We start from the raw sequence: 55,360 nt of genomic DNA, 5'->3' as shown, positions 1-55,360 counted from the left end.
CGTGACGTTGCCCCGGTGGTCGTAGGTATAGGCGTAGCCACCACCATCGAGGTTCTGCTGGGTGAGCGCACGGTCCAGAGCATCCCATTCAAAGCGATAGCTTTCGCCGTTCTCGTTCACCAGCGCCTGCAGTCGGCCATAGGCATCGTAATTCAGACTCAGCGCCGCCCCCATGGGGTCGATACGTTGCAACAGGCGACCGCTGGAGTCGAAATGCCAGTGGGTGGTGCGCCCGGCGCCATCGATATGGCGGGTCAACTGCCCGGCGGCGTTGACCTGATAATGATCGGTGCGCCCGTCGGCCCCCTGGCTTTCGATCAGGTAGCCCCGCACATCGTAGCGGTAGCGGCTACGCTCGCCCCGCGGATTGACAGACTCCGCCAGTTCACCGCGCTCGGTGTAGCGATAATGCGTGACATGGCCGGAACAGTCGCGGTAGCTGAGCAACTGGCCACGGTCATTCCATGTGAACCGGCGTTGTCGGCCATGCGCGTCGGTGATGGCCAGCAGTCGCCCGCGATCGTCGTAGCGGTAACCTGTGGTATTACCCAGGGCGTCGGTTTCACTGAGCACATTGCCTTGGCAATCGTACTGCATGCGCAAGCTTGCGCCGCCAGGCGACACGATGCTCAGCGGCAGTGCCCAATGTTCGCCGTAGGCAATGCTTTCACTGCGCCCGAGCGGGTCCTGGCTGCAGACAAGGCGGCCTGCACCGTCGTAGCTGTAGCACCACTGGCTGCCATCGGGCTCGGTACTGGCGATCAACTGCCCCTGCTGGAAGGTCTCCTGCCAGAGGTTGCCCAGGGCATCGACATATCGATGGATCTCATAGTGCGGCCCCCAATGGAACGACTCCTCCCGCCCCAGGCTGTCGCGAACCCGGGTCAGGCCCTGAGCCAGGTCGTAATCGAAGTGATAGTCCTCTGCGCTATCGCTGTGGTGGCGCATCACTCGCCACTGGTGTGTGGGCTGCGCCTCGAGCGGTGCCGGTAGGTCCCGTGGCCAGCCCCCACGCGAGGCCACTCCGTCTGGCGGTACCGCCAGGCTGGCCCATTCATAGTGATGGACGACACCGCTGGCGAGAGTCTGGCTCGCCATGCACCCTGCTGCGGTGTAGGTGAAACGGCGTACCGTTTGCCCGCTGGCATCGCGTACCTCGGCTAGCTGACCGGCCTGGGTGTAGCGGTAACTGACCAGCAACTGCTGGTCAGCGATCTCGAACGCATCGCCTGGGGCCAACTGTAGCCGCCACACCTCGCGCACTCGGCGCCCATGCTGGTTGTCGTGGCGCAACTGCACGGCAGTACGACCGAACGCATCGACCAGCAACTGCAAGCGCCCTTGATCGTCATACAGCAGTTCAAGGCGGTTGAGGTTGCGATCGCCAAGTTGCACGAGGCGCGACCGGCTGTGTTCTGTCGGATCGGTCTTGAACACCTGGTACTGGCCGCTATAGATGTCCTCCACCACCGTGATGCCATCGTCCTGATGGAAAATGGCAACACCGTCCAAGGTACTGAGCAGCGCGCTGCCGGGCACCATGCGGCCCAACTCGATGCGACTGCCGTCTTCGTCGACATAGATCCACAGCTCGCCACCTTGCGGATGAGGCACCCGTTCCAGACGCACTTCGTAGGGCAGGCTCCAGCCCTTGCCCAACAGACCATCGTCGCGCAGGTCGTTGCTGTCATAACGACGCGACCAATCGATGGCCAGCAGGCCGGGCAGGCTGAAGTCCAGGTCCTCGGGGCCATCGAGCCGTTTGCTGCCGGTGGCGACCAGCACCGGGTGCCCCTTGCAGCCAGGAATACGGGAACGGGGCTTGGGTGCGTTGCGTGGCCGCGAGCGGCTCTTGACGCGCCTTGCCAGCAGCATGCCGGCGACCAGGCCAATGATCTTTGCCGCTGCGCTCTTGCCGTCGCGGATGTCTCGCACGGTGACCGTGCCACCTCCAACCCGCACATTGGGCGAGAAGGTCATGCCGATGGGGCCGTCGCAGGTGCTCTTGTCCCCGACCCTGACCGCAGGATGGCCATTGATGAAAACCTTGTCCGACCCTTGCGCGACGAAGTTGGGGACCGGGTGCTTGCTGCACTTGACGGTGTCCAGTTCGGCAGGTTGGGTGCCAGGATTCGCCGGGGTGGCGACTGGGGGATTGAAGATGCTGTTGATTTCCTGAGCCAACCCGATGACCGGCAGCATCAGCGATGCACCCATCATCGCGTAGTTACCGATGTTTTCCAGTATCGAGGGTGCCTCGGCGGAGGGTTCGGCCTCACTGGCACCCGTGACGATCCCTGCCGCGCGGGCTGCAGGCATGCCATTGATGCGGGTGTTGGATGATCCGCTGTCGATCGCACCGTAGGGTTCGGGGGGAAACATCGAATTGCCGACCCAACTGCTCAGATCGGAAATGTGCTCGCCTATGCTCTTGTCTTCGCCAGCAGGCAACATAGCGGCGGCACCGACCAGGACACCGGCGATCAATGGTGTGAGCGTGGCGGCGGCCCCACCTGTACCAACCACGGCCACCACGGCACCGCCGATCGCCGCCGCGACCGCCGCAGTGGCGGCGGCATAGATCACCGCTTCGGTCAGCCCGCTGACCAGCTCGGCCATCAACGGCGGATGCAATATGAGATCGCCCTCGCGGGCGGCATGCAGGCTATCGCCCATGAACCGCTTCCTTGTGCCCGGGTCAGTTCAGCCGCAATCCTGCCTTGATGGCTTCCCAATGGGCGAGATCGACCGCCTCCAGCGGTGTTTCCTTGCTATAGCTGACCGCCACGAAACGGGCCTGCCCGCTTGGCGCGTAAGCCATCTGACGCTGGTACGAGACGACTTCGCCGCGCTTGAATTGCAGGCTGACTTCCAGGCCGTGGATGCCACGATCGACGCCTGCGCTGACCGGCTGTGGTTCGCTGATGATCGCCCCCAGGCGCTCACGCAACTGCGCCAGTTGCTGCAGGTAAAGCGCCTCCAGCGTCTGCCCGGCAGCCAGCGGACTGCGGGCGATCACCAGGGTGGTGCCACGCTGACGGAAGGTCAGCATGTTCATGGTGGTGTCTTCGGGCGTTTCATCGCCCAGTTCAAGGACCAGGTCCTGGGTCAGGTAGGCGGCCATAGCGCTGCTCCATGCATCGAAGCGGCACACGCTAAAGGTTCAGGGCTTCGCCTGCAAGGGAGGAACCGTCGCCGAGTGACGAAGATCACCCAGACGTTGCAGGTCTGGCCCGCACGGATACACTGCCGGGCATGAACCTCGATACCCGCATCAAGTTCCGTCACCTGCTGTGCTTCCTGGAGATTGCCCGGCAGGGCAGCCTGGCCAGGGCCGCCGACGTGCTTGCGATCAGCCAGCCAGCGATCTCCAAGACCCTCAAGGAACTGGAGGACCTGCTCGAGGCACGCCTGTTCGAACGTGGTCACAACGGCGTTACCCTGACCCCGGCCGGCACGCGCTTCATGCGCTACGCCGGCCCCAGCGTGCAGGCATTGCGCGACGGGGTCGGCAGTGTGCGCGGCGAGGCGCGGGCACCGTCGCAGGTGCGCATCGGCGTGCTGTCGACGGTCGAAGGGCTGCTGATGCCCGAGGTGTTGTGCCGCCTGCATCAACGCCACGAGGCGTTGCTGATCAGCGTGGTGACCGGGGCCAGTGCCCAGTTGCTCGGCCAGTTGCACCTGGGGGAACTGGAGCTGGTGGTCGGGCGGATGACCGACAGCCCGCAGATCCAGGGGCTGTCGTTCGAGCACCTGTACAGCGAGTCGATGACCCTGGTGGTGCGGCCGGGGCATCCGCTGCTGGCGCAACGGCCCGTCGAGCGCAGCCAGGTCGGTGATTACCCGCTGGTGCTGCCGCCGCCGGGGACGACCATTCGCCAGCATGCCGACAGCTTGTTCGTGCAATGCGCGATCCCGCTGCCGGCGCAGCGCCTGGAAACCCTGTCGCTGGCCCTGAGCAGGCGCTATGTGCTGGGCAGCCAGGCGGTCTGGGTGGCGCCACGGGACGCCGTGCTGATCGACCTCGGGCGTGGCGAGCTGGCCGAGCTCGACCTGGGCGTGCTCGAACCGGGCGGGTCGGTGGGCATCTGCCGCAATGCGGCGCTGCCCCAGAGCCTGCCGGCGCAATGGGTGTGCGAAGTGCTCCGCGAGGTGGCCGAGGCCTATCGACTCGGGACCTATCCCTGAGAACCCGGCGGGAAACTTCCTATACAATCCCCGCCAGTTCCCAGCACCTCCAGGACCCTTTCATGGACGAAACCGCGCAGCACTGGCTGCATGCTCTCTCCGCCCCCATGGCCGCCCTCAACGGGGCCAGCTATACCGCACCCGACTATTTCGAGGGTGAAGACCAGACCGACCTTGAACGCTGGTGGGGCATCAGCAACCGCGCCCAGTTGCTGGACATGCTCAGCATGGCCGACAACGGCCACGCCACCGAGATGAGCGAGGCCTACTGGCAATACCAGCGCTGCCTGCCCAGCCAGTGGCAGGCGCTGCTCGACACCCTGCCCCCGCGCGAGCGCATCCGCCACGAATACGCCGCCCGCACCTTCCCCGACTGCGGCCCGGGCGGCACCCGGGCCTGGGACCTGGGGCGCATGGGTTTCCTGCTGCGCGCCGGCGTCAAGAAAGGCCTGATCGACCGCGACGAAAGCCTCTACCTGCACTACCGCCTGGCCCTGCGCGCCCGCCATTACTACAACCGCTGGGACGGCTACCTGGCCGGCTACCTGTTCGGCAAGGCGCTGTGGAATGCCAGCGACAGCAGCGACGAGACCCTGGCCGCCAACCTCGAGCGCCAGGGCTGCGAGCACTGGAACCGCTGCATCGTGCTCAACCTGCGCCTCGGCGCCCATGACCTGCTGGCCGAACTGCCCTGGGACATGCCCCTGCCCGAGCCCGCACGACCCACCACGCTGGAAGAGGACTGCTGGTCATGAGTTGCTGGATTCGCCTGGGAATCGAACCGACCCAGGACATGGACGCCATCCGCCTGGCCTATCGCGGCCGCCTGCCCTCGCACCACCCGGAAACCGATCCCGAAGGGTTCCAGGCGCTGCGGGCAGCCTACGAGGAAGCCCTGCGCCTGGCCCGCGAGCAGGCGCCCAGCGAGGCTGAGCCAACACGCGAAGAAAATGCCCCCCATCCAGCCCTCAAGCAGTTCCACACCCTGCTCGAGGAGCCGTCCAAGCGCTTCGACCCACAAGCCTGGCAGCGTTTTATCGCCGAACTGGACGAGTTGCCGCTGGATGAACTGGACGATCTCAGCTGGCAACTGCTGCACACCCTGCGCGACTGCGGACCGTTGTCCCACCATTGCGCGGGCCTGCTGGCACGGCGCCTGGGCTGGGCCGAGCAGCTGCTGCGCCTGGACGAGCGCCACGAGGTGGAAGCTTTCCTCGACCGCCTGGAACAGCCCGATCCCTTCGACACCGCCTGCATGCGCGACTGGCCGGCCAGCGCGCAGATGGAAAGCCTGTGGTATTTCCGCAGCCTCGAGTACTGCTACCAGCAGCGTCCACTGTTCGAGTACGAGCAATTCGCCGGCGTGCATACCTGCCTGGCCATGCCGGATGACCCGGCCTTGGTGCAACGCCTGCTGGTGCAGTTCAGCCAGGCCGGTATCCCCAGCCGGACCTTCCACGAAATGCTCAAGACGCGCCAGCAACAGGCCCCGGACGATGCCGACCTGCTCTACCTGCTGGCCCGCCAGGCCGATGCCCTGGGCGCCGAGCAACAGGCCCTGGACTGCTGGTTGCGGCTGTATCGCGAACACCAGCACCCACAGGCCGAACGCTGGCTGATCGACCTCTGCGCCCGCCACCAGCCCCAGCGCCTGCCGTTGCTGATCCAGGCCTTCGACCGCCTGCACACCCCGGCCGACTGGCCCGTAGAGCTGGACGACCCCGCGCAGAACTGGGGCAGCCCCGGGCAGTCCCCGCAGACCTTGGCGCGCTGGTCCGAAGCCTCACGCCTGGAACTGCAAGGCATCGCCGCAACCTTCATCGACTGGCGGCTGGACGGCGACGACGAACTGCCGCTGCTCGCCTGGCTGCTGCAGGACCCGCAGGACCACGACCTGCACCGCCTCTACTGGCAGGCCTGGGCGCTGCAACGCGGGGAAGCCGGCCTGCTGCGCCAGGTGCTCGCCCGGCCGCTCGCCGAAGATGCCCTCGACGCGCTGATCCTCGAAGGCTTCCAGCGCCAGGCCCGCCAGCAGCTGCACTGGCTTGAACAGGCCCCGGTGGTCAAGGTGCTGGTGGACTTCTGCGCCAGCGACGACCCGGGTGCGGAGCTGCCCGAGGCCTTGACCGAGGACGCCATTCGCCCGGTCTGCCGCGAATGGTTGCGGCGCATGCGGGTATACCCGGCCCACGCCCTGCATGCCCTGAATGTGCGGTTTGACATGCGCCGCCTGTTCACCACGCCGTTCGCCCTGCAACTGCAGGACACGCTCGCCGAGACCGGCGTACTGCTGCCGGCAATGCCCGAGGGTGACGCGCTGTGGAACTGGCACCGCCAGCACTTGTTCATGCTTGCCCTGCTGGAGCAGCCGTCACGCTGGCTGGCGCTGATCGACCCGACCCTGCCGAGCCAGTTGCACTACCCGTCCGGGCATCCGTTCGCCCCGTTGCACGCCCTGCTCTGCCAGCAACTGTCCAGCCCTGACGGCAGCAGTGGCCTGCTTGGCAGCCTGGATACCCGCGACCCTGTACAGGCGATGGTTTCAGCGCGGTTGCTGACCCTGCAACAAGCCCTGAGCAGCACGCGCCTACCCGGTGCAGCGCAATTGCTGGCTTGCCTGGAGCATGACGATGGCAGCCTGGGCAACGACCATCCTCTGGGCTATCTGCTGTTTTGCGCCGTGCTGCACCATGACCGCTCCCTGGACACCGAGCAACGTGAACGCCTGCGCCAGCGCTTGGATGCGCTGGCGCCGCAGGATGAATGGTTCGAGGCGCTGCGCAGCGGCCTGCTGCAAGGCAAGACCAAGCATCCACCGGCCGAACTCGCCCATGCCCACGGCGTCGACAGCCGTGCGATCAATGATGTGCTCGACGCCCTGGACAGCCTGTACAACGATTGCGCGCCGCCGAAGATCCGCGCCTTGCGCGCCTTGCAGAAGATCAAGGACGACCCGCAGCAGGACCTGGGCTTGCGCTGTGCAATCATGGCCGTGCTGTCATGGAGCGAGCGCATGTTGCGCAATGCCCTGCAGCACCCTCCCGCGAAATTCTGGGCCGTGTGGAAGCTCAACAGCCGCCTGAACCGCTCAGGGTTTGCCTTGAACCTGGCGGCCGCCGCCCTCTGCGCCAGCATGATGCTCACACTGCCAGTGTTGATGCTGGTCACGGTGCTGCTGCTGATCAGCGCCTTCCTCAGGCGCCTGCGCGACCTTGGCCAGGGTATCCCAGCGCTGATCCTGCTGCTCGTGCTGAGCAGGGTGCTACCGGTACTACCGCTGTTGCTGCTGTTGTTGCCCGGTGACCGGCTGCCGAACCGCTACGGCTCGCAACCGGGCCAGCAAGCGCTGCTCGATGACAGCCTGCAGGCTACCCTGCGGCGGCTGAACGGTCAGTAGCGCAGCTCGTCGAGCGCCTGGCTCAACGCCTGGCGCTCACGGCTGATCTCACCGGCCTGCTGCCTGGCGAGCACGGCGTTGAAGGCGTCCAGCCAACTGCCGATCAGCTCGCGCTCGTCGCCCAGGCTCTGCATCCAGGCCCGCTCCAGACGGGCCAGCAGGGTGCGGTTGGGCAGCGTGTCACGCGGGTGGATCTTCAGCCGCGCCAAGCGCTCCTCGCTGGCCAGGCGCGCCTCGGCATCCAGCCCGGCGGGGCTGCGGTCGATGCTGTGGCTGTGCTTCTGGCCGCTTTCGAGGAAGGTCACATCCACTTCCAGCAAACCGTTGATGTCGTAGCTGAAGCGCACGTCCAGCGACTGGATTTCACCGGTCGGCTGCAACGGGACCTCGAAACTGTCCACCAGGATGTTGTCCCGCACCCACGGCCGCTCGCCCTGGTACACGGCGATGCGCACGAACTTCTGCTCTGGGTGGCTGCTGTAGAAGCGCTGCACCTTCGAGGTAGGGATCACCGTGTTGCGCTCGATGATCGGCGAGAACGCTCCGGTGACGTCGTCGCCCCGGGACGAGGCCACACCGAGGGTGTAGGGGCAGACATCGGTCAGAATCAGTTCGTCGATGGCCGCGTCGCGGGCCTTGCAGGCGGCCTGGCTGGCGGCGCCGAGGGCGACAATGGTGTCCGGGTCCAGGTGCCGGTACGGCAAGCGTCCGAACAGCTTGGCCACCAGTTGCTGCACCTGCGGCATGCGCGTGGCGCCACCGACCAGCACCAGGCTGTCCAGCTCGCGCGGGCTCAACCGGGCATCGCGCAGGGCCTGCTCGATGGGCGCACGCACCCGGGTCAGCAAAGGCGCCCAGATCGCCTGCAGCTTGAGGTCGTCCAGCCGCCACTCGCGGGGCTGCGCGCCATCGTGCCAGTCCAGCACGCGGCTGCCCTCGCCCGGCTCGCGCTTGAGCTGTTCGATGGCGTCATGCAGGCTGGCCAGGGCCTGTGGGGCCAGGTCCTCGGCCTTGAGGTTCCAGTCGCGCAGGCAGGCCTGCAACAACGCCTCGGTAAAATCCTCGCCGCCCAGGTAATTGTCACCGGTGGAGGCATGCACCTCGATCAACGGCAAGGCGTACTCCAGCACGGTGACATCGAAGGTGCCGCCGCCCAGGTCGAACACCAGGGTGCGCTCGAACTTCTGTTCGTGCAGGCCATAGGCCATGGCCGCGGCGGTCGGCTCGTTGATCAGCCGCTGGACCTTCAGCCCGGCCAGCTCGGCGGCGAAGACCGTGCGCTTGCGCTGCTCGTCGCTGAAATACGCCGGTACCGAAATCACCGCCTCGCTGACCGCGCAGCCCAGGTACGCCTCGGCATCCTGCTTCAATGCGCCCAGTACCAGTGCCGACAATTCTTCAGGCGTGAATCGATGCTCGCCAAGCGTATAGCGCTTGTCGCTACCCATGAAGCGCTTGAACGCCGCCGCGGTGCGCTCGGGGTGCGTAGTCAATCGCGACCGGGCAGCCTGGCCGACCAGGATCGAGCCGTCGTCATCGACACTGACCACCGAGGGGGTGAGCACTTCACCCACGGCATTAGGGATCAGCCGAGCTTCACCGTCCTGCCAGACGGCAATCAGGCTGTTGGTGGTGCCGAGGTCGATACCGAGCAGTGGCGTGGAATAGATGGGGGCGTTGGAGAGGCTGGCATCCTGCATGATCGGTCTCTGGCTTGCGATAGGAACCGACGCGGGGCCTGCTGGCCACATGCGGCGGACAGGGGCATTCTGGCGTAATCCCAGAAACAAAAAAAGCGACCCTAAGGTCGCTTTCTCTGTTGCTTCCGGGTGTTCAGTGGGCCCTGGAAGCTAAATATGGCGCGGCGGACGGGACTCGAACCCGCGACCCCCGGCGTGACAGGCCGGTATTCTAACCGACTGAACTACCGCCGCGCTATACATCGAGTGGTGGGTGATGACGGGATCGAACCGCCGACCCTCTGCTTGTAAGGCAGATGCTCTCCCGGCTGAGCTAATCACCCTTCGTCTCGGTGTGGCGCGCATTCTACGGAGGACCTCCTACCCTGGCAAGCACTTTTTTCAAAATTTTTGAAAAAAATTTCCAGGCCTTTCAAAGACCTAGCCGCGCCGCGATTTTCTTCCTCCATATAGCTCTGCTGGCCCTATGACAGGGTTGGCCTGGAAGCGCCCCTCGGAGAATAATGCCCGCCTTATGTATTAAGGAGAGATTCCCCCTCATGTGGTTCAAGAACCTGCTGTCCTATCGCCTGACCCAGGAAGTACCGTTCGAGGCCGAGGCCCTGGAGGCCGCCCTGGCCAGCAAGCCGGCCCGCCCCTGCGCCAGCCAGGAACTGACCACCTACGGTTTCGTCGCGCCGTTCGGCAAGGGCGAGGACGCGCCCCTGGTCCACGTCAGTGGCGAGTTCATGCTGATCGCTGCACGCAAGGAAGAACGCATCCTGCCCAGCAGCGTGGTCAACGACGCGGTCAAGGAGAAGGTCGAGGAGATCGAGACCGAGCAGATGCGCAAGGTCTATAAAAAGGAACGCGACCAGATCAAGGACGAGATCATCCAGGCCTTCCTGCCGCGCGCCTTCATCCGTCGCTCGATGATCTTCGCCGCCATCGCCCCACGCCTGGGCATGATCCTGGTCAATTCGGCCAGCGCCAAGCGCGCCGAAGACCTGCTGTCGACCCTGCGTGAAGTGATCGGCTCGCTGCCGGTGCGCCCGGCCACCGTGAAGATCGCGCCGAGCGCGACCATGACCGACTGGGTCAAGTCGCAGCAGGCCGCCGAGGGCTTCTTCGTCCTCGACGAGTGCGAGCTGCGCGACACGGCCGAGGACGGCGGCATCGTGCGCTGCAAACGCCAGGACCTGACCAGCGAAGAGATCCAGTTGCACCTGAGCACCGGCAAGCTGGTCACCCAGCTGGCCCTGGCCTGGCAGGACAAGCTGTCGTTCGTGCTCGACGACAAGATGGTGATCAAGCGCCTGAAGTTCGAGGAGCTGCTGCAGGAGCAGGCCGAACAGGATGGCGGCGACGAGGCCCAGCAACAGTTCGACGCCAGCTTCCAGCTGATGATGATGACCTTCACCGAGTTCCTGCCGGTGCTGTTCGAAGCCCTGGGCGGCGAAGAGATCCCGCAGGGGGTGTGAGGGTCAGGCCGGCGCGGCCCAGCGGCGCCGGCTGAACTTCAGGCGCACCCGCAATCGCCGGTGCGCCTCACGATCCAGTGCGTCCCCGGGGATGCACTGGCTCTGGCTGAACCTGCGCCCCTTGCGCACGAACCGCAACACCACCATGGCCGGCAGGGCGACGCTGTCTCGGCACAGCCGCGCCGGCTGCCAGCCCTGGGCGCGGCTATAAAGGTGCCAACCACGCCGGTCACGGCGCAGGCCGGTGATGGCCTCGGGGTGGGTCAGCAGGAGGCGCCGGGGGATAACCCAGCAGGCGTGGGCAAGACAGACGACGGCCAACAGGCCGAGCAGCCACCCGGGCAGCGCCATCAGCGCGAGGGTAAGCAGTGCCAGCGCCAGGCTGGCGAGGTAGGCCGTCAGCAGCAGGCGCGAGCCTTGCCAACGGCACTCGAAAACTTCACTTGGGCTGGACACGGTCCAGGATGATGCGGACCATACGCTGCAGCTCCGGATCCTCGGACTCGCTGCGCTCCATGAACCAGCCGAACATGTCCTGATCCTCGCAGGTCAGCAGGCGACGGTACAGCTCGCGGTCGGCTTCGCTCAGGCTTGGGTAGACCTCCTGGGTGAAAGGGACCAGCAGCACGTCCAGTTCCAGCATGCCGCGACGGCTGTGCCAGAAAAGCCGGTTGAGTTCAGTTTGTTCGACCATGGGGCCCTCCTCGAGTGGTCGCGCAGTATACCGCGCAGCGAACGAAGCGGCACAAGGCGTTGGTCTAGTCACCTACCTATTTTGTTACCGGCGTTCTATGATGGCCGCCAGTCTTTAGCTACCGCGATGACCCATGGCCGATTCCGCTTTCTTCTGTACCCTCTCCCATGAGGGCATCCTCGCCGTCCGCGGCTCCGACGCCGGCAAGTTCCTGCAAGGTCAGCTGACCTGCAACATCGGTTACCTCAGCGACGAGCACGCGAGCCTTGGCGCCCGCTGCATGGTCAAGGGGCGCATGCAGTCGAGCTTCCGTATCCTGCCCGAGGGCAATGGCTATCTGTTGGCCATGGCCAGCGAGCTGCTCGAGGCGCAACTGGCCGACCTGAAGAAATACGCGGTGTTCTCCAAGGCCACGCTGAGTGACGACAGCGCCGCCTGGACGCGCTTCGGCCTGCAGCAGGGCGACGCCGCCCTGCAGGCGCTGGGCCTGTCCGTGGCGGAAGAGGCCGGCGCGACCGCCCGTCATGCGGGTCTGATCGCCGTCCGCGCTTCGGCAGGCCGTGTCGAACTGTGGGCGCCTGCCGAGCAGGCCGCGGCCGTTACCCAGAAACTGGCCGCCTCGCTGCCCGAGGGCACGCTCAACGACTGGCTGCTGGGCCAGGTCCGCGCCGGCATCGGCCAGGTCATGGGCCCGACCCGCGAGCTGTTCATCCCGCAGATGATCAACCTGCAGGCCGTCGATGGCGTGAGCTTCAAGAAAGGTTGCTACACCGGCCAGGAAATCGTCGCCCGCATGCAGTACCTGGGCAAGCTCAAGCGCCGGCAATATCGCCTGGCGCTGGCCGAGACAGCGGTACCCCAGCCGGGCGCCGAGATCTTCTCGCCGACCCACGGCTCGTCGGTCGGCGAAGTGGTGATCGGGGCCAGCACCGGCAGCGCCGTCGAACTGCTGGCCGTGCTCAGCGCCGAGGCGGTGGCGGACGACAACCTGCACCTGGGCAGCCTCGAAGGCCCGCGCCTGTCGCTGCTCGACCTGCCTTACGAACTGGACCGCGACCGGGAAATCCAGCGCTGACCAGCCCGCCCCGGCGGCATGCCGGGGCTGCACCACCTTTGCCGTAGAGAAGTCCATGAACAAGCTGGCCGAGAAGGTCCAAGCGCAACTGCTCGCCGCCATCGACCGGGACGACCTGGTCCTGCCGACGCTGCCGGAAGTCGCCCTGAGCATCCGCGAAGCCGCCGAAGACAGCGAGATCAGCGTTTCCGCCCTGAGCAAGGTGATCGGTCGCGACGCCGCGCTGTCGGCCCGCCTGATCAAGGTGGTGAACAGCCCGCTGATGCGCGCTGCCGTCGAAGTCACCGACCTGCACACCGCCATCACCCGCCTGGGCATCAACTACAGCTGCAACCTGGCCATCGGCCTGGTGATCGAGCAGATCTTCCATGCCCGCGCGCCGGCGGTGGAACACAAGCTGCGGGATATCTGGGCCAACAGCCTGGAAGTCGCGGGTATCAGCTATGAACTGTGCCGCCGCTACACCCAGCTCAAGCCCGACCAGGCCACCCTCGGCGGCCTGGTGCACCAGATCGGCGCCCTGCCGGTGCTGATCTATGCCGAGGAGCACAACGAGCTGCTGTCCGACCCGATCTGCCTGCATTTCGTCATCGAGCAGATCCAGCCGGTACTGGGCGACAAGATCCTCAGTGCCTGGGAATTTCCCGAGCAGTTGGTCAACGTGCCCAGCCAGGTGCAGGACCTGGACCGGCGCACCGACCAGATCGACTACATCGACATCGTGCAGATCGCCCGCTGCATCAGCCAGCGCGAGCGCAGCCGACCGCTGGCCGCCCTGCCCGCCTACCGCCACCTGGGCCTGCCCTACGGCACCGAGCTGGATATCACCGAGCTGCTGGATGCGCGGGGCATGCTGCGCTGAATCGACAGGCCCCACGATGACCTTCAGTCCGCGATAAAACTCACCCGCACCTTCAGCCCGCCCCGCTCGCCGTCGTGCAGGCTGATCTGCGCCAGATGCGCCCGGCAGATCTCGCCGACGATCGCCAACCCCAGGCCGCTGCCCTGGGCGCTGCGCCGGTAGAAGCGCTCGAACACCCGCTCACGCTCATCCTCGGGAATCCCAGGCCCGTCGTCCTCGACTTCGAGCACGGCCGGCGCCAGTACCCGCAGGACCACATCGCCACCGGGCGGGGTGTGGGCCAGGGCGTTGTCCACCAGGTTGCTGAGCAGTTCGTTGAGCAGGGTCGGCTCGCCCTTGAGCCACACCGGCGCCTCGGCCTCCAGCGCCAAGGCGACGCCGCGGGCATGGGCCAGGGGCGCCATGGCCATGCCCAGTTCACGGGCCAGCTGGCTCAGGTCCAGGCGCTGGGCGCCGCCCTCGGCGATGGCGCGGGCGCCGTTCTCCACCCGCGCCAACGACAGCAATTGGTTGGCCAGGTGGGTGAGCCGGTCCGTGCCCTGGGCGGCGGCTTCGAGGGTCTTGCGCCATTCGTCTGGCTCCCGTGAGCGCAGGCCCAGTTCCACCCGCGCCTTTAGCGCCGCCAGCGGCGTGCGCAGTTCGTGGGCGGCGTCGGCGATGAACTGCGCCTGGCGTTCGAACTGGCCCCGCAAGCGCTCGGTGAAGTGATTGAGCCCGCGCACCAGCGGCCCCAGTTCACGCTGCACCTGGACCACCGGCAGGGCGCGCAGGTCGTCCGGCTGGCGCTCCTCCACCGCCGTGCGCAAGCGCTCCAGCGGGCGCAGCGCGGCACTCACCGCGAACCACACCATCACCAGCGCGCCGAAGGCCAGCATGCCCAGGCGCAGCAGGGTGTCGGCCATCAATCCGCGGGCCATGCGCACCCGCGCCTCCTCGGTCTCGGCCACGCGGATCTCGGCCATGCCGTTCATGTTCGGTTCGCTCACCGCCTTGAGCAGGCTGACCACGCGCACGTCCTGGCCCAGGTAGGTGGCGTTGTAGAAGCGTGCCAGCGCCGGATAGTCGTCGGTGCGCGGCGTGCCCGGTGGTGGGGGCGGCAGATTCTCGTAGCCGGAAATCAGCTTCTGGTGGATGTCCAGCACCTGGTAGTAGATGCGCCCGGCGCTGTCGTAGGCGAACGTATCCAGGGCCACATAGGGCACGTCGGCGCTGAGGGTGCCGTCGCGCTGCGACAGGCCGGCGGCGATGGTCCGCGCCGACGCCAGCAGGGTCCGGTCATAGGCGGTGTCGGCGGCTTCGCGGCCGTTCCAGTAGGCGCTCAGGCCGCTGGCCAGCATCAGCACCACCAGCAGCAGCGCCAGGTTGCCCAGCAAGCGCCCGCGCAGGCTGCCGTTGTCACGCATCGCGGTGCTCGAGCAGATAGCCCAGGCCACGGAAGGTGACGATGGCCACCGGGTGGCCGTCGAGCTTCTTGCGCAGGCGGTGGATGTAGATCTCGATGGCATCGGGGCTGGCCTCTTCGTCGAGGCCGAACACCTGGGCCGCCAGCTGTTCCTTGCTCATCACCCGACCAGGGCGGGCGATCAGCGCCTCGAGCACGCTCTGCTCGCGCTGGGTCAAGGTCAGCGGCTCGCTGCCCAGGCTGAAGCGCCGGGTATCCAGGTCGTAGACCAGCGGGCCGCAGCGCTGCTGGCGCTCACCACCAAGCACGCTGCGGCGCAGCAGGGCCTTGACCCTCGCCTCCAGTTCGGTCAGCTCGAAAGGCTTGGCCAGGTAGTCGTCGGCGCCGAGGTTCAGGCCGTGCACGCGGTCCTTCACATCGCTGCGGGCGGTGAGCATCAGCACCGGCAGGGTCTTGCCGCGCCCGCGCAGGCGCGCCAGCACCTCGAAACCGTCCAGCCGCGGCAGGCCGACATCCAGCACCGCCACGGCGTAGTCCTCGCTGGCCAAGGCCAGGTCGGCGGCCACGCCGTCATGCAGCACATCCACGGTCAGGCCCTGGCTCTTGAGGGCCTGGGCCACGCTTTCGGCCAGTTGCAGATGGTCTTCGACCAGCAGCACACGCATCGGATTCTCCCTGTTCAGCTGGGCTTTTTGCGCGGAGTGTAACCCCGTGGCGGGTGCTGTGAAGCCCTCGCCGGAAACCTTTCACGCTGAAAGGTTAGCGAAAGGTTGGTTGCCTAGCATCGCACCACGGTCGCCCCGTGCGCCGCAAAAAGCACCAGCAAGGTGCAACACATAAGAACAATAAATGGAGTCACCGACGATGCTGTCCATGCAGCCGCAGGCGTTCGCGCCTATCCGTTCGTTCGCCGCCCGACCTTCCGCCCTCGCCAGCGCCGTCGCCCTTGCCGGTGTCGCGCCCATCAGCCAGGCCGCCTTCTTCGAAGACAGCACGGCCACCTTCGAAACCCGCAACATGTACTTCAACCGCGACTTCCGCGACGGCACCAGCGCGCAGCAATCCAAGCGCGACGAATGGGCCCAGGGGTTCATGCTCAATTTCGAGTCCGGCTACACCGAGGGCACCGTGGGCTTCGGCCTGGACGCGCTGGGCATGGTCGGGGTCAAGCTCGACTCCAGCAAGGACCGCACGGGCACGGGCCTGCTGCCCACCCACGACGACGGCAAGGCCGCCGACGAGTACTCCAAGCTGGGCCTCACCGGCAAGGTCAAGGTCTCGCAGACCGAGCTGAAGATCGGCACGCTGATCCCCGAACTGCCGACCCTGCAGCCCAACGACGGGCGCATCCTGCCGCAGACCTTCGAAGGCGGCCTGGTCACCTCGAAGGAGATCAAGGGCCTGACCTTCACCGGCGGGCGCCTGGAAAAGGCCAAGGACCGCGACGACAGCAACTGGGAAGACCTGGCCCTGAACAACAAGAACGGCCGCTTCGGCGGCACCTTCAGCGCCGACAACTTCGACATGGGCGGCCTGGACTACCAGTTCACCGATCGCATCACCGGCAGCTACCACTTCGCCCAGCTCGACGACATCTACCGCCAGCACTTCATCGGCCTGCTCGCCACCCAGCCCTGGGGCCCTGGCACCTTCGGCGCCGACCTGCGCCTGGCGATCAGCGACGACGCCGGCGCGGCCAAGGCCGGCAAGATCGACAACACCACCGTCAACGGCATGCTCAGCTATACCCTGGGCGGGCACAAGGTCAGCGGCGCCTGGCAGCAGCTGTCCGGCGACAGCGCCTTCCCCTACGTCGATGGCGCCGACCCGTACCTGGTCAACTTCGTCCAGATCAACGACTTCGCAGGCGCCGACGAACGCTCCTGGCAGGCGCGCTACGACTACAACTTCGCCGCCCTCGGTATCCCCGGCCTGACCTTCATGACCCGCTACATCAGCGGCGACAACGTCAGCCGCGCCGCCGGTGGCGAGGGCAAGGAGTGGGAACGCAACACCGAACTGAAGTACGTGGTACAAAGCGGCCCGTTGAAGAACGTCGCCGTGCGCCTGCGCAACGCCACCTTCCGCTCCAACTTCACCCGCGACGCGGACGAGGTGCGGCTGCTGGTGAGCTACAGCGTGGCCCTGTGGTAACCCATAACAACAACGCTCACGGAGATAGACGATGACCTTTTCACTGCGCCGCCTCGTCCTGGCCACCGGTTGCCTGCTGCTGGCCGGCAACGCCCTGGCCGCCGAACCGAAACGCCCCGAATGCATCGCCCCGGCCTCGCCCGGCGGCGGTTTCGACCTGACCTGCAAGCTGGTGCAGAGCGCCCTGGTCAACGAGAAGATCCTCAGCAAGCCCATGCGCGTGACCTACATGCCCGGCGGCGTCGGCGCGGTGGCCTACAACGCCGTGGTCGCCCAGCGCCCGGCCGATGCCGGCACACTGGTGGCCTGGTCCAGCGGCTCGCTGCTGAACCTGGCCCAGGGCAAGTTCGGCCGCTTCGACGAGAACGCGGTGAAATGGCTGGCCGCGGTCGGCACCAGCTATGGCGCCATCGCGGTGAAGAGCGACTCGCCCTACAAGACCCTCGACGACCTGGTCGCGGCGCTGAAGAAAGACCCGAGCAAGGTGGTGATCGGCTCCGGCGGTACCGTCGGCAGCCAGGACTGGATGCAGACCGCGCTGATCGCCAAGGCCGCCGGGATCAACCCGCGCGACCTGCGCTATGTGGCACTTGAAGGCGGTGGCGAGATCGCCACCGCGCTGCTGGGCGGGCACATCCAGGTTGGCTCCACCGACATTTCCGACTCCATGCCGCACATCCAGAGCGGCAACATGCGCATCCTCGCGGTGTTCTCCGACAAGCGCCTGGACGAACCGGAGATGAAGGACATCCCCACCGCCAAGGAGCAGGGCTACGACATCGTCTGGCCGGTGGTGCGCGGCTTCTACCTGGGGCCAAAGGTCAGCGACGAGGACTATGCCTGGTGGAAGGCTTCGTTCGACAAGCTGCTGGCGTCCGAGGACTTCGCCAAGCTGCGCGACCAGCGCGAGCTGTTCCCGTTCGCCATGACCGGCGAGGAGCTGGACGGCTATGTGAAGAAACAGGTGGCGGACTACAAGGCGCTGGCCCGTGAGTTCGGGCTGATCCAGTAAGCCTCCCCCGATCCCTGCAGGAGCGGCCTTGTGTCGCGAAAGGGCTGCGAAGCGGCCCCAGGTTCTGAGCGTCAACGCATGAATCGCTGGGCTGCTGCGCAGCCCTTTCGCGACACAAGGCCGCTTCTACAGGGGCCGCGCCGTGTCGAACATTACCGAGGATTCTCCCATGATCCTGCAACGCCTCTTCGCCCTGGTCCTGCTGGCGGTATGCGCCGCCCTGGCAGTCATGGCCTGGCCCTATCAGGCCGCCTTCTCCTATGAACCGGTCGGCCCGCGCGCCTACCCACTGCTGATGCTCGGCCTGATGAGCCTGGGCCTGCTGTACCTGGCGATCCGCCCCACGCCCATCGTACGCAAGGACGACGAACCGGAGCTGGACCGCGAGACCCTGATCAAGATCGCCGCCTGCGTCGGCCTGCTGATCGTCTTCGCCAGCACCTTCGAAGCCCTCGGCTTCATCCTCAGCGCCATCCTGGCCGGCGTGCCCATGGCCCGCCTTTACGGTGGCCGCTGGCTGCACAGCGCCCTCGTGGTGGTCGGCATGAGCCTGTTCCTCTACTGGCTGTTCGACCGCTTGATGGACGTGCCCCTGCCCCTCGGCCTGCTCGACGTACTGGAGAACTGACATATGGATACCTTGAGCTACCTGGGCCAGGGCTTCGGCGTCGCCCTGAGCCCGTACAACCTGGTCACCGCCCTGACCGGCACCCTGATCGGCACCGTGGTTGGGCTGCTGCCGGGCCTGGGCCCGATCAACGGCGTGGCCCTGCTGATCCCCATCGCCTTCGCCCTCGGCCTGCCACCTGAGTCGGCGCTGATCCTGCTGGCCGCGGTATACCTGGGTTGCGAATACGGCGGGCGGATCAGCTCGATCCTGCTGAACATCCCCGGCGAAGCCTCCACCGTGATGACTACCCTCGACGGTTATCCGATGGCTCGCCAGGGGCTGGCCGGCGTGGCCCTGTCGCTGTCGGCCTGGAGTTCGTTCATCGGCGCTTTCATCGCCACCTGCGGCATGGTGCTGTTCGCCCCGCTGCTGGCGAAATGGGCGATAGCCTTCGGGCCGGCGGAGTACTTCGTGCTGATGGTGTTCGCCATCGTCGCCCTCGGCGGCATGGCCGGCGACAAGCCGCTGAAAACCTTTATCGCCGCGCTGATCGGCCTGTTCCTCTCGGCGGTGGGCATCGACGCCAACAGCGGCGTGTACCGCTTCACCGGCGACAGCGTGCACCTGGCCGATGGCATCCAGTTCGTGGTGCTGGTGCTGGGCCTGTTCTCCATCAGCGAGATCCTCCTGTTGCTGGAAAAGACCCACCACGGCCACGTGGCGGTCAAGGCCACCGGGCGCATGCTGTTCAACCTCAAGGAAGCGGCCTCGGTGTTCTTCGTCAACATCCGTTGCGGCCTGCTGGGCTTCTTCATGGGCGTGTTGCCGGGTGCCGGCGCGACCCTGGCCAGTGCCGTCGCCTACATGACCGAAAAACGCATCGCCGGCGACAAAGGCAAGTTCGGCAAGGGCGACGCCCGTGGCCTGGCCGCGCCGGAAACCGCCATCGGCGCCTCCTGCTGCGGCGCCCTGGTGCCGATGCTGACCCTCGGCGTGCCCGGCTCGGGTACCACCGCAGTGATGATCGGCGCGCTGACCCTGTACAACATCACCCCCGGCCCGCTGCTGTTCGAGCAACAGCCGGACATCGTCTGGGGGCTGATCGCCTCGCTGTTCATCGCCAACCTCATGCTGATCATCCTCAACGTGCCGATGATCCGTGTGTTCACCCGCATCCTCGCCGTGCCGAACTGGGCGCTGGTGCCGGTGATCGCGATCATCACCGCGATCGGCGTGTACGCGGTGCATGCCACCACCTTCGACCTGTTCCTGATGGTCGGTATCGGCATCATGGGCTACATCCTGCGCAAGCTGGACTTCCCGCTGTCGCCGATCCTGCTGGGCTTCATCCTCGGCGGGCTGATGGAACAGAACCTGCGCCGCGCGCTGTCGATCTCCAACGGTGAACTGGGCATCCTCTGGTCGAGCCCGATCAGCATGGGTGTGTGGGTGCTGGTGGTGTGCATGCTGAGCCTGCCGCTGCTGCGCATCTGGCGCAAGCGTGCCCTGCAGCGCCGGGCCATGGCCGATGCCTGATCGGCCGTTGCCACTGTTCTGGGCCACTGGGCTGGTCGGTCTTGCCGGCGGATTTCTCGCCAGCAAGGTCGGCTGGCCCTTGCCGTGGATGGTCGGCTCGTTGCTGGCGATCATCCTGGTGCGCTGCCTGACTCCCTGGCAACTCAGTGAAATCCCTAATGGTCGCAAATGCGGGCAATGGATCATCGGCATCGGCATCGGCCTGCACTTCACCCCGGCGGTGATCGAACAGGTGGCCAGCCACTTCGCGCTGATCTTCTTCGGCGCGCTGTTCACCACCCTCTCCAGCGTGATCAGCGTGTGGCTGTTGCGGCGCACCGGTGAGGACCGCGCCACGGCGTTCTTCGCCAGCATGCCGGGCGGTTCGGGCGAGATGGTCAACCTCGGCGCGCGCAACGGCGCGGTGCTCAGCCAGGTGGCCGCGGCGCAGAGCCTGCGGGTGCTGGCGGTGGTGCTGTGCGTGCCGGCGCTGTTCAAGTTGCTGCTTGGCGATGGCGTGCCCCTGAACCATGCCGGCAGCGTGAGCTGGGGCTGGCTGGTATTGATCGCGCCGCTGGGGGTGCTGGTGGCACTGCTCTGGCAGCGTCTGCGCCAGCCCAACCCCTGGTTGTTCGGGCCGTTGCTGGTGGCAGCCAGCGTGAGCCTGGCGGGCAACCTGCAGATCGGCCTGCCCAACGGCGCCAGCCAGATCGGCCAGTGGTTGATCGGCAGCGGCCTGGCCTGTCACTTCAACCGCGCATTCTTCCGCCGGGCGCCGTCTTTCCTTGCCCGGACATTGCTGGCCACGGCACTGTGCATGCTGATCGCCGCAGGCGCGGCCTGGGCGTTGAGCCTGCTGACGCACCTGGACCTGCGCTCGCTGACGCTGGGGATGATGCCCGGGGGCATCGCCGAGATGAGCCTGACGGCGGAGACCCTGCAACTGTCCGTGCCGCTGGTGACGGCGCTGCAGGTGATGAGGCTGTTGTTCGTGCTGTTCCTGGCCGAGCCGTTGTTCAGGCGCTGGGCCAGGACATGAAATCAAAGGGCCGCGAAGCGGCCCTATGATTTCATGTCACAACGGCGGCAACGCCCAATCGATCGGCGCCATCCCGCGTTGCTCCAGGAAGCTGTTGGTACGGCTGAAATGCCCGCAACCAAAGAACCCACGGTAAGCCGACAGCGGCGAGGGATGCACCGACTTGAGCACCAGGTGCTTGCTGGCATCGATCAGCTTCTGCTTGCTCTGCGCATGGGAGCCCCACAGCAGGAACACCACGTTCGGGCACTGCTCGCTGACCACCTGGATGATCCGGTCGGTGAAGAACTCCCAACCTTTCTTCGCGTGGGAAGCGGCATTGGCGCGCTCCACGGTCATGGTGGTGTTGAGCAGCAGCACGCCCTGCTCGGCCCAGCTCTGCAGATAGCCATGCGCGGGGATCGGCAGGTTGAGATCGCGCTGCAGCTCCTTGTAGATATTGACCAGCGATGGCGGCGTGGGGATGCCCGGCTGCACCGAGAAGCACAGGCCATGGGCCTGGCCGGGACCGTGGTAGGGGTCCTGGCCGAGGATGACCACCTTGACCTGCTCGAGCGGCGTTGAATTCAGGGCGTTGAAGATCAGCGGTCCGGGCGGGTAGATCTCCTTGCCGGCGGCGTACTCCGCCCGCAGGAACTCGCGCAATTGCTGCATGTAGGGCTGGTCGAACTCCGCGCGCAGCGCGGCTTTCCAGCTGGGTTCGAGTTTGATGCGATCGTCGTCGGTCATGGGGGCATCCAAAAGCAAAGTGCCGCGACACTAGGAAAGCCGGGCCGGCTTGTCAATCGATCCGACCGACGACCGGCAGCTTCGCCGCAGCAGGCCATACTGAGGGGATGACCTGCGCGAGGTAGTCCATGTCCATTCAATGCGAGGTACTGACCGGCGCCGACGGCGCCCGTATCGGCATCGCCACCCTGGATGCGCCCAAGGCGCTCAACGCCCTGACGCTGCCCATGATCGAGGTGCTCGACGAACGGCTGCGCGCCTGGGCCAGCGATCCAGGGATCGTCTGCGTGCTGCTGCGCGGCAACGGGTCGAAGGCCTTCTGTGCCGGCGGCGATGTCCGCGCCCTGGTCGAGGCCTGCCGCGAACACCCCGGCAGCGTGCCGCCGCTGGCCGCTGCGTTTTTCGCCAGCGAGTACCGCCTCGACCACCGCCTGCATACCTACCCCAAACCCTTGTTGTGCTGGGGCCACGGCCATGTGCTGGGCGGCGGCATGGGCCTGCTGCAAGGCGCCGCGGTGCGTATCGTCACCCCCAGTAGCCGCCTGGCCATGCCGGAAATCAGCATCGGCCTGTACCCGGACGTCGGCGCCAGCTGGTTCCTCGCCCGACTGCCGGGCAAGCTCGGCCTGTTCCTGGGGCTCACCGGCGCCCCGCTCAATGCCCGTGACGCACTGGACCTGAACCTGGCCGATCGCTTCCTGGGCGAGCACCAGCAGGAGGCGCTGATCGAGGAACTGCTGCAATTGAACTGGCAGGAGCAGACCACCCTGCAGCTCAACAGCCTGCTCAAGGCCGAGCAGCACCGCGCCTGCGCCGAACTGCCGCAAGGCCAGTGGCTGGCGCGCCGCGCCGTGATCGACGAAGTGCTCGACGTGGCCGACCCGGTAGCGGCCTGGCGGGCCCTGGCCGGCCTGGCCACGCACGCCGATCCCGTGCTGGCGGCGGCCGGCCAACGCCTGCACGAGGGCTGCCCGCTGACGGCGCACCTGGTGTGGGAGCAGATCCGTCGGGCGCGGCACCTTTCGCTGGCGCAGGTATTCCAGATGGAATACACCCTGAGCCTGAACTGCTGCCGTCACCCGGAGTTCAGCGAGGGGGTGCGCGCCCGTCTGTTGGACAAGGACAACACCCCGCACTGGCACTGGCCGGATGTGGCGCAGGTGCCGGCGGCGGTGGTGGAGGCGCATTTCAGCAAGGTCTGGGAGGGGCGGCATCCGTTGGCGGAACTGGGATGACGTCAGTGCCCTGTCACCGCGACCAGCCCCGCTCGCCACCCCGGCCCCCATCGGGTCGACGGTCACGGTTGCCCTGCCCGTTGGAGTGCCAGCGATCGCCCCGACGGTCGTCATTGCGGTAGTCGTGGCGGTCGCGATCCCGCCCGTAGTCGTAGCGCTGGCGGTTGCCGTAGTCGTAACGCGGATTACCGTGCCAGCGCGGTTGCATGCCAGGCGCCGGATAAGGGCGGTACTGTGGCACCGGCGCCGGCCTGTAGTAACGCGGCGCAGGCTGGTAGTAAGAGCGGGTCTGCGGTACCACGTAATAGCGGTCCTGGCGGTAATAGCCTGGGTAAACGTAGCGATCGCTGGTGTAGTAGTCGCTGCGGTAGTAGCCACCGCTCTCGTAGTAAGGGGCGCAGGCGGAGGTCAGCAGTCCGAGCAGGACGACGAGCAGGATTCGTGGGTACATGGCGGCCTCCTGGACCGCAGGGATGCCCGGCACAGCGACGCTGGCGGGCGTCGACGACAAGCAGTTGGTCGACACAGGATAAGACCGTGGCAACTGGATTGAGTGCCATTTGCGCAACAAATTGAAACAGGTCCTATAACCCTGAAAAACATGCAGTCATTTTCCGGTCATCTCACTAGAATGTGGCCACCGGCACACTTCACGGGAAGATCATGCCTTCGCCTTCCGCCCTGTTCTCGCAACGCTCGCTGATCATCGCCCTGCTGCTGTTGCTGGCCGGCGGCTTCCTGGCCACCTCGCTGCTCGGCTACTACGCCTCGCGCGGGGCGATCCGCGACGGCATCGTCAACACCGAGCTGCCGCTGACCTCCGACACCGTCTACTCCGAGATCCAGAAAGACCTGATCCGCCCGGTGCTGATCGCCTCGATGATGGCCCAGGACACCTTCCTGCGCGACTGGGTGCTGGCCGGCGAGCAGGACACCGGGCGCATCACCCGCTACCTGGGCGCCGTGATGGGCAGTCAGGCCACCTGCACCAGCTTCTTCGTCTCCGACCGCAGCCTCACCTACTACCAGGCCAAGGGCGTGCTCAAGCAGGTGCGGGCCGACGCCTGGCGCGACGCCTGGTACTTCCGCCTGCGCCAGTCGGGCAAGCCCTATGAGATCAATGTCGATGTGGACATGGCCAACCAGGACAAACCCACCGTATTCATCAACCACCGCGTGCTCGATTATCAGCAGCGCTTCATCGGTGCCGCCGGCGTGGGCTTGAGCGTGGAGTCGGTGGTCCGCCTGATCGACGACTACCAGCGACGCTACCAGCGCTCGGTGCTGTTCACCGACGCCGGCGGAAAGGTTTTGCTGACCGGCTCCGACGGTGGCCCCCATGGCCTGCGCGCCGGCCAGCAACTGGCCGACAGCAGCCAGTGGCAGGACCTGCTGGCACGCATGCCGACACCGGCCAGCGGCAGTCACGAGTACACCGACAACGACGGCCACAGCCATTTTCTCAATGTGCGCCTGCTGCCGGAGCTGGACTGGTACCTGCTGGTGGACAAGCGCGAAACCGGCGCCCTGGACCGCATCCGTCAGTCGCTGTACCTGAACCTGGCGATCTGCGCCATGATCACCCTGGTGGTCCTGTCACTGCTCAATGCCATGATCAAGCGGCACCAGGACAACGCCGAGGCACTGGCCACCCTCGACAGCCTCACCGGCCTGCCCAATCGCCGCAGCTTCGACCTGCTGGCCGGCCAGGCGCTCATCGAAGCCCAGCGTGACAGCGCGCCGCTGGTCGCCCTGCTGATCGACCTCGACCACTTCAAGACCCTCAACGACACCCATGGCCACCTGGCCGGCGACGAAGTGCTGCGCCAGTTCGCCAATGTGCTGCAGGGCAGCCTGCGCCAGTCCGATATATTGTGCCGCTGGGGCGGCGAGGAGTTCATCGTGCTGCTGCGCGAAGCCGAAGGCCGCCAGGCCATCGAGGTGGCGGAAAAGATCCGCCGGCGCACCGAGCAACTGACCTTCAGCCACGCCGACCAGCCACTGCGCCTGACCGTGAGCATCGGGCTGTCCGCCCTGCAGCGCGACGACAGCCTGCACAGCCTGCTGACCCGCGCCGACCACGCGCTCTATCGTGCCAAACAAGGCGGACGCAACCGCGTCTGCAGCGAAATGCCCGGACCCGACCATGCCTGATCCTCAACGCTGCCCCGCCTGTGGCGCCCTCAACCAGTGCGGCCTGGCCGACCCGCGCAACGCCGCGCAAGGCTGCTGGTGCTTCGACGTGGTCATCGACCCGATGCTGATCGAGGCCCTGCCGGCCGAGCTGCGCGACAAGGCCTGCCTGTGCCCGCGCTGCGCGCAGGTGGACGCGCAGCTCAAGGCAGCGCCAGCGCGCACGATCCGCTAGACTGCGCGCCGATTTCCCGCAAGCGACCCGCCCCATGCGCCTCGACCGATTCCTCGGCAACCTGCCCTGCTACAACCGCCAGCAAGTGCGCCTGCTGCTGGCCCAGCGGCGCGTGCGCGTGGATGGCCTGCCGACCGGCGACCCGCTGCTGGAGGTGCGCGAATTCAACCGCGTCGAGGTCGACGAGCAACTGCACCAACCCGGGCGTCCAGCGCGCTACCTGATGCTGCACAAGCCCGCCGGGTGCGTCAGCGCCACCCAGGACCCGCAGCACCGCACCGTGCTCGACCTGCTGCCGGCAGCGCTGCGCGATGACCTGCACATCGCCGGACGTCTGGACTACAACACCACCGGGCTGCTGATCCTGACCAACGATGGTCAGTGGTCGCGGCGCCTGACCCAGCCACGGACCAAGCAGCCCAAGACCTATCTGGTACACACCGAGGACGAAATCGGTGCACATTACATCGATCGGTTCCGCGAAGGGTTCTACTTCGCCTTCGAAGACCTCACCACCCTGCCCGCGCAGCTGGACATCCTCGGCCCGCGCAGCGCGCGCCTGGTCATCGTCGAGGGCCGCTATCACCAGGTGAAGCGGATGTTCGGACACTTCCAGAACAAGGTCGTGGGACTGCATCGGGAAAGCATGGGGTCGATCACACTGGACCCGATATTGCATCCGGGAGAATTCAGGGCGCTGACCGCCGAGGAAATCGCCTCGGTCTGAACGAACTCGCCATTCGGCAGTTTCCTACGAAAGATTGCCTCAACGGCACTTGCGCGATCCCGGCCTCCCTGCTTGACTGCTAACTCGTCGGTCTGCATGTGACTCATCAGTCACAACCGCAGTCCAAGACGCCCTTTACCGGCCACCCGGGGTCTCGATGCCCTGGGGCACGGTAATCGCCCGCACAACAATACCGTCGTCTACAAGCGTCAAGGATCGACACAAGGGCCTACCGGTTTCAGTTCCAGGCGAATGCCTACCTGTCATAAAGCACGTGCACCCTAATGGCCTGTCCGGTCGATTCGGCGCCCAGCCCGCCTGCCGATCGCACACGCCACCAGGTGACGCGAATACCCTTTTTGCGCCAGGAGTCGATGACATGAGGCCAGAAATCGCTGTACTTGATATCCAAGGGCAGTACCGGGTTTACACGGAGTTCCATCGCGCGGAAGGCGCCGAAAAGACGATCATCCTGATCAATGGCTCATTGGCCACCACGGCGTCCTTTGCACAGACAGTGCGCAACCTGCACCCACAGTTCAACGTGGTGCTGTACGACCAGCCCTACGCCGGCAAGTCCAAACCCCACAACCGCCATGAACGGTTGCTGACCAAGGAAGCCGAGGCACACATCCTGCTCGAGCTGATTGAACACTTCCGTGCCGACCACGTGATGTCGTTCTCCTGGGGCGGCGCCTGCACCCTGCTGGCGCTGGCGCACCAGCCGCGGCTGGTGAAGAAGGCCATCGTCAGCTCGTTCTCACCGGTGATCAACGAACCGATGCGCGACTACCTGGAGCGCGGTTGCCAGTACCTGGCCGCCTGCGACCGCTACCAGGTGGGCAACCTGGTCAACGACACCATCGGCAAGCACCTGCCGTCGCTGTTCAAGCGCTTCAACTACCGGCACGTCAGCAGCCTGGACAGCCACGAGTATGCGCAGATGCACTTCCACATCAACCAGGTGCTCGACCACGACCTGGAGCGGGCACTGAAGGCCGCGCGCAACATCGACATCCCGGTGCTGTTCATCAACGGTGACCGCGACGAGTACACCACCGTGGAGGATGCCCGCCAGTTCAGCCGGCATGTGGGGCGTAGCCACTTCAGCGTGATCCGCGGCGCCGGCCACTTCCTGGACATGGAACACAAAAGCGCCTGCGAGGATACCCGCGATGCCATGCTCGGTTTCCTCAAGCCGGCCCTGCGTGAATCCCGCCAACGCTACGCACAGGAACCGGGGCAGCATGCACTGGCCATCTGAGCGCATCGGCGTCCTGTAGCCCTCGACAGCCGCAGGCTACGGGCCGCCGACAGGCTTTTTTACAGCCCTGGGCTTCTCATTCGGGGAGGGTTCTGGTAAAAAGTCGTGCTTCGAAGCGGGTATAGTTTATTGGTAAAACTATAGCTTCCCAAGCTATTGAGGAGGGTTCGATTCCCTCTACCCGCTCCAACTCGCATTCCCCGCACGACGTTCCAATAACGTCGTCGCTGTCAAAAGGAGCCTCGGCTCCTTTTTTCGTTTCCAGTGTTCCTTTGTTGATCTGGCCCATGGCCATGGCCGCGCCGATTGGCTTGAATGCCCAGTGATTCGCGGTGCATAACCGCTACGCTTTGTGAAACATTTCCAAAGGACTGCGCATGTTTCTCTCCCGCTGGCTACCGGGCCTGGCCAACCTGTTGCACTACCGCCGCGAGTGGTTCCACGCAGACCTGCAAGCCGGCCTGTCGGTGGCCGCGATCCAGATCCCCATCGCCATCGCCTATGCGCAGATCGTCGGCCTGCCACCGCAGTACGGCTTGTACGCCTGCGTGCTGCCGATGATGGTCTATGCTCTGGTTGGCAGCTCACGCCAGTTGATGGTCGGCCCGGACGCCGCCACCTGCGCCATGATCGGCGGGGCCGTGGCGCCGCTGGCCATGGGTGATGCGCACCGCATCGCCGAGCTGTCGGTAATCGTCACCGTGCTGGTGGGCGTGATGCTGATCGCCGCCGGGGTGGCGCGGGCCGGTTTCATCGCCAGCTTCTTCTCGCGGCCGATCCTCATCGGCTACCTCAACGGCATCGGCCTGAGCCTGCTTGCCGGGCAGTTGTCGAAAGTGGTGGGCTTCAGGATCGAAGGCGATGGGTTCATCCTCAGCCTGATCAACTTCCTCCAGCGCCTGGGCGAGATCCACTGGTTGACCCTGGCCATCGGCCTGGCCGGGCTGGGCCTGCTGATCTGGCTGCCGCGACGCTACCCGCGGCTGCCGGCGGCACTGGTGACGGTGGTGGTGTTCACCGCCCTGGCCGGGTTGTTCGGTCTTGACCGTTATGGGGTGGCGATCCTCGGCCCGGTGCCGGCGGGCATCCCGGAGCTGGCCTGGCCGCAGAGCACCCTGGCGGAAACCAAGAGCCTGCTGCGCGACGCCCTGGGTATCGCCACCATCAGTTTCTGCAGCGCCATGCTCACCGCCCGCAGCTTCGCCGCCCGCCACGGCTACGCGATCAACGCCAACCACGAGTTCCTCGCCCTGGGCGTGAGCAACCTGGCCGCCGGCATCTCCCAGGGCTTCGCCATCAGCGGCGCCGACTCGCGCACCGCGGTCAACGACATGGTCGGCGGCAAGAGCCAGCTGGTGGGCATCATCGCCGCCCTGGTGATCGCCCTGATCCTGCTGTTCTTCACCGCGCCCATGGCCTGGATTCCCCAGGCCGCGCTGGGCGCGGTGCTGCTGATGGCCGGCTGGGGGCTGATCGACGTGAAGTCGCTAAAGACCATCCGCAAGCTCAGCCGCTTCGAGTTCTGGCTGTGCCTGCTGACCACGGTCGGCGTGCTCGGCCTGGGCGTGTTGCCGGGCATCGTGTTCGCCGTGACCCTGGCCATCCTGCGCCTGCTCTACAGCATCTACCAGCCCACCGACGCCGTGCTTGGCTGGGTGCCGGGCATCGAAGGCCAGGTGGACGTGCGCCAGCACAAGGACGCCCGTACCGTGCCGGGCCTGGTGGTGTACCGCTTCGACGACGCGATCCTGTTCTTCAATGCCGACTACTTCAAGATGCGCCTGCTCGAGGCCGTGCAAGGCGTGGAGAAACCCCAGGTGGTGCTGTTCGACGCGGAAGCCGTGACCAGCATCGACGTCAGTGGCGTGGCAGCCTTGCGCGAAGTGCGCGACACCCTCGCCGCCCAGGGCATCCACTTCGCCATCGCCCGCGCCCGTGGCACCTTCCTGCGTATGCTGGTGCGTTCCGGGATGGCGCGGGAGATGGAGGAAAAATTGCTGTTCGGCTCGGTACGGGCGGGGATTCGAGCGTATCGGGTATGGCGCAACAGGGCTCGCCGGGAGGGTACCGCGGAGTGAGGGAGGGGACTACCACCCACGACGTCCCTTGAACGGGACGTGGGCTCGGTATCACGGCACAGCCTGTGTCCCCTGCCGATCATGTTGCCGTTCAGTACCCCAGCTTGCGCAGTAACTGGCCTTCGTTCTGTGGCATCGGTCGTTTATAGAAACGCATCAGCTCACCGGCACGGTTGGTGAAGATGCCATCGACGCCGGCCTTCATCGCCTTGTCGAAGTCCACCGCCTCGTCGAGGGTGTAGACGTGCACCAACAGGCCCTTGGCATGGCTGGCCTGGTTCATCCACGGCTGGATCAGGTCGGAATAGCTCTGCTCGCCCAGGTGGGTGCGGATCGCCGAAGGGCCGGTGCCGATGGCGCCGCCGGCCTTGGCGTAGTCGAGCCAGCGCTCGAACTCAGCGCGATCCTTCGGTTGTTGGCGGGCGTAGAAGACCGACTTGTCCTGCTCGCCGGACTCGGCGAAGTCCTGCCCGGAGGCCGGTTCGATGCTGCCCTTGGCCACCCACAGCAACAGGATCTTCGGTACCTGCGGCATGGCTTCGTGCAGCAGCTTGAGGCTGTTGCGGTCGAAGGTCTGCAACACCACCCGTCCCGGCTTGTCGAGCCAGCCGCGGGCTTCGAGGCGCTGCTTCAGGTCTTGCTCGATGCCGGGGAACTGGGCCGGTTCCTTGGTCTCGATGTACAGGCCGGGGTGACGCTCGGGGTTGCCTTCGGCGATGTCGATCACCTCGTCCAGGGTCAGGATGCGCTGGCCCTTGAACGCATCCCGGGCCCGCTCGGGATAGGCCTTGTTGAACCAGCTGCCGGCGTCCAGCGCCTTGAGCTCGGCCAGGGTGAAGGCACTGACCGGGCTGGCCTTGCGCTCCGGGTAACGTTCGGCGACATCGCTGGTGCGCGCCAGCACATCGTCGTGGACCACCACCAGCACGCCATCGCGGGTGCGCTGCAGGTCCATTTCCAGGTAGTCGGCCCCCAGTTCACGGGCCAGCAGGTAGGCGGGGGTGGTGGACTCGGGTGCGTCGAACGAGGCGCCGCGGTGGGCGATCACGGCCGGGTGAGGAATGTCCTGGGCACTGGCGAGGGCCTTGCCGTCAGTGGCATGGGCGGCAGTGCTCGCCAGCAGGGTGGCCAGGAGAAGGGTCTTGTACATGGGTAGTCCTTTGCAGATCGGGGCCGGCCTCCGGAAGACGCCGGCAAGGTCAACGGTGCAGTCCTTGAAGGCGCAAGCCTCGCACACTCTGCATGACATGCTAAAGTCCCCGGCGTTTTCCGCCACACCCAACGGACCGCCCATGCCCGCTCTCGACGCCCACCTGCCCTCCTGGGCCGACCTCAACCAGCGCCACCCCAGCACGGCCCTGCTGCTGGGCAACGGCGCCAGCCGCGCGCTGTGGAAACCGTTCGGCTACTTCTCGTTGTTCGAGCAAGCCCAGCAGGTACGGCACAAGGCGCTGGGGGTGAGCGACCAGGCGCTGTTCAAGGCTTTGGGCAGCGAGCTGTTCGAGCCGGTGCTCAGCACCCTGAACACCACGGTACGGGCCAATGCCGCGCTGGCGATCAACTCCACCGCACCGCTGAACCGCTACTACTCGATCAAGGAGGCGCTGATCCACGCGGTGCGCGCCGTGCACCTGCCCTGGCCGCTGTTCCCCGCTGCGACGCGCACGGCCATCAACCAGGCGCTGCGCCAGTACCGCACCGTCTACACCAGCAACTACGACCTGATCCTGCCCTGGGCCGTGGCCCAGGATGCGCAAGGTTTTGCCAGCCTGTTCGACGAGCAGGGTTTCTTCGATGTGCGCCGCAGCGAGGTAGAAGGCATCCGCGTGCTGCACCTGCATGGCGGCATGCACCTGCTTAAACTACCCGACGGCAGCACCCGCCAGCGCGGCGCGGAACAGGCCGAGCTGCTCGAAGGCTTCGCCGTCAACATCCCTGGCGAAGTGCCGCTGTTCGTCAACGAGAGCCGCAGTGACGACAAGCTACGCGCCATCCGCCACTCGGACTACCTGTCCTGGAGCCTGGGCCAGCTGGCCCGCGAACAGGGTGGCCTGTGCCTGTTCGGCCAGCACCTGGATGCCAGCGACCAGCACCTGCTCGAGGCCATCCGTCAGGCACGGCCACGGCACTTGTCAATCGCCATCCGACCATTGAGCGAGGCGTCGATCATCAACCAGAAGCAACACTTTATCGACCGTTTCGCCGACCTTGATCAGATTTCACTGCATTTCTTCGATTCAACCAGTCATCCCTTGGGGTTGGCTGAGCTGGCGATTGCCGTACCCGCCAGCCACGCTCGCCGGCATTGAATCGGCTACTTTGCAAATGTAAATAATTCTCGATAAGATCCGCACCCTTTCCTCCACGCCAGTCCGGAAAGCGTGCATGCAGCGCCCCAAGCCCGACCCTGTCGCCCACGGTTTTTATGCCGACATCCTGCATTTCCTGCGCAAGCGCATGGACAATGCCAGCGATGCCGCGGACATGACCCAGGATGTGTTCGCCCAGTGGCTGGGCTATCGGGACCGGGCCAAGGTGGAACAGCCGCGCGCGTTCCTGTTCCAGGTGGCGCGCAACCTGCTGAGCGACCATTGGCGACGGCAGAAAGTCCGCCACGCGGTTTTGGCCGACGACACCCTGCCCGAGGCCCATGACACGCCCGCCAATGACCCGCTGGACCACGCCCAGCAGCAGCAACGACTGAATCAATTGCGCCAGGTGCTCGCCGAACTCTCGCCGCGACGCCGCGAAGCCCTTATGCTGCACCGTTTCGAAGGGCTTACCCAGGCCCAGATCGCCGAACGCATGAACATTTCCGTCAGCATGGTCGAGAAGCACATCGCCGCCGCCCTGCTGCAATGCAAGCAACGCCTGGACAGTGACAACGGCACGGAGCAGTTCCCATGACCCCCACCGACGAGCTCGACCCGCGCCCGATCGACGCCCAGGCGGCGAGTTGGTTCAGCCGCAACCGCAACCAGCCGTCGCGCCAGGAGCGCAAGGCCTTCGCCCTGTGGATGCAGACGCCCGAGCACACCCGTGCCTATCGTCAGTTCGAACAGTTGTGGGATGACCTGGCCGCGCTCAAGCAGGCCAACCGTCCCGTGCCCTTGCCGGTGCGCCGCACGCCACGCTGGCGCCCGGCCCTGGCAACCGCGGCAGCCCTGCTCTGCGCGGTGCTGGCGGGCAACCTGGGGGCGGGTAGCACCGCCTTCAGCCAGTACATTGCCGCCGGCCAGGCCCTGCAGCCCCTGCAACTGCCCGACGGCAGCCAGCTCTTCGTCAACGCCAAGACTCGCCTGCGCCTGGACTTCAGCGCCGAGCGCCGACTGATCCATCTCGACCGCGGCCAGCTGTACATCGAAGTGGCACCCGACAAGGAGCGCCCCCTGTTCGTCGACGCCGGCAGCGGCCGGGTGCGCGTGGTCGGTACCGGCTTCGACCTGCGCCGTGGCGAGCGCGAACTGGTGGTGGCGGTCGCCCACGGTCAGGTGGCGTTCGATACGCCGGGCGAGCGACAACCACCCGTGCTGCTCGGTGCCCGACAGGGCGTCACCTACGACCTGGCGCGCGGCAGCCTGACCCGCCACGAACTCGGTGAGCAGCAGGTCGCCGACTGGCGCGAGGGCCATGTGAGCTTCCGCAACCGCGAGCTGGCCAGCCTGGTCGACGAGCTCGGCTTGTATCGTCAGCAGCCGGTGGTGCTGGCCGATCCAGCGCTCGGCCGCTACAAGGTGTCCGGCAACCTCGACGTGCGCGATCCGGACGCCCTGCTCAATGCCCTGCCCGCGCTGTTGCCGGTCAAGACCACCTTGCTCGCCGACGGGCGCCTGCGCATCGAGCGGCGCTAAAAAAATAATTTGAGAATTTTTATCATTCGCAGGTGAGGTATTGTCGCAACGCCGCGTCTTCCTCCCCGCCTGCCGCGTGATGGCGGGCTTTTTCCGGCCTTTTGCCGTTTGGGGGAAACCATGTTGTCCGCGTTGCGTCCATTGCACTGCCTGCCTACCCGACCCACCCTGCTGGCCCTGTGCCTGGCCATGAGCCTGGCCGCCGAAGCCGCGCCGGTACCCTTCGACCTGCCGGCGCAACCGCTGGCCCGCTCGCTGAGCCAACTGGCCCAGCAGGCCAAGGTCCAGTTGCTGTTCGACGAGGCCCTGCTCGGCAGCGCCCAGGCACCGGCGCTCAAGGGCGACTTCGAGGCCGAGGCGGCCATCGGACGCTTGCTGGTGGGCAGCCGCTTCAGTGTCGTGCGCATGGGCAACACCTACGTGGTACGCCTGCGCGAGGAAGCCCCGAGTGCCGACAACAGCATCCAGCTCGGCGCCTTGAGCATCGTCGGCGACGGCAAGCAGGTGGAGCCCGGCAACGTCGGACGCTCGACCCTCGACCAGGAACAGATCGACCGCTACCAACCGAACAACATCCCCAGCGTACTGGCCACCTTGCCCGGCGTGAACATGGGCGGCTCGGCCAAACCCGGCGGCCAGACCATCAACATCTGGGGCCTGGGCGACGCCGAGGACGTGCCGATGACCCTTGATGGCGCGCCCAAGAGCGGCTTCGAGCGTTACCAGCAAGGCACGATCTTCATCGAGCCGGAGCTGATCAAGCACATCGAGGTGGACAAGGGCCCGCATTCGGTGAAGACCGGCAACGGCGGCTTCGGCGGCAGCGTCAACATGCAGACCAAGGACGCCGGCGACCTGCTGCAGGAAGGTCGCAACAGTGGCGCCATGCTCAAGTATGGCTATGCCAGCAACGACCATCAGCAGATCTACAGCTCGGCGCTGTTCGGCCGCAGCGATGACAGGCGCTTCGACGGCCTGGTCTATTACACCAAGCGCGACGGCGGCAACCTGAAAATGGCCGACAACCTGCCGGACCCGAACAACCAGTGGCCGGTCAATCCCAAGCGCGTGCCCTACAGCGCCTTGGACCTGGACGGCATGCTGCTCAAGGGCAACGTCCACTTCACCGACGAGCACAGCCTGGGCCTTTCCTACTCGCGCTCCGAAACCGACCGCTGGACCACCTTCGCCGCCACCGCCTACCCGGCGCCCCCCTCGGCCGCGGACATCAAGAAGTATGGCTACGAAGGCTCTCTCAAACGCTTCCTGGCCTATCGCACCACCATCGATACCACCTGGTCGGCCACCTACAAGTACCAGCCCATCGAGAATCCGTGGGTCGATTTGCAGGTGAAATACTCCGAGTCCGACACCAAGCAGACCGACGAGCGTGAAGCCACGGCGTTCTTCCAGCCGGCCACCGGTGGTCGCAAGATGGACACCGAGTACAAGGACCGCATGCTCGATGTGAAGAACACCAGCACCTTCCTTACTGGACCGCTGGAGCATGCGCTTACCGCGGGCGTACAGCTTCGTCGCCACGATCGCGACACGCAGATGTGGATGCCCGGCAAGACCTATGAAGTGCCCAAGTACAACCATGGCCACTACCAGCCCTACTTCATGCCCAGCGGCCAGGTCGACAGCCAGGGCTACTACCTGCAGGACGCCGTCACCCTGGGCAGCGTGACCATCACTCCGTCGTTGCGCTATGACCACGTCACCAACGAGGGCAAGCCCAACCAGGCGCCCTACTACAACAACCCGGCCGCCGGCCACGACTACAGCGACAAGACCTACAGCGGCTGGTCGCCACGCCTGTCGCTGTTCTGGAAGGCCACCGAACAGACCGTGCTGTTCGCCGACTACAGCAAGACCTGGCGCGCCCCCGTGCTGGATGAGCAGTATGAGGTGCAAGGCGCGGGAAGCCGCACATCCACCAGCCGCAACCTCGACCCGGAGCGCATCACCGGCGTGCGCGTGGGCAGCATCAGTGACTTCTCCAACGTGTTTGTTCAGGGAGACAGCGCCCAGGTACGCACGACCTTGTTCCGCAACAAGATCACCGACGAGATCTTCAAGGCGACCGGCGTCGGCTGCCAGGAGCAACTGGTCACTGGCGGCAGCATCGCCAACACCTGCGGCGGCGGCCTGATGGGCAACTACCGCAACATCGGCGACGTGGAGTACAAGGGCTTCGAGATCGAGACGTTCTACGATTCCACCTACCTGTTCGGCGCGGTATCGTACGCCTGGATGGAAGGTCGCCATGAGGGCGCCTACACCAACCCTTGGGGCCCCGACGTGTGGGCCAAGGATGTGCCGGCGCCGAAATGGATCACCACCCTGGGGGTCAAGATTCCGTCCTGGGATGCCCGTGTCGGCTGGACCGCGCAGTTCGTCGGCGCCACCCACCACTTGCCCAGTGACAAGTACTTCAAGGGCCCGGCCAGCGCCCTCGGTGACCGCTACTACGACAACTTCGGCAACGACAAGTACGAAATTCACGGCCTGTTCGCCAACTGGAAACCCCAACAGCCGTACCTCAAGGGCACCGAGGTCAACCTGACCGTGGACAACCTGTTCAACAAGGCCATCCGGCCGGAGCTGTCGGGCGAGAACGCCTACACCCAGGGGCGCAATGCCAAGATCAGCGTGACTCGGTTCTTCTGAACCTGCGCAACGACGATGATGCAAAGGATTGCATCACCTGCCACTCGCCACCCGTTCCTGGGCCCTGGCGACATTCACCTGCATCGCCACGACGGCCAGCTCATGGAGCGCCTGGGCAACAGCGTGGGTACCCCGCTCCTGCATCCAGGCCAGGATGTCGGCCAGGTGCCAGAGCGAAAGGCTGCCGTCATGCACCGGGGCCGGGAAAGTACGGTGATGCGTGAGCATGAGCTTGCGCATGTTCTGTCGGGACACCCCCACCAGCGCCGCCACATCGGTCAGGCCGACCAGGTCGGGACTGGCTTCGATCAGGCGGGCCTCCGGCAAGACCTGCCGGACATTCTCCAGGGCGCTGTGCATCGCTTCCCGCGCAGTCTTGCCCTCGCGGGCGAAGGCCAGGGCCAGGCGACCGGGTTGACCGCTACCGACCACCGCGTCATCGCAACCGGCCTCTCCCAGAAGCTCGATCAGTGCATCGACGTCCACACCGTCGTGCAATTGGTACTTGAGGGTGAATTCGTACTCCATCACTTTCGCTCCACTGGCTGTTTGACGATCCCGCGCATCGATGTGCAGTGGTCCACGACCCGGCGCAACTGGCGAGCGAAGGTGCCCGGGTTTCTGGGCGTGCTCCACACGCTGGTGATGCAGAACTCGCCACAGCGGCACTCGCGGTCGTTGTTGGGGCAATAGATCCGCCCCCAGCAATGGCCGCCCCGCACCGTGACTTTCCAGCCCTGCGCCTCAGCGTGTGCAAGGGACTGCTCGACTTCCTTGTTTGGATGGAGAGGACGGGCCATCGATTGAGCTCCAGTATGGGCATGGAAGAAAGGTTGTCAAGTGACAACCAGACGACGCCGACGGGCGTCACCACAAGCCAGACTAGGTGCCAGGAAGGCTGCAACAGGCTCAGAAGGGCTCTTTCGGAAACGGCCTAACCGAAACTGGGAAGGTGCTGTAGGTCCAGGCGAGGTCGATCACCCAGCGATCAGGCCATCCCCCTGCAGCAGGGTTTCCAGGCAATGCTCGCGTACCCCATAGAACGCCTTGAGCTCGGCGATCTTCTCCAGCAGCGCCGCATTGTCCTGGGGCTGTCGGCGCTTGACCGCAAGAATCATCTTGTTCTTGTTGGTGTGCTCGAGCGAGATGAATTCGAACACCTTGGTCTCGTAGCCACAGGCCTCAAGATAGAGTGCCCGCAGGCTGTCGGTGAGCATTTCGGCCTGCTGCCCCAGGTGCAGCCCGTATTGCAGCATCGGTTGCAACAGGCCGGGGCTGCGCAGTTGCGGACGAACCTGCTTGTGGCAGCACGGCGAGCACATGATGATCGCGGCCTTGCAGCGAATGCCGGTATGGATGGCGTAGTCGGTGGCAATGTCGCAGGCATGCAGGGCGATCATCACGTCGATGGCTTCAGGCACCACGCTGCGCACATCACCGCATTCGAACACCAGGCCCGGATGCTCCAGGCGAGCGGCGGCGGCGTTGCACAGCTCGACCATGTCCGCGCGCAATTCGACACCGGTGACCTGCGCCTCACGCCCGAGGGTATTGCGCAGGTAATCGTGCATGGCGAAGGTCAGGTAGCCCTTGCCCGAGCCGAAGTCGGCGACTTTGAGCGTCTGCTGCGCACTCACCGGCGCGCCGCTCAAGGCATGGTCGAAGACTTCGATGAACTTGTTGATCTGCTTCCACTTGCGCGACATCGAGGGGATCAGCGCGCCTTGACCGTCGGTCACCCCCAGGTCGCGCAGGAACGGTCGCGCCAGTTCCAGATAGCGCTTCTTTTCGCGGTCGTGCCCGCCAGCCCCCGTCTCGCGTGGCGTCGGCTGGGCCAGGTGGCGGCGCAGCATCGGCTTGCCCTTCTTGCTGAATTCCAGTTGCACCTCGCCGGCGGCGGTGAACAGGTGCGCGTTGCGAAAGCTTTCCGGCAGCAGCTCGGTCACCAGCGCCAACGCCGGGTCCAGCCCCAGGTTGCGGGTGATGTCGCGGGTCTGGTGACGGTAGACCAGCGACAGGCAGGCCTGCCCCTTGATCTGCACCGGTTTGGCGATGATCCGCTGCAGGGTCTGGTCGGCGCCGACATGGCGGGCCAGCACCAGCTTGCTCAGGCTGCCATCGGCCAGGGCGTCGGCGAGCAGGTTCAGGAACTGGGCACGCGCGTCCGGCGCGGTGGGAGCTGAAGAAGGGGACGACATGGGAACGGGTGCCTCGGAATACGGGGGGCGCAATGCGCAATGCCCGGCATTCTACGTCGATGGTGATCCTCACGAAACCAGCACCCGGCGTAATGCACCGGCTTCACCGGGGTTTGCGGGCAAGCCCGCTGCGACTCGCCCTCGGTCTGATCAGACTCAGTCGAGAATCACCAGGCGGTTGGGCAGCTCGTTGCGCGCATGGGTGGGCGGCACGTGTTCGCTGAGCAGTTCGCCGCAGGCCTCGATGCATTCGACGAAACCCTGCAGGGTATGACCCAGGCGCACCTGCTCGGTGAAGCGGGCAACAATCGCCTCACGTGCCTGCTCCGGCAGGTGCCGGGCAATGCCTTCGTCAACCAGGATCTCGACATGACGCTCGGCTTCGCTGACGAAGATCAACACCCCCGTGGCACCGGCGGTACGCTGCAGATTGAGTTCAAGAAACTGCTGGCGGGCCAGGCCCGAGGCACGTCGGCGCCGCAGCACCGACGGCACCACCCAGGCCGCCAGGCGTGGATGGCGCAGCAGCAGGCACAGGCTGATGAAGGTCAGCATCTGCGCCAGCAGCAGGCCATTGACGCCGATACCGCCCAGCCACAGATGCAGCGTGCCGGGGATCAGCAAGGCCAGCAGGGCGGCCCAGAGTAACGGCAGGTAGGGAAAGTCGTCGGCGCGGCGGGCCAGCACGGTCACCAGTTCCGCATCGGTACGCCGCTCGGCGCGGGCGATCGCCTCGGCGATCTGGCGCTGTTCGTATTCGGTCATGCCATCGTCTCTCGAGCGTTCTTATCGTTGTTATCCCGGCAATCGGGTGGGCGAGAGTGTATCTCAACAAGCGCTTCATATAAGGCATAATCCGCGACTGCGCTGATCATGGATGAATGATCCACAGAACCGCCAGCGGACGCGACAGCTACAAGCGTACGAAACGTCTCGACCAGCCGCTTATCACTCGACAACGGAATTGATGATGAAACTGTCTTTGCTGGGCCTGGCCATGGGCCTTGCCAGTCAGGCGGCCCTTGCCGCCCCCACCGCCGCGCCCCTGCAAGACAAGCAGGCGTTCATCGACCACCTGGTCGGCCAGATGACCGAGGCCGAGAAGATCGGCCAACTGCGCCTGATCAGCATCGGCCCCGAGATGCCCCGCGACAAGATCCGCGAGGAAATCGCCGCCGGACGCATCGGTGGCACCTTCAACTCGCGCACCGCACCCGAGAACCGGCCGATGCAGGACGCGGCCATGCGCAGCCGCCTGAAGATCCCGATGTTCTTCGCCTACGACACCATCCACGGCGAGCGCACCATTTTCCCGATCGGCCTGGGCCTGGCCTCATCCTGGGACATGGATGCCATCGCCAAGGTCGGCCGCACCTCGGCCATCGAGGCCGCCGCCGATTCCCTGGACATGACCTTCGCGCCGATGGTCGATATCGCCCGCGACCCGCGCTGGGGCCGCACCAGCGAGGGCTTCGGCGAGGACACCTACCTGACCTCGAAGATCGGCCAGGTGATGGTCAAGTCGTTCCAGGGCTCGAGCCCGGCCAACGCCGACAGCATCATGGCCATCGTCAAGCACTTCGCCCTCTACGGCGCGGTCGAGGGCGGGCGCGACTACAACACGGTCGATATGAGCCTGCCGAAGATGTACAACGACTACTTGCCGCCCTACCGCGCAGCGCTCGACGCCGGTGCCGGCGGGGTGATGGTCGCGCTGAATTCGATCAACGGCGTGCCGGCCACTTCCAACACCTGGCTGATGAACGACCTGCTGCGCAAGGAGTGGGGCTTCAAGGGTGTGACAATCAGTGACCACGGTGCCATCCAGGAACTGATCCGCCATGGCGTGGCCCGCGACGGGCGGGAAGCGGCCAAGCTGGCGATCAAGGCCGGCATCGACATGAGCATGAACGACACGCTCTACGGCGAAGAGCTGCCGGGGCTGCTGAAGTCAGGTGAAGTCAGCCAGGCCGAACTGGACCAGGCAGTGCGCGAAGTGCTGGGTGCCAAGTACGACATGGGGCTGTTCAAGGACCCCTATGTACGCATTCCCAAGGCCGATACCGACCTGAAGGACTATTACGCCGAAGACCGCCTGCACCGTGACGCCGCTCGCGACGTGGCACGCCGTGGCCTGGTGCTGCTGGAAAACCGCGAGCAGACCCTGCCGCTGAAGAAGTCCGGCACCATCGCCTTGGTCGGCCCCCTGGCCGACGCGCCGATCGACATGATGGGCAGCTGGGCCGCTGACGGTAAACCGCAGCACTCGGTAACCGTGCGCGAGGGCCTGCGCCGCGCCGTCGAAGGCAAGGCCAAGCTGGTTTACGCCAAGGGTTCGAACGTGACCGGCGACAAGGCCATGTTCGACTACCTGAACTTCCTCAACTTCGACGCGCCGGAAATCGTCGATGACCCACGTCCCGCCGCCGTGCTGATCGACGAGGCGGTCAAGGCGGCCAAGCAGGCGGATGTGGTGGTGGCCGTGGTCGGCGAGTCCCGTGGCATGTCCCACGAATCGTCGAGCCGTACCACCCTGGAAATCCCAGCGGTACAACGTGACCTGATCAAGGCGCTGAAGGCCACCGGCAAGCCCCTGGTGCTGGTGCTGATGAACGGCCGCCCGCTGTCGATCGCCTGGGAGCGCGAACAGGCCGATGCCATCCTCGAGACTTGGTTCAGCGGTACCGAGGGCGGTAACGCCATCGCCGACGTGCTGTTCGGCGACTACAACCCGTCCGGTCGCCTGGCCATCACCTTCCCGCGCTCGGTCGGGCAGATCCCGATGTACTACAACCACATGCGCATCGGCCGCCCGTTCACCCCGGGCAAGCCGGGCAACTACACCTCGCAGTACTTCGAGGAGCCCAACGGCCCGCTGTACCCGTTCGGCTACGGCCTGAGCTACACCCGTTTCGAGCTGTCGGGGCTGGCGCTGTCGCAGAAGGAACTCAAGCGTGGCGACACCCTGCAGGCCAAGGTGACGGTGAAGAACACCGGCAAGCGTGACGGCGAGACCGTGGTGCAGCTGTATATCCAGGACCAGAGCGCGTCGATGAGCCGCCCGGTCAAGGAATTGAAGAACTTCCAGAAACTGATGCTCAAGGCCGGCGAAGCGCGAACCTTGACCTTCGACATCAGTGAGCAGGACCTGAAGTTCTACAATGGCCAACTGCAGCACGTCGCCGAGGCTGGCCAGTTCAATGTGCAGATCGGCCTCGACTCGCAGGCGGTACAGCAACAGAGCTTCGAGCTGCGTTAAGCAGGATCGGCCCCTTCGCGGGGCAGGCCCCATCCCACAGGACCCTCCGCAATCCTGTGAGAGCGGGCTTGCCCCGCGATAAGGGCTGGCACAGACAACCGAGATCCCGGATCCGCCCCATGCCCTCATCCTTCCGCGCCCTGCGCCTGGGTTTGATCATCCTGCTGATCCTGGTCGGCACCACCCTCAGCGCCGGCTGGGCCATGCACCAGGCCAAGCGCCAGGCCATGGAAACCGACGCCCGCCGGGCCAGCGAACAACTGGGGTTGTACGCCAACGCCCTGCACACCCTGATCGAGCGCTACCGCGCCCTGCCGGCAGTGCTGGCGCTGGATCCAGAGCTGATCGCCGCCCTGCGCGGCCCAGTCACCGAGCCGGTGCAGGACGCCCTGAACCGCAAGCTCGAACGCATCAACGGCGCCGCCAACTCCTCCACCCTGGAGCTGCTCGATCGCACGGGCCTGGCCATCGCCGCCAGCAACTGGCGCCTGCCGACCACCTATGTCGGTTCCAACTACGGCTTTCGCCCCTATTTCAAGCAGACCCGCAGCCAGGGCAGCGGCCGCTTCTACGCGGTCGGCGTGACCAGCGGCGTGCCGGGCTACTTCCTGTCCAGCGCGGTAGACGACGAACACGGCCGCTTCCTCGGCGCCATGGTGGTCAAGCTGGAGTTCCCGGAGCTCGAGCGCGAGTGGCGCCAAGGCAGCGATATCCTGCTGGTCAGCGATGCCCGCGGCATCACTTTCATCGCCAACCAGGACGGCTGGCGCTACCGTGAGCTGCAACCGCTGTCCGGCGCCGACCGCGCCGAGCTGGCCGAAACCCGCCAGTATGACAAGCAACCGCTGGTGCCCCTGCAGCACCAGGTCCTGACCCGCTTCACCGACACCAGCCACCTGACCCGCGTCCAGGGCCCGGATGGCACCGCCGAGTACCTGTGGGAGCGCCTGCCGCTGGAGGCCGAAGGCTGGACCCTGCACCTGCTGCGCAAGCCACAGGTCGCCGAGGACGGGCGCAACGCCGCCCTCGCCGCCGCGGCCATCTGGCTGAGCCTGGTGTTCGCCGCGCTGTTCGTCAGCCAGCGCCTGCGCCTGGCCCGACTGCGCCAACGCAGCCGACAAGAGCTCAAGCGCCTGGTCGAAGAGCGCACCCGCGAGCTGCATACCGCCCAGGAAGGCCTGGTGCAGTCAGCCAAGCTGGCGGCGCTGGGGCAGATGTCGGCGGCCCTGGCCCATGAAATCAACCAGCCGCTTACCACCCAGCGCATGCAATTGGAAACCCTGCGCCTGCTGCTCGACCATGGCCGCCATGACGAAGCGCGCCAGGCCTTGGAGCCGCTGGAGCAGATGCTGAGCCGCATGGCCGCGCTCACCGGCCACCTGAAGACCTTCGCCCGCAACAGCCCCGGCGGCCTGCGCGAGCGCCTGGACCTGGCCACGGTGGTCGACCAGGCGCTGCACCTGCTGGACACCCGCATCCGTGCCGAAGGCGTCGAAGTGGCGCTGTACCTGGCACGCCCGGCCTGGGTCCGCGGCGACGCGATCCGCCTGGAGCAGGTGCTGATCAACCTGCTGCGCAACGCCATCGACGCCATGGCCGACAAGCGTTACAAACGCCTGGAGATCCGCATCGAGGCCGACGATGCGCAGTGGCGCCTGAGCGTGCTCGATTCCGGTGGTGGTATCCTCGACTGCGACCTGGACCGGGTCTTCGATCCGTTCTTCACCACCAAGCCGGTCGGTGAAGGGCTGGGGCTGGGCCTGGCCATCTCCTATGGCATCGTCATCGACGCCGGTGGTCGCCTGCAGGTCGAGAACCTGCCGGGCGGTGCCCGCTTCAGCCTCACCCTGCCGCGCGACCTGGAGCCTGTATGTTGAATTCGGTGATCGTCGTCGACGACGAAGCGAGCATCCGCACCGCGGTGGAACAGTGGCTGAGCCTGTCGGGCTTCAACGTGCAGCTGTTCGCCCGCGCCGAGGACTGCCTGGACAGGCTTGAGCCGCACTTCCCCGGGGTGATCCTCAGCGACGTGCGCATGCCCGGTATGTCCGGCTTGCAGCTGCTCGAACGGTTGCAGGCAAGCGATCCCGACCTGCCGGTGATCCTGCTCACCGGCCATGGCGACGTGCCCATGGCGGTGGAAGCCATGCGCAATGGCGCCTATGACTTCCTGGAGAAACCGTTCACCCCGCAACACCTGATGGGCAGCCTGCGCCGGGCCCTGGAAAAGCGCCAGCTGGTCCTGGAGAACCGCCGCCTGCATGAACAGGCCGACCTCAAGGCACAACTGGAGAACACCCTGCTGGGCATGTCCCAAGGCTTGTTGCAACTGCGCCGTCAGGTGCTTGAGCTGGCCGGCCTGCCGGTCAACGTGCTGATCCGCGGTGAAACCGGCAGCGGCAAGGAGCGCGTGGCGCGCTGCCTGCACGACTTCGGCCCGCGTGCCGACAAGCCCTTCGTCGCCCTCAACTGCGCGGCCATTCCCGAGACGCTCTTCGAAGCCGAGCTGTTCGGCCATGAGAGCGGCGCATTCACCGGCGCCCAGGGCAAGCGTATCGGCAAGCTGGAGTACGCCAATGGCGGCACCGTGTTCCTCGACGAAATCGAGAGCATGCCGCTGGCCCAGCAGGCCAAGCTGCTGCGGGTGATCCAGGAACACAAGCTCGAGCGACTGGGCGCCAACCAGAGCATCAGCGTCGACTTGCGCATCATTGCCGCGACCAAGCCGGACTTGCTGGAGGAAGCTCGCGCCGGGCGCTTTCGCGAAGACCTGGCCTACCGCCTGAACGTCGCCGAACTGAGACTGGCGCCCCTGCGCGAGCGGCGCGAGGACATCCCATTGCTGTTCGAGCATTTCGCCCGCGCCGCCGCCGAACGCCTCGGACGCAGCGCCCCGCCGCTGAGCGGCGTGCAACTGGCGCGCCTGCTTGCTCACGATTGGCCGGGCAATGTGCGCGAGCTGGCCAATGCCGCCGAACGGCATGCCTTGGGGCTGGGCTCGCCGGCCCTGGAGATCGAGTCCGGTGGGCAATCACTGGTCGAGCAGATGGAAGCGTTCGAGGCCCAGTGCCTGCGCGCGGCCCTGCGCCAGCACAAGGGTGAGATCAAGGGCGTGATGGAGGCCTTGCAACTGCCGCGGCGCACACTCAATGAAAAGATGCAGCGGCATGGGTTGGTGAGAGAGGACTTTCTCGAGCGCGAATGAGCGGATTATTGCTCAGCATTTCAGGCCAACAAGCGGAAAACCGCCTATCCGTTGCCGTTGTTTCACACCTCATCGCGGGGCGAGCCCGCTCCCACGAAGGTCCCTGAAACGCAGGCGGCACAGGCTTTGCGTGGGAGCGGGCTTGCCCCGCGATGCCCTCGAATGGATCACCACGCACTCATCTGGCACACCTCCTGCAAAACCCTTCTCAAGCTGCGCCTCGAGCGCGCTCCACAAAAACAACGAGAAGGTATCCCTGATGGATAACGCCAGCACTCTGCCCACCGGGGCGGCCGTTGCGCCCGCCGCGCAAAAGTCCACCGCCAGCCGCCTCAAATCGATCTTCAGTGGCTCCATCGGCAACATGGTCGAATGGTACGACTGGTACGTCTACGCCGCATTTTCGCTGTACTTCGCCAAGGCCTTCTTCCCCGCCGGCGACACCACCGCCCAACTGCTCAACACCGCCGCGATCTTCGCCGTGGGCTTCCTCATGCGCCCGATCGGCGGCTGGCTGATGGGCCTGTACGCCGACCGCAAGGGCCGCAAGGCGGCACTGATGGCCTCTGTACTGCTGATGTGCGCAGGCTCCCTGGTCATCGCCCTGACGCCGGGCTACGAGACCATCGGCGTCGCCGCGCCGATCCTGCTGGTCATCGCCCGCCTGATGCAGGGCCTGTCGGTAGGTGGTGAGTACGGCACCTCGGCCACTTATCTCAGCGAGATGGCCAGCAAGGAACGCCGTGGCTTCTTCTCCAGTTTCCAGTACGTCACCCTGATCTCGGGCCAGCTCATCGCCCTGGCGGTGCTGATCGTCCTGCAGAACACCCTGACCACCGAGGAGCTGTATGCCTGGGGCTGGCGCGTACCGTTCGTGATCGGCGCCCTGTGCGCGGTGGTCGCCCTGTACCTGCGCCGCGGCATGGAAGAGACCGCCTCCTTCACCAAGAAGGAAAAATCCAAGGAAAGCCTGATGCGTACCCTGCTGCGCCATCCCAAGGAGCTGATGACCGTGGTCGGTCTGACCATGGGCGGTACCCTGGCCTTCTACACCTACACCACCTACATGCAGAAATACCTGGTCAACACCGTGGGCATGAGCATCAGCGACTCGACCACCATCTCGGCGGCCACGCTGTTCCTGTTCATGTGCCTGCAGCCGGTGATCGGCGGGCTGTCCGACAAGATTGGCCGACGCCCAATCCTGATCGCCTTCGGCGTGCTCGGCACCCTCTTCACCGTACCGATCCTCAGCACCCTGCACACCATCCAGACCTGGTGGGGCGCGTTCTTCCTGATCATGGCCGCGCTGATCATCGTCAGCGGCTACACCTCGATCAACGCCGTGGTGAAGGCCGAACTGTTCCCCACCGAAATCCGCGCCCTGGGCGTCGGCCTGCCCTACGCGCTGACTGTTTCGATCTTCGGCGGTACCGCCGAGTACGTGGCCCTGTGGTTCAAGAGCATCGGCATGGAGACCGGCTTCTACTGGTACGTCACCGCCTGCATCGCTTGCTCGCTGTTGGTGTACGCGACCATGAAGGACACCAAGCAGCATTCGCGGATCACCACCGACTGATCCCTCCTCGCAGAACTGAAAAGGGGCGCTGCTGATGACCGGGCGCCCCTTTTTTAATGGAGTGTGAGCCGAATAATAGCGCCATTCGGCTCACATAATGAGCCGAATGGCGCTATTATTCGGCTCATGAACCCCAAAGCGCATACGGCTGCCGACACCGTCTGGGTCTGGCAGCAGGCCGACTGGCCCGACTTTCGTTGGGACGCATCACAACTGGCAACCTTGCTCAGGGACTGCGTCCAGGCGCAGGGCTGCCTGCTGGGCAGAGCGGGGGCGGTGACCGAGGCCAATGCCAACCTCGATACGCTCGATACCCTGCTGCAGAACATTGTCACGTCCTCGGCCATCGAGGGTGAGCAGCTCAATGTAGAGTCCGTCCGCTCTTCCCTGGCCCGCCGGCTCGGCATCGCGGAGCCGGGTACGACCACGACACGCAGCGAGGGCCTGGCCGAACTGATGGTGGATGCGACCATGGGCTATGTTCGGCCACTGGATCAACAGCGCCTGTTCCTGTGGCACCGCTGGCTGTTTCCCGAACAGGACGACTCACTCGCACCGCCCCTGCCAGTCGGTGAATGGCGCGACGATGCTCCAATGCAAGTGGTATCGGGGCGTATCGACAAACCCAGGGTGCATTTCCAAGCACCGCCGCGTGCCGGCCTGGAGCAGCGGGTGCGGCAGTTCATCGACTGGTTTGAAAATAGCCGCAGCGATCGGCAACTCGACCCCCTGCTACGCGCGGGGCTCGCCCATTTCTGGTTCGTCACCTTGCACCCCTTCGCCGATGGCAACGGCCGCCTGGCGCGCGCCATCACAGACCTGGCATTGGCCCAGGGCGAGCAGCGTGCGGTCCGTTTCTACGCCATGTCCAGCAGCATCCTGGAAGACCGGGCCGGCTACTACGCAGTCCTTGAAAGCAGCCAGCGCGGCGGCCTGGACGTCACACAGTGGCTGGCCTGGTTCCTGGCCACCTTGCTACGCAGCCTCCAGCAAGCGCTGGTGCGCATCGACCGGGTGCTGGCCAAGGCACGCTTCTGGCTGATCCATCGTGGCGACGGCTTGTTGCCCGAACAGGTCAAGGTGCTCAACCGCCTGCTCGATGGTGGGCCTCGCGGGTTCGAGGCCGGTATCAGCGCCAGCCAGTACCAGGCGGTGGCCAAGGTCTCCAAGGCCACGGCCACCCGGCACCTTGCCGACCTGCTGGATAAGCACTGCCTGGTTCGCCTGCCCGGCGGTGGGCGTAGCACCCGATACAGGGTGAATACCCAAGAGACCTGAGCAGGGCTGGTCAACGAGCGCCCTGAACAGCTCGCTCCCCGCTGTACCTCACGTCACTGGTAACAGGTCGCCATCTCATGGAAAGCCGCTTCTTCCCTTAATTCCCAATTAACTGCCTGGGCCCATTCTGAAATGGCCCTGCCACTGACCTGCCCTTCCGAAACCGATGGGAACGGCGTTGGGCGGTGGCTGGGGCGCCAATGGCAGCTTCCTGACATTACCCGCGCCACTATCAATCGATTTAATCGATTCTAATTTGCTATTTTTTGCGCTTTTTAATCAATTTAATGGGCGTAGCATTGAACCCATAGAAACAACAACCCCAAGCAACCCACCGGAGCAACGACCATGAAAAACCAACTGATCCTCACCCTCGCCCTCTCTGTTCTGGCCACTGGCGCCTTCGCCGAAGACGGTTTCGACCGTACCGGCGCCCACACCTTCGCTGCCGTACAGAGTCAGTCGGCCACCTACGCAGAAGATGGCTTCGATCGTACCGGCGGCCAGCGCTTCGCCGAAGACGGCTTCGATCGCACCGGCGGCCAGCGCTTCGCCGAAGACGGCTTCGATCGCACCGGCGGCCAGCGCTTCGCCGAAGACGGCTTTGATCGCACTGGCGGCCAGCGCTTCGCCGAAGACGGCTTCGACCGCACCGGCGGCCAACGCTTCGCCGAAGACGGCTTCGACCGCACCAACGGCCACCGCATCAGCTGATCGCTGATGCGCGCAACCAGCCCGGCTTCGGCCGGGCTTGATCATTTGCAGCCGGGCCAAGCCTTGGCACACTAGGCGCCTTGTCCCCCACCAGGAAGGGCCTCGCGGCCTTGCGCAGATGTACTACTACGAACCCGCCAAAGGCCACGGCCTGCCCCACGACCCGTTCAACGCCATCGTCGGCCCACGGCCTATCGGCTGGATCTCCAGCCACGACCGCGAAGGCCGCCTGAACCTGGCGCCCTACAGCTTCTTCAACGCCTTCAACTACATCCCTCCGATCATCGGTTTCTGCAGCGTCGGGCGCAAAGACAGCCTGAACAACATCGAGCAGACCGGAGAGTTCGTCTGGAACCTGGCCACCCGTCCGCTGGCGCAGCAGATGAACCAGAGCTGCGCCGCCGTGGCGGCGGATGTCGACGAGTTCGCGCTCAGCGGCCTCACCCCGACCGCCTCGAATGTGGTCAAGGTGCCGCGTGTCGGCGAAAGCCCGGTGAGTTTCGAATGCAAGGTCAGCCAGATCGTCCAGCTCAAGCGTGCGGACCAGGAAGTGGTGCCCAGCTGGCTGATCCTCGGCGAGGTGGTGGCGGTGCACATTGCCGGGCACCTGCTTAAAGACGGTATCTACGACACCGCCGCCGCCGAGCCGATCCTGCGTGGCGGCGGCCCGGCCGACTACTTTGCGCTGGGCGAGCTGTTCAAGATGGCTCGGCCACAGGCCTGATCAGAAGATCAGCTCACCTTCCTCGCCCACGCCCTGCAGGCGTTCGAGTTCGGCACAAGCGGCCTCGTCGGCCGCGATCGCCGACTGGAACACCTGCCCGTCCAGCACTTTGTGAAAGCGCGGCGCGCCGCCCATGACCAGGGCCTTCACGGCAATCGCCGCGTGGTAGCCGCCGCCTTGTACCGGGACCATTGCCGAAACCGCTTCGAAGTGGGGGAATTCTCTACGTGCCATGTCGCTCTGCGCCTGTGTGATCGAGGGACGGCATTCTACACGCTAGGCGAACGTATGCAGGTCGAGGCTGCTGACCACCTGCTCCTGCACCAGTTCACCAAATACGTCGAGGGTGGGCGAGGCGAAATAGCCACTCATCGCCTGCTGGTCGCACCAGCTGCCGCTGAGCAGCCACAGGTCGGCATCGACCTGCGAGCGCTGCACGCTGAAGCTCAGGCAGCCAGGCGCACGCCGCGACGGCTCGAGCAGGTCGCGCAGGCGCACGCCAAGTTCCGCGGATCGACCGTTGCTGGCGCGGATGAAAGCCAGGTGTGTGACCGGTTGCTGCTGGCTCATGAACGATCTCCTTGAAGCGCTACGGACGGGAAAACCAGGCTGCCAAGGTTAGGGGGTCGCCCACGCGGAACGTTAGGCCATTACTGCCGGCCGATTGCCTGATCCTGCAACGGGGCAGGATCAGGCAATCGATCTGCAGCTTTCGACTAGCGCCTGCCATTGCCCAAACCTATGCTGCGTCCGTCAGCAGAGGAATACCGCCATGAGTTCATCCACGCCCCTCGATCCGCTTCTGGAGCAGCAACGCCAGGAGCTGGCCGGACTGATCCGGCGTCACGCCCAAATCCCCCATGGCTCGGTGTCGGCCATCGAAGACCTGTACCTGACCCGCTACGAAGAGGATGTGCGCGGCATGCCGGCCCTGGCGCAACCGGCCTTGTGCATCCTGGCCCAGGGCAGCAAGACATTGTTCCTGGGCGACGAGCGCTATACCTACGACCCGCTGCACTACATGGTGGTCTCGGTGACGCTGCCCATTACCGGCGCCCTGCTCGAGGCCAGCCCCGAGAACCCCTGCCTGGGTTTGCGCCTGGATATCGACCCGGCACAGATCAGCCAGCTGATCGCCGAGAGCGGGCCGATACTGGTCCCTGGCCAGGCTTCCGGGCGTGGACTGTTCGTGGAGAAAAGCGATCCGCAGTTGCTCGACACGCTGCTGCGCCTGGTGCGCTTGCTCGACAGCCCGCGGGATATCGCCGTACTCGCCCCGCTGGTGCGCCGCGAGCTGATGTATCGCGTGCTGCGTGGCCCCCAGGGCTGGCGTCTGTGCGAGATCGCCCTGTCCAGCAGCCAGACCCACCGGGTATGCCAGGCCATCGCCTGGCTCAACCGGCATTACCAGGAGCCCTTGCGCATCGAGGACCTGGCACGCGAAGTCAACCTCAGCACCTCGACCCTGCACCACCGTTTCAAGGCGGTGACCTCGATGAGCCCGTTACAGTACCAGAAGCAGCTGCGCCTGCAGGAGGCGCGGCGACTGATGCTCAATGACGGGCTGGAGGCCGCGGTGGCTGGCTACCGGGTGGGCTATGAAAGTCCGTCGCAGTTCAGCCGCGAGTACAGCCGCTTGTACGGAGCACCGCCGATTCGCGACGTGGCGCGCCTGCGCGCCAGCGCCAGCTGAAAAGAGACAAACATCGGACGAGCGTAGGATCGGGCTTGCCCCGCGATCGACGGCAAAGCCCTCGCTACTGCGCTCAGGCCAGTACCGCCTGCTGCCACCGACCTTGATCCACCTGGATCAAGGTCGGTCCCTGACGCTCCACTGCCCGGCCCAACGCCGCCTGCAACTGCCCCACATCGCCCACATCCTCTGCCTCGGCCCCCAGCGCCAGCGCCACGCCAATGAAGTCCGGGGTATGGATGTCCACGCCAACCGGCTCGATCGCCCGGTTCACCATGTACTTCTTGATTTCCTCGTACCCCTGGTTGTTCCACAGCAGCACGATCAGCGGCACCTGCGCCTCGACCGCGCTGGCCAGCTCGGGCAGGGTGAACTGCAGCCCGCCGTCACCGATCAGGCACACCGCCGGTGCGCGTGCGGCGGGCGACTCGGCGCTGCCCAACCAGGCGCCCATGGCGGCCGGCAACGCGTAGCCCAGCGTGCCGTAACCGGTCGAGGCATTGAACCAGCGACGCGGCCTGGCCATGTCCAGGGTCAGGTTGCCGGTGTAGACCGGCTGGGTCGAGTCGCCCACCAGGATGGCGTCCGGCAGGGTTTGCAGGATGCTGGTCAGGAGGCGGGTCTGGCTCAGGGTCGGCTGGTCCCAGCTGGCTGCGTTATCCTGGCGCAAGCGGGCGGCCCGCGCCGCCCCCCAATCGCTATCACGCGGCGGTTGCGCCTGCAGGTTCAGGGCCACCAGCAGCGCTTCGGTAGCCTGGGCGGCATCGGCCACCAAGGCCAGTTCGGGCAGGTAGTTACGGACCGTCTGGTCCGGGTCGATATCGATCCGCAGCAGGCTGCCGGGAATCTCGAAACCGCCCTTGAAGGTCACGTCGTAGTCGGTTTCGGCCAATTCGGTGCCGATGGCCAGCACCACGTCGGCCTCGGCCACCAGCGCACGGGTGGCCGGCAGGGTCTGGGTCGAACCGATCTGCAGCGGATGGTTGGCGGGCAACACCCCCTTGGCGTTGATGGTCAGCGCCACCGGCGCCTGCAGGTGCTCGGCCAGTCGCGCCAGCCCGGCGCCCGCCTCCAGGGCACCGCCACCTGCCAGGATCAGCGGGCGCCGCGCCTTGGCCAGGCGCACGGCCATGCGCTGCACGGTCTGTGGCGCGGCGCCGGCACGGGTGGTACGCACCACGCGGCCCGGCAACAGGTGATCGGCGGGTTCCACCAGCACATCCAGCGGGATCTCGATATGCACAGGGCGAGGTCGGCCACCGTCGAACACGGCGAAGGCGCGGGCCAGCACCTCGGGCAGGTCATCGGCGCTCATCAGCGTGTGCGAGAACGCCGCCACCCCCGCGACCAGCCCGGCCTGGTTGGGCAGTTCATGCAGCTTGCCACGGCCGCCGCCCAGCTGGTTGCGCGATTGCACGCTGGAAATCACCAGCATCGGAATCGAGTCGGCGTAGGCCTGGCCCATGGCGGTGGTGATGTTGGTCATTCCCGGACCGGTGATGATGAAACACACGCCAGGCTTACCCCGGGTACGCGCGTAGCCGTCGGCCATGAACCCGGCACCCTGTTCATGGCGGGGAGTGATGTGACGGATCGAGGAAGCGGCCAGGCCGCGGTAGAGTTCCACGGTATGCACGCCGGGAATGCCAAAGACATGATCGACGCCATAGCCTTCGAGGAGTTTGACCAGCACTTCACCACAGGTTGCCATCATCGAGTACCCGATTCTTGTTAAGACCTGTGCCCATGGAAACAAGCGCTGACTACCGCCACAATGCAAAAAAACACATACTAGCCATGATCTCATATCATGGCTTGTCACAATGAAACGCCTGCCGCCCCTCCCCGCCCTGCATACCTTCCTGGTGACCGCCCAGCACTGCAACTTCACCCGCGCCGCGCAACATCTGCATATCACCCAAGGCGCGGTCAGCCGGCAGATCGCCGGGCTCGAGGAACACCTGGGCTACGCATTGTTCCAGCGCCAGGCCCGAGGCCTGGCGCTGACCCGCGAAGGGCAGGACTGGCTGCCCCGGGTGCAGCAGATCTTTGCCTTGATCGAGCAAGGCGTGCGCGAGGTCGGCGGACGCAGCGCGACACTCCAGCTCAAGGCGCCGACCTGCGTGATGCGCTGGCTGCTGCCACGCTTGCTGGAATGGCAGGCACTGCGCCCGGATATCCCGGTGGAGTTGACCACCACGGTGCAGCATGGCGTGGATTTTCGCCGCGAGGGCTTCGATGCGGCCGTGGTGTATGGCGCGGCACCGAACCATGGGCTGCAGGTACGCAAGCTGTTCGACGAACAACTGACGCCGGTCTGCGCGCCATCGGTATCGAGCGGCCTCTTGCAGTTGCAGGACTTGGCCCGGCAGATGCTGCTGCACCCTTCGAGGGACGAACATGACTGGCGGCTATGGTTGCAGGCGGCCAATGCCGGGTTCGAGCCCCAGGGGCCGAAGCAGCATTTCGAGACGTTGGACATGGCGATGGCCATGGCCGCCCAAGGGACGGGGATCGCCATCGGCGATTTCTCGCTGATCGGCGACGACCTGCGTACAGGCCGGTTGTGCATGCCGTTCGGGCTGAAGGTGACGACCGGGAAGGGCTATTACCTGGTGAGCCCGTCGAAGAATATGCCAGCGGGGTTGGTCGAGTTGATGGAGTGGCTGCAGGCGCGTGCCTCAAGCCTTGCACAATCCCTGTAGGAGCGGCCTCGTGTCGCGAAAGGGCTGCGCAGCAGCCCCAGGATCTTGGCCATGGCATAAATCGCCGGGGCCGCTTTGCGGCCCTTTCGCGACACAAGGCCGCTCCTACAGGTACCGCGGAGGACTCAATAGCCCACTGTGAACCGCGCCCGCGAATGCGCCGGCTTTTCCAGCTCGTCGAGCATGGCGATGGCGTAATCGGCAAAGGTGATCCAGCTCTTGCCGTCTGCGCCGATCAGCAGGTGGTCCTTGCCCAGGGTGTAGTGCCCGCTGCGCTCGCCTTCGACGAACTCCGCCGACGGCGACAGGAAGGTCCAGTCCAGGGTCGGTTCGCGGCGCAGCGTATCGAGAAAGCGCACCCCGGCGCTGGCCTCGGCCTTGTAGGCCTCGGGGAAGTCCGGGCTGTCGATCACCCGGTGCCCGGACGGCAGCAGCAGGCTGCCGGCCCCGCCCACCACCAGCAGGCGCTTGACCCCGGCCCGCTTGACCGGCTCGATGATCGCGCCCGGCTCGAGAGTGGAAAAATGCGCCGCGCTCAGCACCGCGTCGCAGCCCGCCACGGCCGCCTGCAGGGCGGCGCTGTCCTTGGCATCCAGCGCCTTGACCGTCACGCCGTCACGGCCTTGCAGGCTGCCCGGATCACGGGCGATGGCCACCACACTGTGACCACGACGCAGGGCCTCTTCCAGTAACTGGCTGCCGGCGCGCCCGGTGGCGCCGATGATTGCGATCTTGCTCATGGGAAACACTCCAACAGGTTGAAAGGGATTACCACTTCATCTCGCCCTTGGCGACCTTGGCCCCCAGTTCCAGGGAACTCTCGTCGCCAAGGTTCGGGTAGCGTTGCTTCATCGCCGCGATCAGCGCGGCGGAGTCGGCGGCTTTAGCGGCTTCGGTATCGAAGTCACGAATGTAGCCGGCGGTGAAGCGCACCGCGTCCAGCGAGCGGCTGCTGTCGCCCAGGTAATGCCCAGGGATCACCGTGCGCGGGGCAAGCTGCTCGATCTTCGCCAGGGTGCTCAGCCAGTCGGCGTGGGATTGCGCGGTCTGGGTGTCGGCCATCCACACGTGGATGTGCTCGGAAACCACCACGCCACCGACCACTGCCTTGATCGAGGGAATCCAGACGAAGCTGCGGTCCGGCTGTGGACCGTCCAGGCCGACAACCTCCAGTGCCTGGCCTTCCAGCTCCAGGCGATCGCCCTCAAGGACCTGCGGCACCACCAGGCGTGCCGGCTTGTCCGCGCCCATCTGCGGGCCCCAGTAGGCCAGCTTGGCGTCCATGGTCTTGCGAATGTGTTCGACAGTGGCGGCCGAGGCGACCACCCGGGCCTTGGGAAACGCCTGGGTGATGGTGTCCAGGCCAAAGTAGTAGTCTGGGTCGCCATGGCTGACATAGATGGTGGTCAGCTGCTTGCCGCTGGCACGCAGGCGTTCGACCACCTGCTCGGCCTGGCCTTTGCCGAACTGGGCGTCGACCAGGATGGCCTCATGGGCGCCACTGACGATCACCGAACTGACCGGGAAGATCGCCGCGTGGCCAGGGTTGTAGGCTTCGAGCCTTAGCGGTTCGCTGGCCATGGCCTGGCCGCCGAGGGTGAGACAGGCCAGCAGCAGGCCGCGCAGGGGAGTGAGAAGAGACATCGCAAGATCCTGTGAGTGGGACGATGCAGACAAGCTTAGTTGCCCGAACCAATACAAAAAATGCGATGCTTCGACATAGTTTGTTTCTAAAATCGGACAGATCATGGATCGTCTCAACGCCATGCGCGTATTCGTCACCGTCGTCGACCTGGGCAGCCAGTCCGCCGCGGCGGATCATCTGGAGCTTTCCAGGCCCGTGGTATCGCGCTACCTGGCGGAGCTGGAGGACTGGGTGGGCGCTCGCCTGATGCAACGCACCACGCGCAAGCTCAGCCTGACGGCGGCGGGTCTCGAAACCCTGCCCCGCTGCCGCCAGTTGCTGGAGCTG

General features: G+C 65.6%; 50 protein-coding genes and 3 tRNA genes (2 of these 53 cut by a window edge). 32 read left to right on the top strand and 21 right to left on the bottom strand.

The genetic code is table 11. The features are described 5' to 3' along the window. Positions 1-2,676, bottom strand: partial view of an RHS repeat-associated core domain-containing protein gene (locus ACVWZ5_RS07025; RefSeq protein WP_457340493.1) — the 5' portion only. 1,938 nt of this gene lie to the left of the window's left edge; 2,676 of the gene's 4,614 nt are visible here — the first part of the coding sequence; it begins with the start codon at positions 2,674-2,676; its stop codon lies beyond the left edge, outside the window. Positions 2,677-2,698: 22 nt separating this feature from the next. Beyond that, entirely contained in the window at positions 2,699-3,124 is a 426-nt protein-coding gene (locus tag ACVWZ5_RS07020; RefSeq protein WP_084941894.1) for a DcrB-related protein, read from the bottom strand. Positions 3,125-3,255: 131 nt separating this feature from the next. Here ACVWZ5_RS07020 and pcaQ point away from each other — a divergent pair, with 131 nt between their 5' ends. The 3 genes from pcaQ to ACVWZ5_RS07005 all read left to right on the top strand — a co-directional run bounded on the left by pcaQ (position 3,256) and on the right by ACVWZ5_RS07005 (position 7,585). Then, positions 3,256-4,188, top strand: a complete 933-nt coding sequence (pcaQ, locus tag ACVWZ5_RS07015; RefSeq protein ID WP_186599331.1) for a pca operon transcription factor PcaQ — start codon at positions 3,256-3,258, stop codon at positions 4,186-4,188. A 62-nt stretch (positions 4,189-4,250) separates the two neighbouring features. After that, entirely contained in the window at positions 4,251-4,943 is a 693-nt protein-coding gene (locus tag ACVWZ5_RS07010; RefSeq protein WP_062364161.1) for a DUF1266 domain-containing protein, read from the top strand. Then, entirely contained in the window at positions 4,940-7,585 is a 2,646-nt protein-coding gene (locus ACVWZ5_RS07005; RefSeq protein WP_062572997.1) for a J domain-containing protein, read from the top strand. Before ACVWZ5_RS07010 ends, ACVWZ5_RS07005 begins: the two co-directional genes overlap by 4 nt. On the opposite strand, the gene ACVWZ5_RS07000 is transcribed toward ACVWZ5_RS07005, so the two are convergent. From ACVWZ5_RS07000 to ACVWZ5_RS06990, 3 genes are all read right to left on the bottom strand, one after another. Beyond that, complete coding sequence (locus ACVWZ5_RS07000; RefSeq protein WP_062572996.1) at positions 7,579-9,285, bottom strand: molecular chaperone HscC; 1,707 nt, start codon at positions 9,283-9,285, stop codon at positions 7,579-7,581. The genes ACVWZ5_RS07005 and ACVWZ5_RS07000 overlap by 7 nt on opposite strands. 157 nt (positions 9,286-9,442) lie before the next feature. Further along, positions 9,443-9,519 (bottom strand) — tRNA-Asp (locus ACVWZ5_RS06995). A 13-nt stretch (positions 9,520-9,532) separates the two neighbouring features. Continuing rightward, a tRNA-Val gene (locus ACVWZ5_RS06990) sits at positions 9,533-9,608 on the bottom strand. A 216-nt stretch (positions 9,609-9,824) separates the two neighbouring features. Here ACVWZ5_RS06990 and rdgC point away from each other — a divergent pair. Continuing rightward, positions 9,825-10,745, top strand: coding sequence for a recombination-associated protein RdgC (gene rdgC / locus ACVWZ5_RS06985; protein ID WP_028690157.1), 921 nt, complete (start codon positions 9,825-9,827; stop codon positions 10,743-10,745). A gap of 3 nt (positions 10,746-10,748) precedes the next feature. Here rdgC and ACVWZ5_RS06980 read toward each other — a convergent pair whose 3' ends face one another. Together ACVWZ5_RS06980 and ACVWZ5_RS06975 are read right to left on the bottom strand one after the other, a co-directional pair. Then, the gene (locus ACVWZ5_RS06980) at positions 10,749-11,201 is read right to left on the bottom strand and encodes a protein YgfX (protein ID WP_062572995.1); all 453 of its coding nucleotides are present in this window, start codon (positions 11,199-11,201) and stop codon (positions 10,749-10,751) included. Then, positions 11,185-11,439, bottom strand: coding sequence for an FAD assembly factor SdhE (locus tag ACVWZ5_RS06975; protein ID WP_028690159.1), 255 nt, complete (start codon positions 11,437-11,439; stop codon positions 11,185-11,187). Before ACVWZ5_RS06975 ends, ACVWZ5_RS06980 begins: the two co-directional genes overlap by 17 nt. Before the next feature lie 133 nt (positions 11,440-11,572). Between ACVWZ5_RS06975 and ygfZ the strand changes: the two genes are divergently transcribed. Together ygfZ and ACVWZ5_RS06965 are read left to right on the top strand one after the other, a co-directional pair. After that, positions 11,573-12,514 carry a CAF17-like 4Fe-4S cluster assembly/insertion protein YgfZ gene (gene ygfZ / locus ACVWZ5_RS06970; protein WP_062572994.1) on the top strand — a complete coding sequence of 314 codons (942 nt, stop codon included), beginning with the start codon at positions 11,573-11,575 and terminating at the stop codon, positions 12,512-12,514. A 55-nt stretch (positions 12,515-12,569) separates the two neighbouring features. Beyond that, positions 12,570-13,376: an HDOD domain-containing protein gene (locus ACVWZ5_RS06965; protein WP_028690161.1), complete on the top strand. Its 807-nt coding sequence runs from the start codon at positions 12,570-12,572 to the stop codon at positions 13,374-13,376. Positions 13,377-13,399: 23 nt separating this feature from the next. Here the strand turns inward: ACVWZ5_RS06965 and ACVWZ5_RS06960 are convergent, their stop codons facing one another. Together ACVWZ5_RS06960 and ACVWZ5_RS06955 are read right to left on the bottom strand one after the other, a co-directional pair. Further along, the gene (locus ACVWZ5_RS06960) at positions 13,400-14,779 is read right to left on the bottom strand and encodes a sensor histidine kinase (protein WP_096048587.1); all 1,380 of its coding nucleotides are present in this window, start codon (positions 14,777-14,779) and stop codon (positions 13,400-13,402) included. Then, positions 14,772-15,443: a response regulator gene (locus ACVWZ5_RS06955; protein WP_028690163.1), complete on the bottom strand. Its 672-nt coding sequence runs from the start codon at positions 15,441-15,443 to the stop codon at positions 14,772-14,774. Before ACVWZ5_RS06955 ends, ACVWZ5_RS06960 begins: the two co-directional genes overlap by 8 nt. A gap of 199 nt (positions 15,444-15,642) precedes the next feature. Here ACVWZ5_RS06955 and ACVWZ5_RS06950 point away from each other — a divergent pair, with 199 nt between their 5' ends. The 5 genes from ACVWZ5_RS06950 to ACVWZ5_RS06930 all read left to right on the top strand — a co-directional run bounded on the left by ACVWZ5_RS06950 (position 15,643) and on the right by ACVWZ5_RS06930 (position 21,108). Beyond that, positions 15,643-16,932: an OprD family porin gene (locus ACVWZ5_RS06950; RefSeq protein WP_062572992.1), complete on the top strand. Its 1,290-nt coding sequence runs from the start codon at positions 15,643-15,645 to the stop codon at positions 16,930-16,932. Positions 16,933-16,963: 31 nt separating this feature from the next. Then, positions 16,964-17,944, top strand: coding sequence for a Bug family tripartite tricarboxylate transporter substrate binding protein (locus ACVWZ5_RS06945; RefSeq protein ID WP_028690165.1), 981 nt, complete (start codon positions 16,964-16,966; stop codon positions 17,942-17,944). 169 nt (positions 17,945-18,113) lie between these two features. After that, positions 18,114-18,572, top strand: coding sequence for a tripartite tricarboxylate transporter TctB family protein (locus ACVWZ5_RS06940; protein ID WP_457340492.1), 459 nt, complete (start codon positions 18,114-18,116; stop codon positions 18,570-18,572). Positions 18,573-18,575: 3 nt separating this feature from the next. Further along, positions 18,576-20,090, top strand: coding sequence for a tripartite tricarboxylate transporter permease (locus ACVWZ5_RS06935; protein ID WP_050703959.1), 1,515 nt, complete (start codon positions 18,576-18,578; stop codon positions 20,088-20,090). Beyond that, positions 20,083-21,108, top strand: a complete 1,026-nt coding sequence (locus tag ACVWZ5_RS06930) for an AbrB family transcriptional regulator (RefSeq protein ID WP_062572991.1) — start codon at positions 20,083-20,085, stop codon at positions 21,106-21,108. The genes ACVWZ5_RS06935 and ACVWZ5_RS06930 overlap by 8 nt, the downstream gene beginning before the upstream one ends. 36 nt (positions 21,109-21,144) lie before the next feature. Here the strand turns inward: ACVWZ5_RS06930 and ung are convergent, their stop codons facing one another. After that, on the bottom strand, positions 21,145-21,837 hold the full coding sequence (gene ung, locus ACVWZ5_RS06925) for a uracil-DNA glycosylase (RefSeq protein WP_062572990.1): 693 nt from the start codon (positions 21,835-21,837) through the stop codon (positions 21,145-21,147). 128 nt (positions 21,838-21,965) lie between these two features. Here ung and ACVWZ5_RS06920 point away from each other — a divergent pair, with 128 nt between their 5' ends. Next, complete coding sequence (locus ACVWZ5_RS06920; protein ID WP_084941902.1) at positions 21,966-23,072, top strand: enoyl-CoA hydratase/isomerase family protein; 1,107 nt, start codon at positions 21,966-21,968, stop codon at positions 23,070-23,072. A gap of 13 nt (positions 23,073-23,085) precedes the next feature. On the opposite strand, the gene ACVWZ5_RS06915 is transcribed toward ACVWZ5_RS06920, so the two are convergent. Continuing rightward, entirely contained in the window at positions 23,086-23,523 is a 438-nt protein-coding gene (locus ACVWZ5_RS06915) for a hypothetical protein (RefSeq protein WP_457340491.1), read from the bottom strand. Positions 23,524-23,735: 212 nt separating this feature from the next. Here ACVWZ5_RS06915 and ACVWZ5_RS06910 point away from each other — a divergent pair, with 212 nt between their 5' ends. From ACVWZ5_RS06910 to ACVWZ5_RS06885, 6 genes are all read left to right on the top strand, one after another. Next, entirely contained in the window at positions 23,736-25,226 is a 1,491-nt protein-coding gene (locus tag ACVWZ5_RS06910) for a sensor domain-containing diguanylate cyclase (RefSeq protein ID WP_062572987.1), read from the top strand. Further along, positions 25,219-25,440, top strand: a complete 222-nt coding sequence (locus tag ACVWZ5_RS06905) for a cysteine-rich CWC family protein (protein ID WP_062572986.1) — start codon at positions 25,219-25,221, stop codon at positions 25,438-25,440. Before ACVWZ5_RS06910 ends, ACVWZ5_RS06905 begins: the two co-directional genes overlap by 8 nt. 34 nt (positions 25,441-25,474) lie before the next feature. Continuing rightward, positions 25,475-26,167: a 16S rRNA pseudouridine(516) synthase gene (locus tag ACVWZ5_RS06900; RefSeq protein ID WP_062364144.1), complete on the top strand. Its 693-nt coding sequence runs from the start codon at positions 25,475-25,477 to the stop codon at positions 26,165-26,167. A 379-nt stretch (positions 26,168-26,546) separates the two neighbouring features. After that, positions 26,547-27,431: an alpha/beta fold hydrolase gene (locus ACVWZ5_RS06895; RefSeq protein WP_062572985.1), complete on the top strand. Its 885-nt coding sequence runs from the start codon at positions 26,547-26,549 to the stop codon at positions 27,429-27,431. Between the two features lie 115 nt (positions 27,432-27,546). Continuing rightward, a tRNA-Gly gene (locus ACVWZ5_RS06890) sits at positions 27,547-27,620 on the top strand. Between the two features lie 188 nt (positions 27,621-27,808). Beyond that, a complete protein-coding gene (locus ACVWZ5_RS06885) occupies positions 27,809-29,509 on the top strand; it encodes a SulP family inorganic anion transporter (protein WP_062572984.1) in 1,701 nt (566 codons plus the stop codon). A 91-nt stretch (positions 29,510-29,600) separates the two neighbouring features. Here the strand turns inward: ACVWZ5_RS06885 and ACVWZ5_RS06880 are convergent, their stop codons facing one another. Next, on the bottom strand, positions 29,601-30,659 hold the full coding sequence (locus tag ACVWZ5_RS06880) for a glycerophosphodiester phosphodiesterase family protein (protein ID WP_062572983.1): 1,059 nt from the start codon (positions 30,657-30,659) through the stop codon (positions 29,601-29,603). A gap of 142 nt (positions 30,660-30,801) precedes the next feature. Between ACVWZ5_RS06880 and ACVWZ5_RS06875 the strand changes: the two genes are divergently transcribed. The 4 genes from ACVWZ5_RS06875 (at position 30,802) to ACVWZ5_RS06860 (ending at position 36,033) form a co-directional block, all read left to right on the top strand. Then, positions 30,802-31,818, top strand: a complete 1,017-nt coding sequence (locus tag ACVWZ5_RS06875) for a DUF4917 family protein (protein WP_084941904.1) — start codon at positions 30,802-30,804, stop codon at positions 31,816-31,818. Positions 31,819-31,894: 76 nt separating this feature from the next. Beyond that, positions 31,895-32,416, top strand: coding sequence for an RNA polymerase sigma factor (locus ACVWZ5_RS06870; RefSeq protein WP_062572981.1), 522 nt, complete (start codon positions 31,895-31,897; stop codon positions 32,414-32,416). Then, positions 32,413-33,360, top strand: coding sequence for a FecR family protein (locus ACVWZ5_RS06865; RefSeq protein WP_336196460.1), 948 nt, complete (start codon positions 32,413-32,415; stop codon positions 33,358-33,360). Before ACVWZ5_RS06870 ends, ACVWZ5_RS06865 begins: the two co-directional genes overlap by 4 nt. A 120-nt stretch (positions 33,361-33,480) precedes the next feature. Further along, positions 33,481-36,033, top strand: a complete 2,553-nt coding sequence (locus ACVWZ5_RS06860) for a TonB-dependent receptor (protein ID WP_186599325.1) — start codon at positions 33,481-33,483, stop codon at positions 36,031-36,033. Positions 36,034-36,066: 33 nt separating this feature from the next. On the opposite strand, the gene ACVWZ5_RS06855 is transcribed toward ACVWZ5_RS06860, so the two are convergent. From ACVWZ5_RS06855 to ACVWZ5_RS06840, 4 genes are all read right to left on the bottom strand, one after another. Further along, the gene (locus ACVWZ5_RS06855; RefSeq protein WP_062572979.1) at positions 36,067-36,561 is read right to left on the bottom strand and encodes a helix-turn-helix transcriptional regulator; all 495 of its coding nucleotides are present in this window, start codon (positions 36,559-36,561) and stop codon (positions 36,067-36,069) included. After that, positions 36,561-36,833 (bottom strand): hypothetical protein, encoded by a 273-nt coding sequence (locus ACVWZ5_RS06850; protein ID WP_457340490.1) that lies wholly within the window; start codon positions 36,831-36,833, stop codon positions 36,561-36,563. The genes ACVWZ5_RS06855 and ACVWZ5_RS06850 overlap by 1 nt, the downstream gene beginning before the upstream one ends. 177 nt (positions 36,834-37,010) lie before the next feature. Then, on the bottom strand, positions 37,011-38,231 hold the full coding sequence (locus ACVWZ5_RS06845) for a class I SAM-dependent methyltransferase (protein ID WP_186599324.1): 1,221 nt from the start codon (positions 38,229-38,231) through the stop codon (positions 37,011-37,013). A gap of 156 nt (positions 38,232-38,387) precedes the next feature. Beyond that, positions 38,388-38,996 (bottom strand): TPM domain-containing protein, encoded by a 609-nt coding sequence (locus ACVWZ5_RS06840; protein WP_084941908.1) that lies wholly within the window; start codon positions 38,994-38,996, stop codon positions 38,388-38,390. 202 nt (positions 38,997-39,198) lie between these two features. On the opposite strand from ACVWZ5_RS06840, the gene bglX reads away from it, so the two are divergent. The 7 genes from bglX (at position 39,199) to ACVWZ5_RS06805 (ending at position 48,990) form a co-directional block, all read left to right on the top strand. After that, positions 39,199-41,490 (top strand): beta-glucosidase BglX, encoded by a 2,292-nt coding sequence (gene bglX / locus ACVWZ5_RS06835; RefSeq protein WP_062572975.1) that lies wholly within the window; start codon positions 39,199-39,201, stop codon positions 41,488-41,490. 119 nt (positions 41,491-41,609) lie between these two features. Next, the gene (locus ACVWZ5_RS06830; RefSeq protein ID WP_028690187.1) at positions 41,610-43,367 is read left to right on the top strand and encodes an ATP-binding protein; all 1,758 of its coding nucleotides are present in this window, start codon (positions 41,610-41,612) and stop codon (positions 43,365-43,367) included. After that, positions 43,361-44,695: a sigma-54-dependent transcriptional regulator gene (locus ACVWZ5_RS06825; protein WP_084941909.1), complete on the top strand. Its 1,335-nt coding sequence runs from the start codon at positions 43,361-43,363 to the stop codon at positions 44,693-44,695. The genes ACVWZ5_RS06830 and ACVWZ5_RS06825 overlap by 7 nt, the downstream gene beginning before the upstream one ends. Before the next feature lie 259 nt (positions 44,696-44,954). Then, positions 44,955-46,274, top strand: a complete 1,320-nt coding sequence (locus ACVWZ5_RS06820) for an MFS transporter (protein ID WP_028690189.1) — start codon at positions 44,955-44,957, stop codon at positions 46,272-46,274. 126 nt (positions 46,275-46,400) lie between these two features. Next, positions 46,401-47,552, top strand: coding sequence for a Fic family protein (locus ACVWZ5_RS06815; protein ID WP_062572973.1), 1,152 nt, complete (start codon positions 46,401-46,403; stop codon positions 47,550-47,552). Positions 47,553-47,900: 348 nt separating this feature from the next. Next, complete coding sequence (locus tag ACVWZ5_RS06810) at positions 47,901-48,266, top strand: hypothetical protein (protein WP_062572972.1); 366 nt, start codon at positions 47,901-47,903, stop codon at positions 48,264-48,266. A 118-nt stretch (positions 48,267-48,384) separates the two neighbouring features. Further along, positions 48,385-48,990 (top strand): flavin reductase family protein, encoded by a 606-nt coding sequence (locus ACVWZ5_RS06805; protein WP_062572971.1) that lies wholly within the window; start codon positions 48,385-48,387, stop codon positions 48,988-48,990. Here ACVWZ5_RS06805 and ACVWZ5_RS06800 read toward each other — a convergent pair whose 3' ends face one another. Next, positions 48,991-49,224 (bottom strand): hypothetical protein, encoded by a 234-nt coding sequence (locus ACVWZ5_RS06800; RefSeq protein WP_028690193.1) that lies wholly within the window; start codon positions 49,222-49,224, stop codon positions 48,991-48,993. Between the two features lie 42 nt (positions 49,225-49,266). Further along, positions 49,267-49,560: a putative quinol monooxygenase gene (locus tag ACVWZ5_RS06795; protein WP_028690194.1), complete on the bottom strand. Its 294-nt coding sequence runs from the start codon at positions 49,558-49,560 to the stop codon at positions 49,267-49,269. A gap of 202 nt (positions 49,561-49,762) precedes the next feature. Between ACVWZ5_RS06795 and ACVWZ5_RS06790 the strand changes: the two genes are divergently transcribed. Then, positions 49,763-50,683 carry an AraC family transcriptional regulator gene (locus ACVWZ5_RS06790; protein WP_062572970.1) on the top strand — a complete coding sequence of 307 codons (921 nt, stop codon included), beginning with the start codon at positions 49,763-49,765 and terminating at the stop codon, positions 50,681-50,683. A 73-nt stretch (positions 50,684-50,756) separates the two neighbouring features. Here ACVWZ5_RS06790 and ACVWZ5_RS06785 read toward each other — a convergent pair whose 3' ends face one another. Next, entirely contained in the window at positions 50,757-52,394 is a 1,638-nt protein-coding gene (locus ACVWZ5_RS06785) for a 5-guanidino-2-oxopentanoate decarboxylase (RefSeq protein ID WP_084941981.1), read from the bottom strand. 112 nt (positions 52,395-52,506) lie between these two features. Here ACVWZ5_RS06785 and ACVWZ5_RS06780 point away from each other — a divergent pair, with 112 nt between their 5' ends. Further along, on the top strand, positions 52,507-53,388 hold the full coding sequence (locus tag ACVWZ5_RS06780; protein ID WP_280070840.1) for a LysR substrate-binding domain-containing protein: 882 nt from the start codon (positions 52,507-52,509) through the stop codon (positions 53,386-53,388). A gap of 125 nt (positions 53,389-53,513) precedes the next feature. Here ACVWZ5_RS06780 and ACVWZ5_RS06775 read toward each other — a convergent pair whose 3' ends face one another. Next, positions 53,514-54,128, bottom strand: coding sequence for an NAD(P)-dependent oxidoreductase (locus tag ACVWZ5_RS06775; RefSeq protein WP_062364124.1), 615 nt, complete (start codon positions 54,126-54,128; stop codon positions 53,514-53,516). Between the two features lie 28 nt (positions 54,129-54,156). After that, positions 54,157-55,032 carry an MBL fold metallo-hydrolase gene (locus tag ACVWZ5_RS06770; protein WP_084941913.1) on the bottom strand — a complete coding sequence of 292 codons (876 nt, stop codon included), beginning with the start codon at positions 55,030-55,032 and terminating at the stop codon, positions 54,157-54,159. A gap of 103 nt (positions 55,033-55,135) precedes the next feature. On the opposite strand from ACVWZ5_RS06770, the gene ACVWZ5_RS06765 reads away from it, so the two are divergent. Continuing rightward, on the top strand, positions 55,136-55,360 hold the beginning of the coding sequence (locus ACVWZ5_RS06765) for a LysR family transcriptional regulator (protein ID WP_028690200.1). 684 nt of this gene lie beyond the right edge of the window; only the first 225 of its 909 coding nucleotides appear in the window; it begins with the start codon at positions 55,136-55,138; its stop codon lies beyond the right edge, outside the window.

It is taken from the genome of Pseudomonas sp. TE6283 (genome assembly GCF_054060555.1).
Note: the sequence above shows the minus strand (reverse complement) of the source record. Positions and strands in the feature narration are given on the sequence as shown.

What these genes read in the sequence shown, in the direction of transcription:
- ACVWZ5_RS07020 (WP_084941894.1), bottom strand. Translation starts at nt 3,124, where the DNA reads ATGGCCGCCTACCTGACCCAGGACCTGGTCCTTGAACTGGGCGATGAA.
- pcaQ (WP_186599331.1), top strand. Translation starts at nt 3,256, where the DNA reads ATGAACCTCGATACCCGCATCAAGTTCCGTCACCTGCTGTGCTTCCTG.
- ACVWZ5_RS07010 (WP_062364161.1), top strand. Translation starts at nt 4,251, where the DNA reads ATGGACGAAACCGCGCAGCACTGGCTGCATGCTCTCTCCGCCCCCATG.
- ACVWZ5_RS07005 (WP_062572997.1), top strand. Translation starts at nt 4,940, where the DNA reads ATGAGTTGCTGGATTCGCCTGGGAATCGAACCGACCCAGGACATGGAC.
- ACVWZ5_RS07000 (WP_062572996.1), bottom strand. Translation starts at nt 9,285, where the DNA reads ATGCAGGATGCCAGCCTCTCCAACGCCCCCATCTATTCCACGCCACTG.
- rdgC (WP_028690157.1), top strand. Translation starts at nt 9,825, where the DNA reads ATGTGGTTCAAGAACCTGCTGTCCTATCGCCTGACCCAGGAAGTACCG.
- ACVWZ5_RS06975 (WP_028690159.1), bottom strand. Translation starts at nt 11,439, where the DNA reads ATGGTCGAACAAACTGAACTCAACCGGCTTTTCTGGCACAGCCGTCGC.
- ygfZ (WP_062572994.1), top strand. Translation starts at nt 11,573, where the DNA reads ATGGCCGATTCCGCTTTCTTCTGTACCCTCTCCCATGAGGGCATCCTC.
- ACVWZ5_RS06965 (WP_028690161.1), top strand. Translation starts at nt 12,570, where the DNA reads ATGAACAAGCTGGCCGAGAAGGTCCAAGCGCAACTGCTCGCCGCCATC.
- ACVWZ5_RS06960 (WP_096048587.1), bottom strand. Translation starts at nt 14,779, where the DNA reads ATGCGTGACAACGGCAGCCTGCGCGGGCGCTTGCTGGGCAACCTGGCG.
- ACVWZ5_RS06955 (WP_028690163.1), bottom strand. Translation starts at nt 15,443, where the DNA reads ATGCGTGTGCTGCTGGTCGAAGACCATCTGCAACTGGCCGAAAGCGTG.
- ACVWZ5_RS06950 (WP_062572992.1), top strand. Translation starts at nt 15,643, where the DNA reads ATGCTGTCCATGCAGCCGCAGGCGTTCGCGCCTATCCGTTCGTTCGCC.
- ACVWZ5_RS06945 (WP_028690165.1), top strand. Translation starts at nt 16,964, where the DNA reads ATGACCTTTTCACTGCGCCGCCTCGTCCTGGCCACCGGTTGCCTGCTG.
- ACVWZ5_RS06940 (WP_457340492.1), top strand. Translation starts at nt 18,114, where the DNA reads ATGATCCTGCAACGCCTCTTCGCCCTGGTCCTGCTGGCGGTATGCGCC.
- ACVWZ5_RS06935 (WP_050703959.1), top strand. Translation starts at nt 18,576, where the DNA reads ATGGATACCTTGAGCTACCTGGGCCAGGGCTTCGGCGTCGCCCTGAGC.
- ACVWZ5_RS06930 (WP_062572991.1), top strand. Translation starts at nt 20,083, where the DNA reads ATGCCTGATCGGCCGTTGCCACTGTTCTGGGCCACTGGGCTGGTCGGT.
- ung (WP_062572990.1), bottom strand. Translation starts at nt 21,837, where the DNA reads ATGACCGACGACGATCGCATCAAACTCGAACCCAGCTGGAAAGCCGCG.
- ACVWZ5_RS06920 (WP_084941902.1), top strand. Translation starts at nt 21,966, where the DNA reads ATGTCCATTCAATGCGAGGTACTGACCGGCGCCGACGGCGCCCGTATC.
- ACVWZ5_RS06915 (WP_457340491.1), bottom strand. Translation starts at nt 23,523, where the DNA reads ATGTACCCACGAATCCTGCTCGTCGTCCTGCTCGGACTGCTGACCTCC.
- ACVWZ5_RS06910 (WP_062572987.1), top strand. Translation starts at nt 23,736, where the DNA reads ATGCCTTCGCCTTCCGCCCTGTTCTCGCAACGCTCGCTGATCATCGCC.
- ACVWZ5_RS06905 (WP_062572986.1), top strand. Translation starts at nt 25,219, where the DNA reads ATGCCTGATCCTCAACGCTGCCCCGCCTGTGGCGCCCTCAACCAGTGC.
- ACVWZ5_RS06900 (WP_062364144.1), top strand. Translation starts at nt 25,475, where the DNA reads ATGCGCCTCGACCGATTCCTCGGCAACCTGCCCTGCTACAACCGCCAG.
- ACVWZ5_RS06895 (WP_062572985.1), top strand. Translation starts at nt 26,547, where the DNA reads ATGAGGCCAGAAATCGCTGTACTTGATATCCAAGGGCAGTACCGGGTT.
- ACVWZ5_RS06885 (WP_062572984.1), top strand. Translation starts at nt 27,809, where the DNA reads ATGTTTCTCTCCCGCTGGCTACCGGGCCTGGCCAACCTGTTGCACTAC.
- ACVWZ5_RS06880 (WP_062572983.1), bottom strand. Translation starts at nt 30,659, where the DNA reads ATGTACAAGACCCTTCTCCTGGCCACCCTGCTGGCGAGCACTGCCGCC.
- ACVWZ5_RS06875 (WP_084941904.1), top strand. Translation starts at nt 30,802, where the DNA reads ATGCCCGCTCTCGACGCCCACCTGCCCTCCTGGGCCGACCTCAACCAG.
- ACVWZ5_RS06870 (WP_062572981.1), top strand. Translation starts at nt 31,895, where the DNA reads ATGCAGCGCCCCAAGCCCGACCCTGTCGCCCACGGTTTTTATGCCGAC.
- ACVWZ5_RS06865 (WP_336196460.1), top strand. Translation starts at nt 32,413, where the DNA reads ATGACCCCCACCGACGAGCTCGACCCGCGCCCGATCGACGCCCAGGCG.
- ACVWZ5_RS06860 (WP_186599325.1), top strand. Translation starts at nt 33,481, where the DNA reads ATGTTGTCCGCGTTGCGTCCATTGCACTGCCTGCCTACCCGACCCACC.
- ACVWZ5_RS06855 (WP_062572979.1), bottom strand. Translation starts at nt 36,561, where the DNA reads ATGGAGTACGAATTCACCCTCAAGTACCAATTGCACGACGGTGTGGAC.
- ACVWZ5_RS06850 (WP_457340490.1), bottom strand. Translation starts at nt 36,833, where the DNA reads ATGGCCCGTCCTCTCCATCCAAACAAGGAAGTCGAGCAGTCCCTTGCA.
- ACVWZ5_RS06845 (WP_186599324.1), bottom strand. Translation starts at nt 38,231, where the DNA reads ATGTCGTCCCCTTCTTCAGCTCCCACCGCGCCGGACGCGCGTGCCCAG.
- ACVWZ5_RS06840 (WP_084941908.1), bottom strand. Translation starts at nt 38,996, where the DNA reads ATGACCGAATACGAACAGCGCCAGATCGCCGAGGCGATCGCCCGCGCC.
- bglX (WP_062572975.1), top strand. Translation starts at nt 39,199, where the DNA reads ATGATGAAACTGTCTTTGCTGGGCCTGGCCATGGGCCTTGCCAGTCAG.
- ACVWZ5_RS06830 (WP_028690187.1), top strand. Translation starts at nt 41,610, where the DNA reads ATGCCCTCATCCTTCCGCGCCCTGCGCCTGGGTTTGATCATCCTGCTG.
- ACVWZ5_RS06825 (WP_084941909.1), top strand. Translation starts at nt 43,361, where the DNA reads ATGTTGAATTCGGTGATCGTCGTCGACGACGAAGCGAGCATCCGCACC.
- ACVWZ5_RS06820 (WP_028690189.1), top strand. Translation starts at nt 44,955, where the DNA reads ATGGATAACGCCAGCACTCTGCCCACCGGGGCGGCCGTTGCGCCCGCC.
- ACVWZ5_RS06815 (WP_062572973.1), top strand. Translation starts at nt 46,401, where the DNA reads ATGAACCCCAAAGCGCATACGGCTGCCGACACCGTCTGGGTCTGGCAG.
- ACVWZ5_RS06810 (WP_062572972.1), top strand. Translation starts at nt 47,901, where the DNA reads ATGAAAAACCAACTGATCCTCACCCTCGCCCTCTCTGTTCTGGCCACT.
- ACVWZ5_RS06805 (WP_062572971.1), top strand. Translation starts at nt 48,385, where the DNA reads ATGTACTACTACGAACCCGCCAAAGGCCACGGCCTGCCCCACGACCCG.
- ACVWZ5_RS06800 (WP_028690193.1), bottom strand. Translation starts at nt 49,224, where the DNA reads ATGGCACGTAGAGAATTCCCCCACTTCGAAGCGGTTTCGGCAATGGTC.
- ACVWZ5_RS06795 (WP_028690194.1), bottom strand. Translation starts at nt 49,560, where the DNA reads ATGAGCCAGCAGCAACCGGTCACACACCTGGCTTTCATCCGCGCCAGC.
- ACVWZ5_RS06790 (WP_062572970.1), top strand. Translation starts at nt 49,763, where the DNA reads ATGAGTTCATCCACGCCCCTCGATCCGCTTCTGGAGCAGCAACGCCAG.
- ACVWZ5_RS06785 (WP_084941981.1), bottom strand. Translation starts at nt 52,394, where the DNA reads ATGGCAACCTGTGGTGAAGTGCTGGTCAAACTCCTCGAAGGCTATGGC.
- ACVWZ5_RS06780 (WP_280070840.1), top strand. Translation starts at nt 52,507, where the DNA reads ATGAAACGCCTGCCGCCCCTCCCCGCCCTGCATACCTTCCTGGTGACC.
- ACVWZ5_RS06775 (WP_062364124.1), bottom strand. Translation starts at nt 54,128, where the DNA reads ATGAGCAAGATCGCAATCATCGGCGCCACCGGGCGCGCCGGCAGCCAG.
- ACVWZ5_RS06770 (WP_084941913.1), bottom strand. Translation starts at nt 55,032, where the DNA reads ATGTCTCTTCTCACTCCCCTGCGCGGCCTGCTGCTGGCCTGTCTCACC.